Genomic DNA, 50616 nt, shown 5'->3' with positions numbered 1-50616 from the left:
CAATTATTCCAAAAATATATTCATTTACCCGTGGCGTTCCATGATAGTCACGGTACTGGCCAACTTATTTCAAAAGTAACCTACGATACAGAACAAGTCTCACATGCAGCAGGAAAAGCATTGTTGATACTCGTTAGAGATGGGGCGTTCGTAGTATTTTTATTGGGTTCTATGTTCTTAAAATCCTGGCAGTTATCCCTTATCTTTATTCTTATTGGGCCTTTGGTAGCCGTGATTGTTTCTTATGTCAGCAAAAGGTTTAGGAAGGTCAGTAAGAAGATCCAAGAAGCGATGGGGGGATTAACTTCTTCTGTTGAACAAGTATTAAAAGGCCATAAAGTCGTTTTAATGTTTGGTGGTCAAAAGTTAGAAAATGATAGTTTTTTTGAAAAGAATAATAATAACCGTCAGCAAAATATGAAGTTGATTGTGGCTCGGATTTTAAGTGTGTCTTCTATTCAGGTTATCGCTTCAGTGGCATTAGCATTTGTGTTGTTAGTGGCAAGTTATCCAGGACTTGTTGAAGGATTAACCCCGGGCGTACTGGTAGGCATATTTGTGTCTATGGTGGCTTTGTTAAAACCATTAAAACAACTCACAACAGTAAATAGTGAATTTCAAAAGGGCATGGCAGCTTGCGCCAGTATATTTGAAGTACTAGATCAAAACATAGAAGAAGATAAAGGCACAAATAACCTCAACCGTGCTAATGGGAAAATAGAATTTAATCAGGTGACCTTTAGTTATCCAAATACAGATGAGCCGGCATTACAAAATATTTCTTTTAAGCTTGAGCCCGGACAAACTTTTGCATTAGTAGGGCGTTCTGGAAGTGGAAAATCTACTATTTCAAGTTTACTAACGCGTTTTTATAATAATCAGCAAGGGCAAATATTGTTAGATGATGTAGGCCTTAAGGACATTCCCTTAAAGGACTTGCGCCGTCAATTTGCTTTAGTGTCACAACACGTTGTGTTATTTAACGATACTATTGCTAATAACATTGCTTATGGTTCAGCTGATAAGGTTGACCGAGAACAAATTCTGCAGGCGGCAAAAACGGCCCATGTATTAGAGTTTCTAGAGCAACTTCCGGATGGGTTAGATACGGTTGTAGGTGAAAATGGATTTATGTTATCTGGCGGACAAAGGCAACGTTTAGCTATTGCTAGGGCTTTATTATTAGATGCGCCAATTTTAATTCTAGATGAGGCAACGTCTGCCTTAGATACTGAGTCTGAAAAATTAATACAAGATGCACTAGATAAACTGCAACAAAACCGTACCAGTATCGTGGTGGCGCATCGTTTATCAACGATAGAAAATGCCGATCAAATTTTGGTGGTGGATAATGGAAAAATTGTTGAGCAGGGTGATCATAACCATTTACTTTCTCTAGGTGGAGCCTATTCTCAATTGCATAATTTGCAATTTTCAGAGGAGACCCAAAGTCAGTGAAGTGGATAGATAAAATGTGGTATTCACCCAGTTGGTTTCATTGGTCAATTATAGTGCTGTTAATGCCATTTACTTTTATATTTTGGTTATTATCAAGCCTTAGACGCACACTGTTTGCACTAAAAATAAAGCCTTCTACACGTGTTCCAGTACCAGTCATAGTGGTGGGGAATATAAGTGTAGGTGGAAATGGTAAAACCCCTTTGGTTGTATATTTAGCTAATCGACTAAAACAAGAAGGTTACAGGCCTGGCGTATTAAGTCGAGGTTATGGTGGTAAAAACGCTAGTTATCCGGTGTCGGTTGACGCTAATAGCCCTGCAAACGTAGTAGGGGATGAAGCAGTTTTAATGAGGCAGAACATTAATAGCCCACTGGTTGTTGATCCTATCAGATCTCGTGGTGCTAAAGAGCTTGTGGGCTCTCATAACTGCAATGTCATTATTTGTGATGATGGTCTTCAACATTATGCGCTGCAAAGGGATATAGAAATTGTTGTTGTTGATGGAAAACGAGGTTCTGGAACTGGGCTGTTGTTACCCTCAGGCCCTTTACGTGAAGGGAATTGGCGCTTAGAAAAGGCTGATTTTGTTGTATTAAATGGTGGAACTGTGACTAACGGTGAACATTTAATGTCTTTGGAATCAGGCAGATTGATCAACGTTAAACATCGAAACAAAAGTATGTCGATACATGACATTAAAACACCTGTTGTAGCAGCTGCCGGCATAGGTAATCCACAACGCTTTTTTGATTTATTAAAAAGTAAGCAGGTTAAACTTAAGGCTTGTCTGAATTTTATTGATCATCATCAATTTACAGAAAAAGATTTGCCACAAGAAACAGTGTTAATGACTGAAAAAGACGCAGTGAAATGTACCTCATTTGCCCATGATGACTGGTGGTATCTGCCTGTAAATGCAAAATTAACTCAACAATTCGAATCTCAATTTTTGCAGCTGTTAAAAACAGTTGTAGCAAACTCAAAAAATAAAAGTAGGGAATAACATGGCCTTTGATAAAAAGTTATTAGATATTGTGGCGTGTCCGGTGTGTAAAGGAAAGTTGATCTATCAGCCTAAACAAGCCCAATTGATATGTAAATTTGACCGACTGGTATACCCCATTAAAGAAAATATCCCAGTGTTATTAGAGACAGAAGCTAAACATGTGGATAGTGAAGAATTAGAGAAACTACTAAAAAGTGAATCATAAAATGCAGTTTAATGTGATCATTCCAGCGAGATATGCGTCTACACGTTTCCCTGGAAAACCATTAGTGTTAATTAATGACAAATCTATGGTGCAGCATGTATATGATAGGGCGATTGAGTCTGGAGCGAGTAAAGTCATAGTAGCGACTGATGATGCGCGTATTGCAAAGGTCGTGAGAGACTTTGGTGGCCGGTACTGCATGACAGGTGCGCATCACGAATCAGGTACCGAAAGGTTAGCTGAAGTTGTTGAAATGGAAGATATGTTAGCCCATGAGTTGGTGGTGAACGTGCAAGGAGATGAACCCTATATCCCTGCAGAAAATATCCGTCAAGTCGCACAGAACTTACATTCACATCAAGAAGCTGAAATGTCTACTTTGGCGGTAAAGATTACAGATGTGGAAGAAGCCTTTAATCCAAACTCGGTTAAGGTTGTAGTAGACAAAATGGGATACGCCTTATATTTCTCTCGATCAACTATTCCTTATGACCGTTCCCGTTTTTTAGATGCAGACAGTATCGATGAAATTGGTGACTTTTATTTACGTCACATTGGCATCTACGCTTACCGCGCTGGATTTATTAACCAATACGTCAATATGTCACCTTCAGGGTTGGAGCAGATAGAGTCATTAGAACAACTTAGGGTGTTATGGCATGGAAAAAAAATCCATGTAGAGCTTGCCAATACGGCACCTCCTCCTGGCATTGATACACCTGAAGATTTAGAACGATTATTAACACTCATGAAAAGTACAAAGGAATAATTATGGCAACTGTCGTGATAACCGGTGCAAATAGAGGCATTGGTTTAGAGTTTGTAAAACAGTACATAGCAAAGGGAAATAAGGTTATTGCTTTGTGTCGCAATAGCAGTGACGAGTTAAACCAAACGGGCGCACAAGTCATTGATAAAGTGGATGTAAGCAATCCAGAATGTTTAGAAAAATGTTTGCCTGCTTTAGGTGATATCTCGATTGATTTGCTTATCAATAATGCTGGTGTATTAGCTGACGAGTCGTTAGATAATTTTAATACTGCTACTATCGAATATCAATTCCGAGTAAATGCCTTGGGACCTGTGTTAGTCACACAGTTACTCAGTAAACAATTAAATGCAGGTGCCAAAGTGGCATTGATTACCAGTCGTATGGGCTCTGTTGAAGACAACACCTCTGGTGGACGTTATGGATATCGAATGTCAAAAGCTGCGTTAAATATAGCTGGGGTGTCATTGGCCCATGATCTAAAAGCTCAAGGTGTAGCAGTGGCTTTATTGCATCCAGGTTATGTGCAAACAGAGATGGTGAATTATGGCGGGGATATCTCTGCCACCGAATCGGTAACTAGATTAGTTCAACGAATTGAAGAGTTAAATTTGTCAAACTCTGGCAGTTTTTGGCATTCAAACGGTGAGATATTACCTTGGTAAATGGGAAGTGATTAAAATGATACGCACTATTAGTTTTAAGAAAATAACCTTAGTAGCTTTATGTTTTATTAGTTTACAGGTTACTGGTCAATGGAAAACGTTAGACGCAAAAGGACATTCTACAGCTAGGCATGAAAACGGCCTTGTTGCCCATCAGGACAAAGTATTTGTAATTGGTGGCCGAGGTATGAAACCTATCGATGTATTTGATCCAGCGACTAAGACATGGACAAACAATGCCACTACACCATTTGAAATGCATCACATTACCCCTGTTTCTATTGATGGTAAAATCCTGATTGTTACGGGGTTAACCGGCAAGTACCCAAAAGAGCAACCTATCACTCATGTTTGGGAATACGACGCTGAGAAAGATCAATGGGCGCAAGGCTTTGAAATACCTTTGCCACGCCGCAGAGGAGGGGCGGGTGTTACAGTTCATAATGGAAAAGTTTTCATCGTTGGTGGCATTAAGCTTGGTCATACAAGTGGAACATCCAATATGTTGGATGTATTTGATCCTAAAACGAATACTTGGACGGAGTTAACTGATGCGCCTCACATTCGTGATCACTCTAATGCAGCGATTTTAGATGAAAAGTTAATAGCATTCGGCGGTCGCAACAGCAGCTATCATGAGCCTGAAGCGTTTGGTGCGTTTATGCGCCAAGTGAATGATAAAGTAGATGTTTACGACATTGAGGAAAATGTTTGGAAAACATTAAAAACAAGATTGTCGATACCTACTGCGGGTGCTGGCGCTGTTGTTTATAACAATCGTTTATATTATGCCGGTGGTGAGCACGCTCCGAAACCAGCAAGTAGCCGAACAGTTTCGTTTGGATTAGATGCTAAACAGTGGCAAGAAGAGCCTAAGTTAAAACGAGGGCGACATGGTACAAATGCTGCCTTAATTGGCAATAAAATGTACATTGCTATGGGAAGTGGTAATAAAGGCGGGGGTCCTGAATTAAACTCCATTGAAGTTTTAGAGCTTAAGTAAGATTATTGACGGGGAGGCTTTATCTTCCCCGTCAATTAACTAAGATATTAAGTCATTTATTAAGCAAATCGTTGTTGTAAATAACGTATTATTTCAGAAGATTCATACAACCATTCAACCTTTCCGTCTTTTTCTATACGCAAACATGGTGTTTGTATTTTGCCTCCTTCCGCTAACAGTTCATCCCGAAATGGAGAGCCTGACGACGCATTTCTTTTCGCTATAGGTAAGTTCAGTTTATACATTGCACGTCGGGTTTTGATACAGAAAGGGCAAGCAAAAAATTGGTAAAGAGACAAATCTTTCGCTTCTTGTTCAATTTGTTTTTGATCCTGTATCGGTCTTTTTAGAGGAAATCCTCGGGTGATAAGGTCTATCAGTACGATTATGCCGCCCAATAGGTTACGAATAAGGTTAATAAATATTTTCATCTGACTACTCGATAAGGTGAATGATTTATATAAGTGATTTAAGCTTTATATTTTGGCGCGCATTGTATAGTTAAAATACTCGTACTTTAAGCATTTTGTTTATATTACCTATCCAGAATTTGGCGTACTTGCTTATGGTTATTCTGGCGTTTGGCTTACTTCTTCGACTTTAGGCCATTTATATCGATGGATCCTAACAATCATGCCAAATAGTGGATGATCAAAATAGTGAACTTGTTTACTAATAACACGCCTAAGTTGGTTGAAGTTTGCACTTTGTAAAAAGTTAGCTGTGTTGATTTCATTAGAAGAGGGAGATACTTCATCAATGTTCCCAAGTTGAGCCGCAAGTTTGTCTGTGGCCAACAAGTTCTCCGGTGTGAATTCTTCTATGTCACTGTCATATACTGGTGTTCTGTAATCTAAATTACTGTCGATGTGCAAATAGGGGACTCGCCCTACATTTTTGAGATAGACTTTTATATTGCCGTCAATTTGCCAAATTTGGCTTGTTTCTTCAGCGACTACTTCAGTATCGTTACTTTGCGTTTGGTTGACATGGAAATCATTAGAAACAGGCTCATTAGAAATTAATGCTTGATTGATCTTATTAAAGATACTTTGGATTGGTGCAGTATTTGGTTCACTATTGGAAGTCGCATTTGTTTGTTGCAACGAAGCATTAGCTTGTAGCTCTGTTCTAAAAGCGTTAAGGCGTTCTTCAGCTGGAATGTAATTCTCATTTTCGTTCGTCAGTGCAAGGGGGATATCTGTAATCTTATCTGGGTGCTTTAAACCTAATGAATTAAATTCAGTCGCAAAGTTCTTGCCGGCAAATAAACGAAATACCTCAGCGTTTTGTTCTCCAAATGTAACTTTTTGACGCCATGAAGAATGTAAAATGGGGGTAATGTCTTTTTGGTCTTTAATACTTTGATAAAGATCATTCATACGAAATAAGTCATTAGGTAACAAAAATGCACCACGTTTTTCTTGCCATTCAACACCTTGGATTTGCACCGGAGTGTTTTCAATGGTGAATAACGGGTCCATCTCTAAGCTTTCTTGATTGAGTTCAAAAGTTAAGAGCGATGGTTCAACTTGTTCCGCATATACACAAGGATAAGCTTTAGGAGCTTGCCACTCTAACCATTCAGGTTCAATGAGATCTTGTAGAATGCGTTCAGGCTCTTTAGTTATCACTAATTCTGTCGTTGTTTGCTCAGAAAGTGGAGAAAGTTCAACTTCAGTTTTGGTGCTTTGAACCTCAATAGGTGAGGTCTCTTGTCGCAGGTTGTCTTGAACAGCTGCAGTAGGAGGGGTTTTAACCTTATCTTCAAAAATATCATTGCTTACCACTTGGTATTCAAAGCTGTCTTTTGTTGAATTTGTTTGGGCTTCTTCACCCTCGATAGCTAGAGCGTCAGTTGGCGTCTCAAGGTCGTCAGAATTATCGTTGTCATCATCGGTGTTTTCAGAAGATTCGTCAGTAGGTTCGGGAAAAGCAAAATCTTGCTGATACTTTTCTTCTTCTTGCTGAACTCTAGAGAGTCGGCAAAATGGCAATCCTACACGTATGTATTCTAAATTAGGGGTTAAATAGGGAGTAAACAAATCGGTAGCCTGACTATTGGCTGCAGACAGGCTAGATTGTTTAAACTTTTCAGACACTGAATCAGGTGTTAGGTTTCTATCAAATAAAATCACTTCAACGTCGAACCACCATTCTTGTTCTTGTGAAAGAACAGAATTTCCCAATACACTTGTACTCAAGGTAACTGCTAGGAGTGTTTTTGTAATGAAACGTTTTTTATTATTTATCAATGACATATTTGTATTTTACTCACTAAGCAACGTTTAACTGCTGACTAAATTGATCAAGAACATCTTTAAACAAGGACAGTCTATCTGCGGCTGATTCAGTAGGCACGATAAATTTTAGTTTTTGCGGGCCGTCTAACTTGTATATTTTAGGTTGAGATTGGATTAATTTAATAATGAAACTTGGATTAATCTTTGTTTCTTGAGAAAACTCAATGAAGCCTCCCTTAGGTGTGCCTTCGGCTTTAGTTATTCCAATCATTTTGGCTTTAAGTTTTAATTGTGCGATATCCAGTAAATGTTTTGTGTTTTGAGGTAATAATCCAAATCGGTCGATCATCTCTATTTGTAATTCGTTAATGGCCCTTTCATCTTTACAACCCGCTAGCTTTTTATACAGTGACAAACGTGTGTTTACGTCATGTATATAGTCATCTGGTATCAGCGCTGGAATACGCAGATCAATGTCTGTTTGTTCAGACAAAGCTGTGTCTAATGTTGGCTCTTTACCTTGTTTTAATGCTTCAACGGCTTGCTCTAACATATCCATGTATAAGGTAAATCCTATACTGGAAATTTGCCCTGATTGACCATCACCTAACAATTCTCCTGCACCACGTATCTCTAGATCATGTGAGGCAAGGGCAAAACCTGCGCCTAGTTCTTCTAATGAAGATATCGCGTCTAGACGTTTTGCTGCGTCTTTGGTTAAACGTCTTGGATGTGGAGTTAACAAATAAGCATAGGCTTGATGGTGTGAACGTCCTACACGACCACGTAATTGGTGAAGCTGTGCTAATCCTAAGTGATCTGCTCTGTCCATAACAATGGTATTGGCTGACGGTACGTCTATGCCCGTTTCGATGATAGTGGTACACAATAAAACGTTGAATCTCTGATGGTTAAAATCAGACATAACTTTTTCTAATTCTCTTTCACGCATTTGGCCGTGACCAATGACGATACGAGCTTCAGGTACAACTTCCTTTATTTCTTCAGCCGTTCTTTCAATGGTATCTACTTCATTGTGTAAAAAATAGACTTGGCCACCACGCAATATTTCTCGCATGATTGCTTCTCGAATGAGGTCTTTATTACGTTGTTTAACAAAGGTTTTGATAGGTAAACGTTTAGCCGGTGGTGTAGCAATAATTGAGAGATCTCGCATACCACTTAAGGCCATATTTAACGTACGTGGAATAGGGGTAGCAGTCAGAGTCAGAATATCTACGTCTGAACGAAGTGCTTTAAACTTCTCTTTTTGGCGCACGCCAAACCTGTGTTCTTCATCAATGATGACTAATCCTAAGTCATTAAACTTCATTTTTTCTTGAAGTAGCGTATGGGTACCCACCACTATGTCAACTTTACCTTCATCAATATTACTAATAATTTGTTTGGTATCTTTAGCACTGACAAATCGCGATAACACTTCAATCCTAAAAGGACAATTGACAAATCGTTCCTTGAAATTCTCAAAATGTTGATGGGCTAATAGGGTTGTTGGGACAAGAATAGCGACTTGTTTACCTTGATTGGCTGCAATAAAGGCAGCACGCATAGCCACTTCTGTTTTACCGAATCCTACATCTCCACATACCAATCGATCCATGGCATTGGCTGACCCCATATCTTGGATAACGGCATTAATGGCTTTTTGTTGATCGAGTGTTTCTTCAAAAGGAAAACTGTCACTAAATGATTGATATTCATCCCATGCTATTTTAAAAGCGTATCCGGGTTTTGCTGCACGCCTAGCGTACACATCTAACAGTTGCGCGGCTACGTCTCTTACTTTTTCAGCTGCCTTTTTCTTGGCTTTAGCCCAAGTGTCGTTACCTAGGTGGTGTAAAGGTGCGTGATCGATGTCACCACCACTGTAACGGCTAATTAAATGCAACGCAGCAACAGGTACATAAAGTTTCGCTTCTTTTGCATATTCAATGGTGAGGTATTCGGTTGATACGCCACCCGCATCTAAGGTTTGTAGTCCTAAATAACGCCCAACACCATGATCAAAGTGAACCACAGGTTGGCCTATAGCCAGTTCAGCCAAATTACGAATGATGGCGGTTTCATCAGTGCCTTTTCGTGTATCTCTCTTTCGCCTATGACTGATCTTATGGCCAAGTAATTCGGTTTCAGTAATAAAAGCTATATTTGTTTTTGATTCTTTGATTAAAAAACTAAACTCTGCAGGGCCAACCGTGATACCGATTGGTTCAGCACTGGTAATAAAATCACTTAAGTTTTCAAAGGCCTTAGGTTTGATATTCGCTTTGGTTAAAATTTCTAATAAACCTTCACGTCTACCAGCAGACTCTGCACTAAAAAGCACTTTTACTTTACTGGTTTGCCATTCAGAAACTTGTTGTTTTAAAGATGTCCAAGGGACTTTATTTTGAGGTTTTAAGGCTACTTCACCCACTTTATCGGTCGCGAAATTATAGTGACCCGCTTTGCTGTCTGTTGAATGGGCTTGAATTTGCACTCGAGGCCACACTTTTAAGGCCGAAAATAATTCTTCTTCCCTAATATAAATATCCGCAGGCTGCATGAGGGGGCGAGCTAGGTTATACCTGAGTTGTTCGTATCTATGATGTACATCTTTCCAATGATGCTCATGGGCTTTGGCTAAATCACCGAACATTAATAAGGTCGTGTCAGTATTTAAATAATCGAATAAGGTGGCCGTTTTTTCGAAAAATAAAGGCAGGTAATATTCAATACCGCCAGGCATGAGTCCTTTTCCTACCTGATAATAAACAGACTCTTTACTATTATTCGCATCAAACTTGGATAAGTATTGTTGTCTAAATAAAGTCGTGGCTTCTTTATTTGTTGGAAACTCTCTTGCAGGTAATAATTTAATTTCGTTTATTTTGTCACCTGAACGTTGGGTTTCAGGATCAAAATGTCGAATGCTATCTATCTCGTCGTCAAATAAATCAATTCGATAAGGGTGTTGGCTTCCCATTGGATATAAATCAATAATACTGCCACGAATTGAAAATTCACTGTGACTCATAACTTGATTTACATGCAGATATCCAGCTCTTTCTAATCCGCTCCTAAAGTCATCAATGTTTAACTTTTGGTTTATTTTTAATATGAGTAAATATTTACCAATATAGTCGACAGGCGCCATGCGCATCATGAGTGTATTGATTGGAACGATGAATACCCGCTTTTCGTTTTGAGTTAGCTGATATAACGCTTCTAATCGTTGGGATACGATATCTTGATGAGGAGAGAAATTATCGTAGGGCAGGGTTTCCCAATCTGGAAATAATTGCACTTCTAAGGATTGATCGGATAGAAAAAAATCGAGCTCTTTTTCTAACTTAATGGCACTAGGCGTATCTGCTGTGATCAATAATGTTGGTCCATCAGCGTTTTGCGCTGCATTAGCGATAACTAGGGCTGTGCTACTACCCTGAAGGTTTCCCCAGTGGCGTATATCATTTTTTAATTTGTTGGTGTTATTCGGTAACGGTGGAGCAAAAATACTTAGTGTCATTAAAATTATTCGTTGTCTTTGAGTTTAGTTTTATTTCGTTTTCTTAAACTTGCTGCTTGTAGATGAAGACTGGCTTTAACCAATAAATCTTGATCTTCTTCTCGAATACGAGTGAAAATGAGTGATGTATGGTACTTATCTTCAATCTGCTTACAAGAGATAACTTCACCATAACAAAATATGGCAGAGGCCTCTTCTCGTAGAAATATTCTAAGTTCAACGGTAGCACTTGTTTGAATTTCTGATTGTGTTTGAACCGTTATTCCACCTCCACCAAATTGAGTAGAGTGAAACCTTTCTTCAGGATCCGCTTGTTGTTGTAAGATTAATGACATCATTAAATCTATTTTACGAGACTGGTGGTTTAAAAATTCAGCCAGTTCACTTGCATGTTCGCCTAAGTTTCGGAGCGGCCTGAGTGCTTTTGTTTCTATATCAGCCAGTTCACTCGCCACTTGAAAAGTATAAGGCATATGGTTGTGTAATTCATCGATGGCTGGTAACTCAAAATGACTATTCATTACACGAAGATTGACTGGAATGTCATGTTTTATCATGAAAAATTCACTAAATTGATCATGTTTTTGATCTAGGCTTAAGTTATCCATGTATTCTCCGGTCTTTTAACATCTGCTTTCCTTGAGAGATCGCGAGCAAGCACGTATTATTCATTAACATTCAATAGTATACCAATAGTTAAAAATATATTTATTAACTGTTTACCGTCTTAAGAGTCTCATTTTACATGTTTTATCCACTTTCTGCTTTTATTGGTTTACGTTACGCGAAAGCGTCTAAAGGCAGCAGCTTTATCGCATTTATAAATTTCTTTTCAGTAGCAGGTATTGCGTTGGGGTTGATGTCACTTATTACAGTCTTAGCTGTGATGAATGGCTTTGAAGGGGAACTAAAACTTAGAAATTTAGGTATTACCTCTCACATTTTGGTAGAAACTTATCAAAAAGAACCCAGTCACTTAGAAAATCTGAGTGGTTTACCTGGCGTAGAGTCGACGTCCTTACACTTAGAATCAGAAGGGTTAATACAATCTGGCTATGGATTAAAAGGCGTCATGTTTCAGGGTATTGAACCTGAAGTGATGCAAAAGTCGTCCATCATTAGCCAAAATATGTTGGTAGGGAAATTAAGCGATTTAGTTAAAGGTGATTATGGAATTATTATTGGCAGAGCATTATCGCTAAAACTGCAATTGAGGGTAGGTGACAAAGCCCGATTAATTTCTTCTGAAAATAGTTATTTTGGTCCGTTTGGTAGGATGTATAGCCAAAGAGTTTTTACTGTTAAGGGCATTTTTGATATGAGTTCTGCTTTAGACGACAAGGTAGTGTTAATGAACATCCATGATGCTACACGTTTATTGCGAGACAAAGATCAGGAATTGGTTAAAACCAGACTGTTTTTGCAAGATGCATTTGACTATAAAAGTGTTGTCACAACATTAAATAAGATGGGATTAAGCTCAACAAGTTGGAGACAACAACAAGGCGCTTTGTTTGATGCCGTTAAGATGGAAAAAAACATGATGTCTTTGATGTTGTTGTTAATTATAGCGGTCGCGGCTTTTAATATTGTTTCAGCTTTAGTTATGGTGGTTTCAGAGAAAAAACCGGATATTGCGATTTTACTCACTCAAGGCATGACTAGACGAAATATTATGAATATATTTTTGTTTAATGGAGCATACAACGGCGTAAAAGGTACCTTAATAGGTTTGATCACTGGAGTGTTGTTAGTGAGTCAAATCAATAATCTATTGGCCCTATTTAGAGTGCCTGTGTTTTTGGGGCCAAATGGACAAGGTTTACCTGTTGATTTGCAATGGACACAAGTTGTGATGTTAGTGTTTATTTCATTGTTATTATGTTTCTTAGCGAGTATTTATCCTGCATACAGGGCGTTAAAAGTGAGCCCCGCTCAGGCATTAAAATATGAATAATTGTGTTATTAGTCTGCATTTTTAACAAATAAGGTTACAATGACCAATTGGTCATGTTTGTCACTATTAACGGTGACAATTTATGCGTTAGATTTTACTGTATTATTTTAAGGTTTAAGTTCGATGGAAAAAACATTTATCACCGCTCAACAGTTACTTGAAGACTCTTTTAGAGTAGCAGCTCAAGTATACGAAAGTGGATTTCGTCCTCAGTTTATCATTGGGATCTGGCGAGGTGGGGCACCTATTGGTATTGCAGTACAAGAGTATTTTGACTTTAAAAAAGTTGATACAGATCACATTGCCGTTCGTACGTCTTCATATTACGGTATTAACCAACAAGCTAAAACTATTAAAGTACATGGTTTACATTATGTAATTGAAAACGCCAATGCTGAAGATAGCTTATTGATTGTTGATGACGTATTTGATTCTGGTCGAAGTGTTGAAGCTTTAATCAAACAATTGAATAAGTTGTCTCGTGCCAATATGCCTAAAGATGTACGTGTAGCCTGTCCCTATTATAAGCCTCAAAATAACAAAACGGATTTTGTACCTGATTATTATGTGCATGAAAGCGATGAATGGTTGGTGTTTCCTCATGAAATATCAGGTCTTACGCCTGATGAAATAATAAATGGTAAGACTGACTTGGTGAATGTATTGGATTTACTTAAATAAACAAATAACAAAGGTCACTGCACAGTGACCTTTTAAGTTTTGAGTATTATGGATGAATTAACAGCCAAGTCGTATATCTTAAATAAACCTCATACTACTGAATCCTTTCCTTTTGGCGAAGGCGTAGCGGTATATAAGGTAAAAGGTAAAATGTTTGCTACTTTGGCTATCGGTAAAATGGGAAATGGAGACGGCAAAGGGCAACAAGACTGGTGGATGAATCTAAAATGTGATCCTCAAGAAGCCATTATGTTGAGAGATATCTTTTCTGCGGTCATTCCTGGTTACCATATGAGCAAGGTCCATTGGAACACAGTAATCTTAGACGGCTCAATTCCCCAAGGTGAAATAGAGCGCATGATAGATAATTCGTTTATGCTGGTAGTAAGTAAAATGACCAAGAAAGATCAGGCGTCGATATTAGTGCATGTATAAGGAGAAATTAACTTTAGTTCACTTATAAATTTGTTCGTTACTTAACATAAACATTTCTATCATTTACTTCGCTGCTTTATAATAAAATTCAACTTTTTATATGTGAACTTACTAATGCCAAATAATTTATCTCCTTCACTTTGTATTGATGCAGTTTTCGGAGATCTATCCCTTGAAGATGCGTGTCGAAAAACCGCTGATGCCAACATATCAACCATTGAGTTTTGGTCTTGGTGGGATAAGGATTTAGTTGCCCTACAAAGTGCTGTAAATAAATACAATTTATCTATTTCATGTTGCTGCACAAAATTTATTAGTCTAGTTGAACCGAGTTTACGAGAAGATTATTTACAGGGTCTAAGAGAGTCTATTGCCGTTGCTAAGAGGCTAAATATTGATACGTTAATTTCTCAAGTAGGGGACTTTATTGATGGAGTGCCTAGAGAAGTTCAGCGCCAGTCTTTAATAGATGGGTTAAAAGCTGCGGCAAAGATTTTAGAAGCTGAAAATATTACTTTGGTTGTTGAGCCTTTAAATGAACTGGTGGATCATAAAGGTTATTATTTAATAAGCAGTTCAGAAGCATTTGATGTAATAAAAAAAGTCTCTAGCTCTAAGGTTAAAGTCTTATTTGATATCTATCATCAACAAATTAGTGAAGGTAATGTACTTAATAACATTTTGCCTAACATTGAGTTTATTGGTCATTTTCATGCGGCTGGTAATCCAGGTAGACACGAACTACAAAGTGGGGAATTGAATTTCCCGTTGGTTTTTGCTGCTATTCAACAAAGCTCTTTTAATGGTTTTATAGGACTAGAGTATTGGACTAAGAATGAAGATCCTATTCAAGCCTTGCAAGAAGTATCAGATTGGTTAAATTAAAGGTTTTAAATAATCAGCTAATAATTAAATAATGTTTGTATGTTACGCTGGTTTACGCCATTTTTACTATCAATAACGACGTGTTACTAAATGGAATATGAATGATTTATCGTTTTAACAATACGGAAGTTAACTTGATCCAGTTCGAAGTCAGGACGGATGATGTCTTGTTATCGGTAGAGCCTAAAGTGTTCGATTTAATTGTGTATTTAATTGAACACCGAAACCAGGTGATTTCTCGTGATGAATTGTTTGAACAAGTTTGGCAAGGCAGAGAAGTATCTGATACCTCTTTAAGTAATCATATTAAAACGGCTCGTAAGTTATTAGGAGATAATGGAGAATTACAATGTGTGATAAAAACCATTCGTTCTAGAGGTTATCAATTCGTAGCAAATGTAAGTCAAATCTCGACTTCAGAACAAAAAAGTCATATAGCTACAGCTAGTGCTGATATGAGTGAAAACGATATATCGAATAGGCAACCAGAGCCTGTCAGTAATGCTGGGATAAACTCGCGCTTAATGGGTGTTAAGTTGTTGCTAGCGATTGTTTGTGCCGTATTTGTACTAGTTGTTTCGATTTTCTATTGGGGCAGTACTGATGCACCCGTTAAGGTTAATTCAAAAACAGATCAGTCTACTATTTTGGTCGTTCCATTTTCTATATCTAGTCATCATTCAGAGACATGGGAACCTTTTGCAGACCAAGTTACTCGAGAGTTAATTCAAGCATTACGCAAAGTGTCTGGCGTTAAAACTATTGCGCCTCCATCTTCCTTCACTTTTAAAAACAATAAAATTAGAAGTCATATTCAACAACAATTACCTAATGTAAATTATGTGTTGGACGGTGTGGTAAGTGAAGGTGCAGATGGCAATATTCGAATAACAGTAGAGTTAGAAGATATCCAAACCAGTACCTTGTTGTGGGATCAAGATTATGACGTGCAGGTTAGCACAACTAACCGTTTTGATTTGCAAGCTCAAGTGGCAAAGTCAGTGACGCGATCTTTGCAAGTTATTATGTTGGAAGATGAAAAACAATTGTTAAACCATGTACCTACCAATAATCTTGTGGCTTATGATTTATATGTTGAAGGTCGTCATCAGTTATCATTAATGAGTTATCAGTCTGTATTAAAAGCAATCGATTATTTTTCGCAGGCGATTGAATTAGATCCCGCATTTGAAGAGCCATATATCGCTAAATCAAATGCCTACAGAATTATCATGACTTACTTTGACAAGCCTAAAGATATTCTTCCAAAGGTGATTAGTTCAGCGACTGATTTACTCAGAATAAACCCTCAGTCAGCACAGGTTATGTCTTTGTTGGGTTTGGCCTATGTACACGCTCTTCAATGGCAAGAAGCATTAGACATGTTAACTAAAGCCCAACAACAAGATCCTACATTAGTGTTAACCGAGTTAGGTTTTACTTTATATTATACAGCCATTGGAGACATACCAAACCTTAAAAAGTCTCTAGAAAAAGCTAACGCACTTGACCCACTAAACGAAGAAGTAGCCGATTGGGGATTGTGGGCATTAATGATGGTCAATGAGCTGGATAGTGCTATTGAGTGGGGGATAGAAAAGGTAAAGCTTCATCCCAATAATCCTTACCCAATGATGGGGTTGTCTGTTGCCTATTATATGAATGGCGCCTTGGATAAGAGCCTGACTTTGGCTCGTAAAGGTGTTGAGTTGAGCAATAGGGCGCCATTACCCCTTATTTTATTGGCTCAAAGTCATGCCTCAGCAGGAAATGTAGAGCAGGCAAACGCCTTGATACTAGAAGCAAAAGCGCAAGATGAATATATGTGCCCTTATGAAACTGCTGCTATTTACGCAATATTGAAACAACCTCAACAGATGTATGATTTGTTGGATACAGCGGTAGATTACCAATCTAATTGCTTAATTTTTACTAAGAGTGACCCAAGATTTAGTGCATATAAACAGGATGCAAAGTACCTTAAAATTTTGACTGATATTGGTTTGTAAACTTTTGGTAAAGGGGTAAGTAAAGTTAAAGGACTAATTTAAAAAGTAGTTGTAGGATCTAGATTGATTTCTTAGCAAAGTTAACTCGTGGTGATCATTCACCACCACGAGCTGTTTGTTGTTTTTAAGCGGCCGATACGGCGCTATCTTTGGCTTTAGTAGAACCGAAGTAAGCAATGTAACCGTAGCAAAGTATTAAGCTAAGGAAAGCAATGCCTAGGCCACTAGTTGCAGACATTCCACTTTCATCTGCTCCAAACGCATCAGCTATAGTGCCAACTATCTTAGGAATAAACGCCCCACCTACTATGGCCATAACAAGCAGCCCTGAAGCCTGAGCTTTTAAGTTATCTAACCCATCAATAGCCAAACTAAAGATAGTAGGGAACATGATGGAGTTAAACAAACCCACAGCCAGAATAGCAAACATCGCAGTAATGCCACTTGATGTAACTGAAATAACAATCATGGTGCTGGCTAGTAAACCAAAAATCATTAATAGTTTACCACTACTCATAAAGCGCATTAGAAATGCACCTACAAAACGTCCTACCATAGCGCCGCCCCAATATAAGGTGACAAATGAGCCTAATACCGCGTTAGTGTCTACTTGGGTGATATCTTTACCTATCAACAAAAATGATGAGAGGTTGGTTAGAAAAGCGTCATTTTTAATAGCGTCGATAACCTGTAACTCCTGGAAATAGTTAACCAAGAAGCTTCCGATGGATACCTCTGCACCTACATACATGAAAATGCCCAACACGCCGAGTAAAAACTTTTTGTGTTTAAGCAATTGTGAGTAACCATCTTTAGGGGCTTTTTTGATGAGTGAAGGTAATGATTTAAAACCAAATATCGCTGCAAGTGCAAAAAGTACCATTGCGATAATCAAAAACGGTTGCTGTACCGATAACGCCTCTGTCGCGTAATAATCAACGCGAGCGGTTTCACTTAATTGCTCAATGCTCTTAGCATCTAATACTGTATCACTGAGTAAGAATAGGGCGCCTGCAACGGGAGCAAGCAAGGTACCAAAGCTATTAAAGGCTTGGGATAAATTCAACCTACTTGAAGCCGACTCTTCATTTCCTAAAAGTGTTACATAGGGGTTTGCAGCAACCTGTAATAAGGTTATGCCGGCGGCTAAAGTAAAGAAGGCGGTAATAAAAATCCAAAACTCTCTGATGCTAGCGGCAGGATAGAACAATAAGCAAGATAAACCCATGATACATAAACCAACCACAATTCCCTTTTGATACCCAATTTTTTCTAATAAAAAACTTGAAGGAATAGCAAAACAAAAGAAGGCTCCAAAAAAGGCAAATTGCACCATGATTGATTGGCCGTAAGTTAATTCAAATACATCTTTTAATCTAGGAACTAAGGCATCAACCAGTACGGTAATAAAGCCCCACATAAAAAAGAGTATGGTTAAAAATGCAAACGCAGATTTATAGTTATTTTTTGCAACCATCTGATAGTTTCCCAATTTTTTTATTATTAATAGCTAACACCACAATGCTGTGAATGTTTGTTTTTAATCGACATGTTAACGATACGTTACAAGCATATTAGAAAACAAGCACCGATGTTTTAATTAGAGTTGTCGCGGTACATAAATGAGTTGAGCGGTTTGGTTGGGGTTGGTGTTGGGTTGGTATTTGGGGAGTTGAGTTAGTCAAACTCAATTTCAATATTGGTAACAGGGATAGTACAGCAAGTAAGGATTTCGTCATCTTCCATGTAGGCTAGTGGATCAACCGTGTACTCTACTTGACCTGATTTAAGTTTACATTTACACGCACCGCAGAATCCATCTCTGCAATGGGATTGTACATCAACGTCTTGACGTTCAATACTTTGTAATACTGAATCACCATCAAAAAATGGCACGTGAAAGGTGCCATTTTTTGTATGTGTTTTTATGTTCATTGACTTGATGTCTGTATCATCAACTTAGAGATCAAAGTCACCAAAGTCGTCAGCGCTGACTTCTGAGTCTATTTGGCCTACAAGGTAGGAGCTAATTTCAGATTCCTGAGGGGCAACTTGTACATTGTCAGAGTTTAAGTAGTTATTCATCCATGGCAATGGATTACTCTTCACATCAAAAGGTTGACCTAAACCAATAGCCGACATTCTATGATTTGCTATAAACTCAACATACTGACAAAGAATTTCTTTGTTTAAACCAATCATTGAACCTTCTTGAAATAAGAACGCTGCCCATTCTTTTTCTTGCTCAACTGCATTAAGAAAGATGTTCGTCGCTTCTTCTTTACATTCTTTAGCTATTTCAGCCATCTCAGGGTCGTCTTTACCTTTGGCCCAAAGATTAAGTATGTGCTGCGTAGAGGTTAAATGAAGGTTCTCATCCCTAGCGATTAATCGAATAATCTTAGAGTTGCCTTCCATAAGTTCGCGTTCTGCAAACGCAAATGTACAGGCAAATGAGACATAAAAACGAATGGCTTCTAATGCGTTGACAGAGTTCATACATAAATACAGCTTTTTCTTTAATTCACGTAAGGTAATTTCGTGCGTTTTACCGTTAACTGTATGTGCGCCTTCACCTTGGGTTTGCCAAAGTTGTGTGGCAAAAATGAGGTCATCATAATATTTAGAAATATCAGCAGCGCGCTTTTTGATTTCTTCATTTTCAACGATGTCTTCAAAAATGCTACTCGGATCACCAAACAAATTACGTAAAATGTGGGTGTAAGAACGTGAATGAATGGTTTCGTAGAAAGACCAGGTTTCAACCCAGGTTTCTAATTCTGGAATAGAAATAATCGGTAAAAATGCGATGTTAGGGCTTCTTCCTTGGATTGAATCCAGCAGTGTTTGATATTTTAAGTTGGAAATAAAAATATGCTTTTCAGAATCGCTTAATTTTTGAAAATCGACTCTGTCTTTACTGACGTCAACTTCTTCTGGACGCCAAAAAAATGAAATTTGTTTTTCAATTAACTTTTCAAAAATTTGATGTTTTTGTTGATCATAACGGGCTACGTTTACTGGGTTACCAAAAAACATAGGTTCAGATAAAGGATTATTACTTACTTGATTAAAAGTGGTGTATTTCATTAAGTCTACTTGCCGTTTTATTTTTATTATTTACCAATAAGCCACTTAATATTAAGTGGCTTGGTTATTCTTTTGATAACTTGTAAGTTAGATTTTACAAGCTCCGCCAGCGCAATCGTCATCTTCTACAATAACCACTTCTTTAGGAGTGAATTTTTGTTTAGATTCGGTTAACTCTAATTGAGAAGAGTCATCTGCACCGTCTCGAGTATTATGGTAATACAGTGTTTTCACCCCAAGTTTGTAGCTTGTTAGCAGATCTTTAAGTAGAAGTTTCATTGGCACTTTGCCGCCTTCATACTTATTAGGGTCGTAACTTGTGTTAGCTGAAATAGTTTGATCAACAAACTTTTGCATGATGCCAGCTAGTTGTAAGTAACCGTCATTTGAAGGTAAATCCCATAACAATTCATATTGATTTTTAAGTCTTTCGTATTCAGGAACAACTTGTTTTAACACACCATCTTTACTTGATTTGACACTAATATGACCACGTGGCGGCTCAATTCCGTTGGTAGCATTAGATATTTGTGAAGAGGTTTCTGATGGCATTAATGCAGACAAAGTACTGTTACGTAAACCATATTGTTTGATATCTGCTCGCAACGCATCCCAGTCGCAGTGCAAAGGTTCATCACATATTTTGTCTAGGTCTTTTTTGTAAGTATCGGTTGGCATTAAACCTTGGAAGTAAGTTGTTTCGTCAAACTTAGGACATGCGCCTTTTTCTTTGGCTAAATTACATGAAGCTTTCATTAGATGGTATTGCATGGCTTCAAATGTTTTGTGCACTAAACCATTAGCACTGCCATCTGAGTATTTAACGCCATTTTTCGCTAAATAATACGCAAAGTTAATTACACCTATTCCAAGGGTACGTCTTCCCATAGTGGCATTATATGCCGCGGGTACTGGGTAATCTTGATAATCTAACAAGCTGTCTAGAGCGCGTACCGCTAAGTCAGATAATTCTGCAAACTCATCAACACTTTCTATTGCACCTAAGTTAAATGCAGACAAAGTACATAAAGCTATTTCACCTTCTTCATCATTAACATGTGTAAGAGGTTTAGTTGGTAAGGCAATTTCAAGGCATAAGTTGCTTTGACGAACCGGTGCCAGTTTGGGATTAAACGGGCTATGTGTGTTGCAGTGATCCACATTTTGTAGGTATATACGACCTGTGCTGGCACGCTCTTGCATAAACAAACTAAATAATTCAATAGCCTTAATTTGTTTCTTACGAATGCTGTGATCTTTTTCGTATAATTCATACAAACGCTCAAACTCATCTTGGTCTGCAAAAAACGCGTCATATAAACCAGGGGTGTCTGAAGGGCTGAACAAAGTAATGTGCTGATCTTTAATTAAACGGGTGTACATTAATTTATTAAATTGTACGCCGTAATCTAAATGACGAACGCGGTTTTCTTCTACACCACGGTTATTCTTTAATACTAAGAGAGACTCTACTTCTAAATGCCATAACGGATAGAACAAGGTAGCTGCACCACCTCGTACTCCACCTTGAGAACAGCTTTTAACAGCCGTTTGGAAGTGTTTATAAAACGGTATACAACCCGTATGGTAAGCTTCTCCGCCTCGTATTGGGCTACCTAAAGCTCGAATGCGTCCAGCATTAACACCAATTCCAGCTCTTTGACTTACGTATTTAACGATGGCACTAGAAGTCGCATTAATTGAGTCTAAACTGTCACCTGATTCAATTAATACACAAGAACTAAATTGGCGAGTAGGGGTCCTTACACCAGCCATTATTGGCGTAGGTAACGAAATTTTAAATTTAGACGTGGCATCATAAAAACGTTTTATGTAATCCATACGGGTGTCTTTTTCGTAGTTAGCAAAAAGACACGCTGCCACCAAAATATACAAAAACTGGGCGCTTTCGTATATTTCCCCGGTTACTCGGTTTTGAACTAGGTATTTACCCTCTAGTTGTTTAACTGCGGCATAGCTGAAATCCATATCTCGCCAATGATCTAAATAATCATTCATTTCTTCAAATTCGGCTTGGGTATAGTCTTCTAATAAATGTTGATCGTATTTGCCAGCATCAACAAGTTTCTTTACATGATCATATAGAGCCGGTGGTTCAAATCTGTCGTAGGCTTTCTTACGTAAATGAAATATAGCTAAACGAGCGGCTAAATATTGATAATCTGGGCAGTCCGTTGAAATTAATTCAGCTGCTGAACGAATTAAAGTTTCATGGATATCGGCGGTTTTTATACCGTCATAAAACTGAATATGTGCTTTTATTTCAACTTGAGAAACAGAAACGTTATCTAACCCTTTGGCAGCCCATTCAATCACTTTATGAATTTTATCCAGATCAATGATTTCGCGTTCGCCAGTACGTTTGGTGACGTATAAATTATTATTCATGTTTTATGCCGTTACTTTTATTATTTAGCCGTATAGATAGCTTTATTAAGCGTGAGAATAACAGGTTGTATTATTTACCCGTTTTTTGTCGTTATTTATTTACTTTTAGCCATAAATTTAAAATTATAGTCACGAGTAGTTAATCTGTGACTGCTTAAGTAAACTTAACACAAGATAGTGAGGTTTCGATCACATTGCAACCCAATATGTGGTGGTTATTTGTTCGATTAAACAGAGTGAAATAAAAGGTTAGTGGTGACTCACCTAAAAGCTCTTTTTTAAGTTCGTTTTAATGGAATGCAAGTTAAAATTTAGCTTATTTTTTTTATTAAATTATTTTGAATTAAATAATGAGCTATTAATTACATGTGGATATATAGGGGGTCGAAAAAAAATCACACACAAGATGTCGTGTTTTATTGTTAGTTTAATAAATAGACTAGTTCACATAATTGATAAAAGCTCCCTTGCACTAGACACTTTAATATCAGGGTTCCACATATCAACATCAATGCTTTTATCTATGTATCCATTTAATGTAACGACACTTACCATATTTGCGGAATTGGCTGCTTGTATATCTCGTTCTGCGTCACCTATATACCAAGTGTTCGGTGTTGCAATATTAAGTAGCTTTTGGGCATGCAGTAATGGCTCGGGGTGTGGTTTTCTATTTGGCAATGAATCTCCAGATATAATCACTGCACAATTTTCTAAAAGAGGAAAATATTTAACTAATTTTAGGGTCAAAAATTCTGGTTTGTTAGTGACAATTCCCCACGGAATATTTTGTTTATTGAGATTACTAAGTAGAGTTTCGATACCTTCAAAATAACAGGTGTCTACACATATATTTTGTTCGTAATAATCTAATAATTGTTGACGAAGTTTAGTAAAGTCATATTCTTTTAACTCTTCGCCAAAACCTAACTCTAATAGGCCTTTAGCACCGTCAGAGGCGATGTTTCTATATTGCTGATAAGTCACCGTAGGCATTTTATACAAGCGCAAAATGTGATTAAGGGCGTTACCCAAATCAGGCGCTGTATCTAACAAGGTTCCATCTAAGTCAAATAACATTGCGTTAGGCGTCGTAGTCATTATTTAACACCGTTTGTGCAATGTATTATGTAATTTACATCAACATTTTGTTGGGATAGATAATATTCTTGCGTCATTGGATTTAAATGCAAACCTATCATTCTTTTAATATTTAATGGGGTGTTATCAATCCAAGACATTAATTCGGCGGGTTTAATAAACTTACTGTGTTGGTGGGTTCCTTTAGGGACTATGCCTAAGATGTACTCAGCTCCAACAATAGCCATCAGATAAGATTTGATATTTCTATTTAATGTGGAGAAAAACACATGGCCACCTGGCTTAACTAATTGATAACAAGCTGTAATGATTGAACTTGGATCGGGCACGTGCTCTAACATTTCCATACATGTCACCACGTCAAATTGGCCTGCATGTTTTTCGGCAAATTCTTCTGCTGTTGTTTGTTGGTAATCTACAGATAAACCAGATTCTAAACCATGTAACTTGGCAATCTCAAGTGGGGCTTCACCCATGTCAATGCCAGTCACAGTTGCTCCGTGTTTAGCCATACTCTCAGCTAAAATACCGCCACCACAGCCCACATCTAATACCTTTTTGCCTTCTAACCCCAGACTATGTTGATTAATATAATCAGTTCTTAAAGGGTTGATTTGATGTAATGGTTTAAATTCACCATTTAGATCCCACCATCTGGAAGCTAATTCAGAAAATTTTTGTATTTCGGCGTGATCAACATTTTGAGACTGGGTCATGTTATAGAAGATATTCTTTTTGTTCTTATAGTGTGCTCATTATAGCCAGCAACTTCTATTACTATCCAGCCTAAAATAACCCCTGAGAGCGAAAACTTATCTTATATAAATAGCATATATGCTCAACTGCTGGTTTATTGAGCACTATATGGGCGATATACGCTATTTATTTATTTTTGTAGGTGATAGTATTGAGCGGTTGAAAATAAAGGTAATATTGGGTAAAACTAAATATTCTTTTAAAGTCCTAGCTTTGAAAGAAACCATGTAAGTTTTCCTATAATCATACTCTAATAATAACGACTAGGGACAAGGCTGTATATGACTGATCACGCCCAAGAAATTCTTCCTATTAATATTGAAGAAGAACTAAAAAACTCTTATCTCGACTATGCGATGAGTGTGATTGTTGGCAGGGCGCTGCCTGATGTAAGAGATGGACTAAAACCGGTACATCGCCGCGTTTTATTTGCCATGAACGAACTGAAAAACGATTTTAATAAACCTTATAAAAAGTCTGCTCGTGTAGTAGGGGATGTAATTGGTAAATACCATCCTCATGGCGATTCAGCTGTATACGACACCATTGTTCGTATGGCTCAGCCATTTTCTTTACGCTACATGTTGGTAGATGGCCAGGGTAACTTTGGTTCTGTAGATGGAGATTCTGCAGCGGCCATGCGTTATACCGAAATTCGAATGGCGAAAATTTCCCATGAGTTATTGGCCGATTTAGAAAAAGAAACGGTTAACTTTGTACCTAACTACGATGGTACGGAACATATTCCAGAAGTCTTACCAACCCGAGTACCAAACTTATTGGTAAATGGTTCTTCTGGTATTGCCGTTGGTATGGCAACTAATATCCCTCCTCATAATTTAACTGAAGTGGTAAATGGTTGTATTGCATTAGTAGACAACCCTGAGTTATCAATTGAAGAGTTGATTGAATATATACCAGGGCCAGATTTTCCAACCGCTGCTTTTATTAGTGGAAGAAAAGGCATTGAAGAAGCCTATCGTACTGGGCGTGGCAAAATTTATATGCGAGCTCGTGCAGAAATCGAAACTGAAGATAATGGTAAAGAAACCATTATCGTGCACGAAATTCCATATCAGGTTAACAAAGCTAGGTTAATTGAAAAAATTGCCGAGTTAGTTAAAGACAAAAAAATTGAAGGTATATCTGCATTACGTGACGAGTCTGATAAAGACGGCATGCGTATTGTTGTTGAAGTAAGACGGAATGAATCAGCAGAGGTCGTGTTAAATCACCTTTATTCACAAACACAAATGCAAACTGTGTTCGGAATAAACATGGTGGCGTTAGACAAGACTCAACCGAAGATTTTTAATCTACTCGATATTCTAAAAGCGTTTGTATTACATAGACGAGAAGTTGTTACTAGACGAACTGTTTTCGAACTGAAAAAAGCTCGTGAACGTGCGCATATTCTCGAAGGGCTTGCCATTGCACTAGCCAATATTGATCCAATCATAGCCTTAATTAAAGCTTCTAAAAGTCCAGCAGAAGCCAAAGTTTCGTTAACTGCTCAGGGTTGGTCATTGGGTGATGTCGCTGAAATGTTAGAACGTGCAGGTAATGACGCTGCTCGTCCTGATTGGTTAGCGCCAGAGTTTGGTATTCGTGATGGACAATACTTCCTGACTGAACAACAAGCTCAAGCAATTCTAGATTTACGTTTAAATAAATTAACCGGCCTAGAACATGACAAGATTCTTGCAGAATACAAAGAACTACTTGAAATCATTGCTGAGTTATTACACATATTAAGTAGCCCAGAACGTTTAATGGAAGTTATTCGTGAAGAGTTAGAAAAAGTACGTGATGAATATGGCGATGCACGTCGTACAGAAATTACAGCTGCTTCTCACGATATTGATATAGAAGATTTAATCGAACAAGAAGATGTTGTGGTTACTCTTTCACATGAAGGCTACGTTAAATATCAAAAACTAAATGATTATGAATCTCAACGTCGTGGTGGCCGTGGTAAATCTGCTACTAAGATGAAAGATGAAGATTTCATTGAGAAGTTGTTAGTCGCTAATACCCATGATCATATCTTGTGCTTCTCTACTAGAGGCCGTCTGTATTGGTTGAAAGTTTACCAGTTACCACTAGCTAGCAGAAATGCACGTGGTAGACCGATAGTGAATATTTTACCTCTCGAAGAAGATGAACGTATTACCGCTATTTTACCAATTCAAGAATTTGAAGAAGGTAAATATGTATTGATGGCAACAGCTAACGGTACGGTTAAGAAGACGGCATTAACTTCATACTCTCGCCCAAGAGCTAACGGCATCATTGCTGTTAACTTAAATGAGGGAGATGAATTGATTGGTGTGGATATCACCCATGGTGAAGACGACATTATGTTGTTCTCTGATGCTGGTAAAGTTGTTCGTTTCAATGAGAAACAACGTGATTCTGAAACGGGTAATGTGAAACTTGATCCGGAAACCGGTGAAGAATTATTAGCATTGCGTCCAATGGGAAGAACAGCTACTGGTGTTCGAGGCATACGTCTGCAAGAAGGTCAAAAAGTGGTATCGCTTATTGTACCTCAAGGTGACGGCGCTATCTTAACGGCAACAGAGAATGGATTCGGTAAACGTACTCCGGTTGCAGATTATCCAGCTAAGAGTCGTGCTACCCAAGGTGTTGTGTCTATTAAAGTATCTGAGCGTAATGGTAAAGTTGTCGGAGCCGTGCAGGTTAACGACAGTGATGAAATCATGCTGATCAGTGATAAAGGCACATTGGTTCGTACAAGAGTAGAGGAAGTGTCTACTGTTGGACGTAACACGCAAGGTGTAAGATTAATTCGTACTATTGAAGGTGAGCATGTTGTTGGCCTTCAACGTATAGATGAAATCGAAGAACTTGAGATAGTTGATGCTGAGATTGTTGAAGGTGAAGAGCCCACCGTTGATGCAGCACCAGCAGATAGTTCTGAATCTAACGAAGACGAATAAGAGAGTCATATTTTTTCTATTGAAAAGTATGGAAACTAGCTAAGTTCTAGTTCTTAATACTCGATAAGTTGTTCTAATAACGAGTGGCCTAGCCACTCGTTTTTTTTGGTGAGAAAAAAGTGTCAGAAATTTTTAATTTTTGTGCTGGTCCAGCTATGTTACCAGCAGATGTAATGAAGCAAGCCCAAGCAGAGTTTATTGATTGGCAGGGTACTGGTCGTTCTGTGATGGAATTGAGCCACCGTTGTAAGGAATATATTGCGCTTGCCAATGAAGCAGAACAAGATCTTAGAGATTTATTGTCTGTTCCTGATAATTATAAAGTGTTGTTTATTCAAGGTGGGGGAAGAGGACAGTTTTCTTCTGTTCCAATGAATTTAAAAGGGCTTGGTGAAAGTGCTGAGTTTTTATTAACTGGTTCTTGGTCAAAAGGAGCTCAACAAGAAGCTAATAAGTTTTTGCAGGCCAAGGTTGTTGGTAATACAGTTGAAAAAGATGGACTACTTTCAGCGCCAGAAATAACACCTAATGATTTAGACACAAAAAGTGCGTATTTTCATTATTGTAGTAATGAAACTGTTGATGGAATTGAAATTAACCAAGTTCCAGATTCTGGTGAGATCCCTTTAGTTGTTGATATGTCTTCAAATATCTTATCAAAACCAATAGATGTTTCTAAGTTTGGTGTTATTTATGCCGGTGCACAAAAGAACATTGGTCCCTCAGGATTAGCCGTTGTTATCGTTAGAGAAGATTTACTCGATTACGCCATGCCTGAAACGCCTACATTTTTACATTACAAAACCATCGATAAGTTTGATTCAATGTATAATACACCACCAACCTATTCTTGGTATTTAGCCGGACTGGTTTTTAAGTGGTTAAAAGAGCAGGGTGGATTAACCGCTATTGCTAAAAAGAACAATGAAAAAGCGGCATTATTGTATCAGTGTATTGATGAGTGTGACTTGTATACCAATAATGTGCATCCTGATTATCGTTCCAAAATGAATGTCACTTTTCACCTCAAAGATAAAGAATTAGATACTCAATTTTTGACCGAAGCAGAACAAAATGGTTTGGTGGCACTTAAAGGTCATCGAATTGTAGGCGGCATGCGTGCCAGCATTTATAATGCTATGCCCATAGAAGGCGTAGTAGCACTGACAAAATTTATGCGAGATTTCGCTAGGAGAAATGGTTAATGGAACAGTTATTATTATCACCCATTAATAAAATAGAAGGGACGGTAAACGTACCGGGCTCTAAAAGTTTATCAAATAGAGCTTTGTTGTTAGCAGCCCTTGCAAATGGTGAAACCCATTTAACGAATTTATTGGACAGTGAAGACATTCACCATATGTTAAACGCTTTGGCAAAACTTGGTGTGAAATATCGTTTGTCAGACTGTAAGACTCAGTGTTGGGTAACCGGGAATGGTGGCGCGTTTAACGTTTCAGAACCTGTTAGCTTATTTTTAGGTAACGCGGGTACTGCAATGCGTCCTTTATGCGCTGCACTAGCAAGCAGCCAAGGTTCATTTGAATTAACCGGTGAACCGAGAATGGAAGAGCGCCCGATAGGCGCGTTAGTCGATTCATTACGCCAAGCAGGCGGCCAAATTGAGTACTTAAAAAATGAAGATTACCCTCCTTTAATGATTCAAGGTCAAGAACTTAAAGGTGGTGAAATAACCGTAGATGGCAGTGTGTCTAGTCAATTTTTAACTGCATTACTAATGAGTGCTCCTTTATTTTCGAATGACACGAGTATCACCATTAGTGGAGAATTGGTTTCAAAGCCTTATATCGATATAACCCTAGATACGATCTCCAAATTTGGTATTCAAATAGAAAATCAAAACTATAAAAGGTTTGTGGTCAAAGGTAAGCAACAATACCAATCACCAGGGCACTTTATGGTTGAAGGAGATGCGTCTTCTGCTTCATACTTTTTAGCCGCTGGAGCCATAAAAGGTGGGGTTGTCAAAGTGACTGGGATCGGTAAATCAAGTATCCAAGGTGACATAAAATTTGCTGAAGTGTTAGAAAAAATGGGGGCAAAAGTAACCTGGGAAGAAACTTTTATTCAGGTAGAAGGCGCTCCGTTAAAAGCAGTTGATTTAGACATGAACCACATTCCAGATGCCGCGATGACAATCGCCACAACAGCGTTATTCGCCGAAGGCACAACAACTATTCGCAATATATATAATTGGCGAGTAAAAGAAACAGATAGGCTTGCCGCTATGAGTACTGAACTCAGAAAAGTTGGGGCAACCGTTATTGAAGGTGAAGATTTTATTAGTGTTACGCCAACTACTGATTTAAAACATGCCGCAATCGATACCTATAACGATCATCGAGTGGCCATGTGTTTTTCTTTGGTGGCTTTGAGTGATACACCGGTTACTATTAATGATCCAGGTTGCACTGCGAAAACCTTTCCAGATTATTTCGATAGGTTTGCAACTATTTGTCAATAAGGCTATTTATTCAGTAATAAAGGGGCATAAAGCCCCTTTTTTGTATCCGGAAGTAAATAGGTCTTCAATTGAAACAATAAGTTAATAAATTGTAACCCAAGTGTCATTGCTTATATAAATTGTATGGGTATAATTGCGCGCGATTTTCATTGGCTCAGGAGAGCGCATGTACATAGAACCTGTTATTACCATAGATGGACCAAGCGGAGCGGGTAAAGGAACGGCTAGTACATTATTAGCCAAAAAATTAGGGTGGCACTTTTTAGATAGTGGAAGCATATATCGTGTATTAGCGATTGCTTCAACCCACCACAAAATCCCTGCTGAAGATGAAGCTGGATTATTACCTTTAGCTTCTGGTTTAGATGTAAATTTCGAAACAACGGACAAAGGTGTACGGATCATTCTTGAAGGTGAAGATGTCAGTGACATTATTCGCACTGAAGAAGTAGGCTCGGTAGCTTCTCAAATCGCTTCACTTCCCCGAGTGAGAGAAGCCTTACTAAGAAGACAAAGAGCATTTAAACAGACGCCTGGGTTAGTTGCTGATGGTAGAGATATGGGAACAGTTGTTTTCCCTGAAGCCCAAGCAAAAATTTTCCTGACGGCTAGTGCAGAAGAACGCGCTGATAGACGTTATAAGCAGTTGAAAAATAAAGGTCATGATGTTAGTATGCCGCGCCTTTTGGCCGACATAAAGGCTCGTGATGAGCGAGATGCAAATAGAACAGTTGCTCCTTTAGTGCCTGCAAAAGACGCTTTGGTATTAGATTCAACAGAGTTGGATATAAACCAAGTTATTGAAAAGATTGAATTATTTGTTAATGCGAAACTAACTGAAATTGCAAGTTAACAAATAGCTTAAAAGTATAAAACCGCCAAGTTATGGATGATTTGGTAATGAATAACAACCCCGCGCTGACTGGATTGTAACGCGGATGTCAAAAAGAAATTTATTAAAACACTATGATTGAAAATTTTGCTGATCTATTTGAAGAAAGTTTAAAAGAACTTGAAACCCGTCCTGGCTCTATCGTTAAAGGTACTATCGTTTCTATCGATAAAGACATCGTACTTGTAGACGCTGGACTTAAGTCTGAAAGTGCCATCCCTGTAGAACAATTTAGAAACAACGACGGTGAACTAGAAGTTGCTGTTGGTGATCAAATTGACGTTGCATTAGATGCAGTAGAAGACGGCTTCGGTGAGACAATCTTATCTCGCGAAAAAGCGAAACGCCATGAAGCTTGGGTTGAATTAGAAAAAGCTTACACTGAAAAAGAAACCATCATTGGTGTGATTAACGGTAAAGTTAAAGGCGGATTTACAGTTGAAGTTAATACTGTGCGTGCTTTCTTACCAGGTTCATTAGTTGATGTTCGTCCAGTACGTGACACAGCTCACCTTGAAGGTAAAGAATTAGAATTTAAAGTTATCAAACTTGATGCTAAGCGTAATAACGTTGTTGTATCTCGTCGTGCTGTTATCGAAGCAGAAAGCAGTGCAGAGCGTGATACATTACTTGCTAACCTTGAAGAAGGTCATGAAGTTAAAGGTATCGTTAAGAACCTTACCGATTACGGTGCGTTTGTTGACTTAGGTGGTGTAGATGGTCTTCTACACATCACAGATATGGCTTGGAAACGTGTTAAACACCCAAGTGAAATCGTAAATGTTGGTGATGAAATCAACGTTAAAGTATTAAAATTCGACAAAGAGAAGTCACGTGTTTCTCTTGGTATGAAGCAAATGGGCAACGATCCTTGGCAAGAAATCGCTAACCGTTACCCTGAAGGCGCTAAATTAAGCGGTGCTGTAACTAACCTTACTGACTACGGTTGTTTCGTAGAAATCGAAGACGGTGTTGAAGGTCTAGTTCACGTTTCAGAAATGGATTGGACTAACAAAAACATCCACCCATCTAAGGTTGTTAACCTTGGTGATGTTTGTGAAGTTATGGTTCTTGAAATTGACGAAGAACGTCGTCGTATTTCTCTTGGTCTTAAGCAATGTATCCCTAACCCTTGGGAAGAGTTCGCTAAAGCACAAAGTAAAGGCGATAAAGTTAGTGGTAAAATTAAATCTATCACTGATTTCGGTATCTTCATCGGTCTTGATGGCGGCATAGATGGTCTTGTTCACTTATCTGATATTTCTTGGAATAAGACTGGCGAAGATGCTGTTCGTGATTATAAGAAAGGTGACGAAATCTCAGCTGTTGTTCTTCAAGTTGACCCTGAGCGTGAGCGTATTTCACTTGGCGTTAAACAAATTGAAGAAGACCCGTTCAACCAATACATCACTGACACTAAGAAAGGTACAATTGTTGTAGGTACAATTACAGCTGTTGATGCTAAAGGTGTTACTGTTAAATTGGCTGAAGAAGTAGAAGGTTATATCCGCGTTGCTGATTTATCTCGTGACCGTGTCGAAGATGCTACAGAAGTAGCAAGTGTTGATACTGAAATCGAAGCTAAGTTCATGGGCGTAGATCGTAAGAACCGCGTAGTTAACTTATCTGTTAAAGCAAAAGACCAAGCAGATGAGAAAGAAGCGTTAGATAAAGTAAATCAACAAGAAGAAGTTGGTTTCAGTAACGCCTTTGCTGACGCGTTCAATAAAGCGAAAAACGACTAATTAATTAGTCACCTATGCGTTAATTATTTTGTATATAACTTTGACAAAATAATTAGCGCGTTTATTATCGGTAGTAGTAGCTTTTTATTAATGGAGAGTTTGTACATGACAAAGTCAGAACTTATTGAAAGACTAGCCGATAAAGCACGTCAAGTTCCAGCTAAAGATGTTGAGTTGGCGATTAAAGAAATGTTAGAGCAAATGGCGCAAACTTTACAAAAAGGTGAGCGTATCGAAATCCGCGGATTTGGTAGTTTCTCTTTGCATTATCGTGCTCCTAGAGTTGGACGTAATCCTAAAACAGGTGAAACAGTGAAATTGGAAGGTAAGCACGTTCCTCACTTTAAGCCAGGTAAAGAATTACGTGAAAGAGTTAACGAAAGCTTAGCTCATTGATTTGTATAATTAATTTAAAAACGGCACTCCAATTGGAGTGCCGTTTTTGTTAGAGTAAGATAAAGTTTTATAAATATTTGTGAGTATTAAAGAAATGAACACAAATATCTTTCCAATTATTAGTCAAAGCCAAGTAGACATAGGAAATCATAAATGAAAGTCAAAGGCTTAGTGTTGCTCATCTTTGTGTTGTTAGTGCTAATTATTGCTGGTGTCGTCGGTGCACAAAATAGTCACCTTGTGTTAGTTAACTATTTAATTAATGATTTTTCTCAGCAAGTTAAAATGTCTTACGTTTTAGGTATAAGTTTTGGTTTGGGCTTTTTAGTGTCTAGTGTTTTGTTCTTAGCTTATGTTTTCAGACTTAAATGGCGTATTGGTAGCTTAGAAAGAAAGAATAAAAAGCTATCTCAAGTGGTTCCTCCAAAATAATGTTAGAAACACTCTTCTTATTGTTACCTGTTGCAGCCTGGTACGGTTGGGTGATGGGGCGCAATAGTGTGCGCCAAGCGCAACATAAACAATCTAGCATTTTGGCTAAGCATTATTACCGTGGCCTGAACTTCCTTTTATCTGACGAACCCGATAAAGCCGTTGATACCCTCATTAAGATGATTGATTTAGATAGTGATACGGTTGAAACTCATATTGCGATGGGCAAGTTCTTTCGTCATCGAGGTGAGTTAGATAGAGCGATACGTGTACATCAAAACCTAGTAAGCAATGAAGAAATATCAGCATCCCTTAGAGAGACTGCGTTATTTGAATTAGGTCGAGATTATATTTTGGCAGGCTTTCTAGAGCGAGCCGAAAACGCCTTTTTACAACTAATGAATAGCCAGAAATATTTTATAAAAGCACAGGCCCAATTATTTAATATTTACCAATCGACTAAAGACTGGCCGAAAGCAATTGAATTAGCCGAAAATATGATTGGTGCAGGAGGTGATAGCGAAGAGTTATGTGCCAGAGTTGCGCATTTCTATTGTGAACAAGCTAACGTAGAAATTGCTGATACTAAGTTTGACGCAGCGGAAAGTCATTTGAAAAAAGCCATAGTTGCTGACGACAAAGCGGTTAGACCTTGGTTAATGTTAGGTCAAATGGCTATGCAGCAAAAGCAATATGAGGCAGCTATAGCTCATTTAGAACAAGTGCCCGTTCGAGATGTTAATTGGTTAAGTGAAGCTATTCCCTTAATTTCTGAATGCTCAGAAAAGCTATCAGATGATACAAAGTTCACACAAATTTTAGAAAAATATTGGCAATTGTGCGCCACAGCTTACTTAGCAAAAGTTCAACAGTTCGCTAAAACTGGACAAAGTGCCAAGGCAGCTGAAGTTCTATTAGAGCAGTTAAAAAAACACCCAACTATGAAAGGCTTCAAAACATTAATGGGCTTGTATATCGATCTACAAGATCATGAACAATCAACTAATAGTTTGGTGTTATTAAAAGAATTAGTAGAAGAACAAATCAAACAAAGGCCCAAATATAGATGCCATAGTTGTGGTTTTTCCGGTAGTAAAATTCATTGGTTATGCCCATCCTGCAAAAAGTGGGGTGCAGTAAAACCAATTAAAGGTTTAGATGGGGAATAGAGTGACGAATATAGATAAAGATCCAAAAGTTGTAGTTGCATTGGATTTTGCTCAACTACAAAATGCGAATGCATTTATTGATAAATTGGATCCAAAATTATGTCGGTTAAAGGTTGGAAAAGAAATGTTTACTCATTTTGGCCCCAAATTTGTTAAAGGATTAATCGACAAAGATTTCGACGTGTTTTTGGATCTTAAGTTTCATGACATCCCAAATACGGTCGCTAAAGCCTGCCAAGCCGCAGCTGATTTAGGTGTATGGATGGTCAATGTTCATGCGTCGGGTGGTCCCAAAATGATGGAATATGCTAAAACCGCATTAGAAAGCAACGGATCTTCTCAACCATTGCTAATAGCGGTGACTATTCTAACTAGCATGGATCAACAGCAGCTATCCGCCATCGGCATAACATCCACTCCAGAAGAGCAGGTTTTGAGATTAGCGCAGCTTACACATTCCAGTGGGCTCGATGGCGTTGTGTGTTCAGCCCAAGAAGCAAATTTAATTAAAACTAAAGTGTCTCAAGATTTCACACTCGTCACTCCGGGTATCAGGCCTGTGGGGGCTGATAAGGGTGATCAAATGCGAATTATGACACCCAAACAAGCGATTGATGCCGGTTCAGATTACTTGGTGATTGGACGTCCTATTACCCAATCAGCCGATCCAATTCAAACTCTAATAGATATTAATCAGTCAATTTTGAGTTAACCCTGCTTGGGTTAGTGCAAAACACCAATGGTTTTGATTTATTCCATTGGTGTTTTGGCTTTTAATTAAGTTCTAACGCCTGTTTTGGTTTCATGTAATTCAGTGGTAACTTATCTGCCAATGCGTCGACTACGGCTTTGTACGTTACGACTCCTTTATGCACATTTAGGCCATTTAAAAGGTGTAGGTCCGCTAAAAGTGCTGCTTTTGTGCCTTGGTTAGCTAGAGAAAGAACAAAAGGTAAGGTAGCGTTAGTTAAGGCTATTGTGGAGGTGCGTGCGACACCTCCAGGCATGTTTGCCACGCAATAATGTACAACTTCGTCAACAACATATACTGGATCTTGGTGGGTTGTAGCTTTAGATGTTTCAAAACAACCTCCTTGATCAATGGCGACATCCACCACCACAGCTCCTTTCTTCATATTAGCGATATTTTCTCGCGTTAATAATTTTGGTGCCGCAGCGCCTGGGATAAGCACAGCACCAATAACAAGGTCAGCTTCTTTTGAGTACGACTCAATAGCATCTGACGTTGAATAAACCGTGTTTAATCGGCCAAAAAATAAGTCGTCTAATTCTCTTAATCTAGGTAATGACCTATCTAATATTGTGACATTCGCGCCCATTCCCATCGCCATTTTGGCTGCATTTGTGCCTACTACTCCACCACCAATTATTAACACATTACCCGGTGTTACTCCTGGGACTCCTGCTAAAAGTGTACCGTTACCTCCTTGAGCTTTTTCTAGGTAGTGAGCCCCAGCCTGTACTGCCATTCTACCTGCCACTTCGCTCATAGGAGCTAAAAGGGGGAGTGTATGATAATTATCAGTCACTGTTTCGTAAGCAATACACGTACTGCCCGATTTAACTAAAAGGTCTGTTTGAGTAAGATCAGGGGCTAAATGTAAATAGGTAAAGAGTGTTTGACCAGAACGTAACATTTTGCATTCGTTTGGTTGCGGCTCTTTAACCTTTATTATTAATTCAGCTTTGTCGAAAACTGTTTGGGCGTTATCAACAATCTCAGCTCCGGCTGAAATATAATCCATGTCTGAAAAGCCAACCCCCATTCCCGCTTCTGTTTCAATTAATATACTGTGTTGATGACTAATAAGTTCTTTAACCGCAGTAGGAGTCAGCCCAACTCGATATTCATGGTTTTTAATTTCTTTTGGCACACCTATTATCATTTTAAATTCCAAAGCTGTAAGTTTTCAATGGCAGAATTATAGAGGATGTCTTCCAATTAAATATTGGGTAATAAGGTTAATGGCGGTATATTATATTGATAAAAATTAGTATTGGAGTATTTAATTTGCTTATTAACACCCCGAAACATATAGATAGAATTGACAGAAATATACTCATTGAACTTCAGAAAAACAGTAAAATAACCAATGCAGAATTAGCCGCTAGGGTTGGATTAAGTGCAAGTCCATGTTTAGAGCGAGTTAAAAGACTAGAGTCTCAAGGTTACATTACGGGATACCATGCTCGCGTTGACCCTTCTAAACTTGGCGCGTCTATGTTGGTTTTTGTAGAAATCACATTGACCAAAACATCAGTCGATATATTTGAGAAGTTTTCCGCAGCAGTTAAAACACATGAAGATATTCAAGAGTGCCATCTAGTCTCTGGTAACTTTGACTTTCTTTTGAAAGCCCGGGTTGCAGATATGTCTCGATATCGAAAATTACTAGGTGATACATTGTTGCAATTACCTGGAGTAAGCGAGTCAAGAACCTATGTTGTGATGGAAGAGGTCAAAGAGTCTACTCTGGTGAAAATTAGTTTAAAATAATTGTTTAATATCCGAGCGTTAGGCCTTTGATAACTAGGATTTTTTGCCCTTGGCTGGTATCGTATGTGGTATATATTTTTTCAGACATTTTAGTCTTAAACTCAGAATGATAATAAAACTATGGCGCGACTAACAGGCATTCAAAGAATAATGGAAGTAGGCATGATGATCAGTTGCTTATTTGCGCTTTTTTTATTACTTGCCTTAGCTTCTTTTCATCAAGCCGACCCTGGTTGGAGCCAAGCAGGATTGCAAACCGACGTGAATAATTGGGTGGGGCCAATAGGAGCGTGGTTTGCTGATATCCTATTTTTTACCTTTGGGAGTTTTGCTTACAGTTTACCCTTTGCTTGTGCATTCGTTGGATGGTTTTTGTTTCAACAAACTAAAAATTTGTTAGAAATAGATTATTTGAACATCGGTCTTAGGATTATTGGTGTCATTTTACTGGTACTTGGTACGACGGGTTTATTAAGTATGAATGCCAGTGACATATATAATTATGGGGCAGGTGGAGTGATTGGCGATATCCTAAGCTCTTCACTCATTCCTTATTTTAGTTTAGTCGGTACTACTTTAACGCTATTAAGCTTTTTTTGTGCTGGAGTGACTTTATTGAGTGGTATTTCTTGGCTAACAATAATCGATAAATTGGGAGCATTTGTTATCGTTTTGGGCAAGTTTTTATACAAAACGCCAGAAAAGTTGAGGAATACTTCTATTCCATTATTAAATAAACAAAATGGAGAAACGCAACAAACTCCCCAAATAGTTGAAAAAATTCCATCGGATGAGCCCTACTGGAATGCGAATAGTTCCTTTGATGCTGAAAATATTGACGATAGCCCATTTAGTGTAGAGCCAAGTATTCCTCCAGAGATATTAGATGAACCAGAGCCAAAGGCCGCTAAAAAGAGTCCAATCTCAGTTAGTGAACTAAAGAAAAAAATTAGTCTTTCACGAAATAAACAAAAGACGTCTTCTGAAACGACTGAAGATCAAAAAGTGAATGAAGTTGAAGATACTGAGGATAGCGATGACGCCAAAGTCGAGGCTCCGCAAGGGGTTATGCCTTCGTTTGAGTTACTTGAACGTCCAGATAAAATTAAGAATCCAATAACGCCAGAAGAGTTAGAAATGGTATCGCGCCTTCTTGAGTCCAAGTTGGCTGACTTTAACATTGAAGCACGTGTTGTGGGAGTTTATCCGGGACCAGTTATAACAAGATTTGAAATGGATTTAGCCCCTGGTGTCAAGGTCAGTAAGATCACCACCTTGTCTAAAGATTTGGCTCGTTCAATGTCAGCTATATCAGTACGTGTTGTGGAAGTGATACCAGGTAAATCAGTCATTGGTCTTGAGTTACCGAATAAACAACGTGATATGGTGCGATTAAGTGAAGTGATCGTTGACGATGTTTTTCAGTCTTCAGAGTCACCATTGACTATGGTTTTAGGTGCGGATATTTCAGGCAAACCAGTATTTGTTGATTTAGCCAAAATGCCACACCTATTAGTTGCAGGTACGACTGGTTCAGGTAAGTCTGTGGGTGTAAACGTAATGATCTTAAGTTTGTTGTATAAATCAACACCTGAAGATGTACGTATGATTATGATCGATCCTAAGATGCTTGAACTTTCAGTTTATGAAGGGATCCCGCATTTATTGGCAGAAGTCGTCACAGACATGAAAGAAGCAGCTAATGCACTTCGCTGGTGTGTTGGGGAAATGGAACGTCGATATAAACTCATGTCAGCTTTAGGCGTTAGAAACCTTAAAGGTTTTAATGCAAAAGTACTGAAGGCGATAGAGGAAGGTGAACCAATTCGCGATCCTTTATGGAAGTCTGAAGAAAGCATGGAAACAGAAGCGCCATTTTTAGAAAAGTTACCAGCGATTGTAGTTGTGGTAGATGAATTTGCCGACATGATGATGATAGTTGGTAAAAAAGTAGAAGAACTCATAGCCCGTATTGCACAGAAGGCGAGGGCGGCAGGGATTCATTTAGTGCTAGCTACTCAACGGCCATCAGTTGATGTCATAACAGGATTAATTAAAGCCAATATTCCTACACGAATTGCCTTTCAGGTTTCTTCTAAAATTGATTCAAGAACAATATTAGACCAGCAAGGTGCAGAAGCTTTGTTAGGCGCTGGTGACATGTTGTATTTACCCCCAGGAACGGGTGTGCCTACTCGTGTGCATGGTGCATTTGTTGATGACCACGAAGTGCATGCTGTGGTAGCCGATTGGAAGCAAAGAGGGGCTCCTCAGTATATTGACGAAATATTGAATGGTGACGCGAGCGCTGAAATATTGCTACCTGGTGAACAACCAGAAGGTGAAGATCAAGAATACGACGTATTTTATGACGAAGCTGTAGCATTTGTGACTGAAACTAGGCGAGCTTCTGTGTCTAGCGTACAGCGAAAATTCAGAATTGGTTACAATCGAGCTGCGCGATTAGTGGAACAAATGGAACAAAGTGGCGTCGTAAGTTCACAGGGACACAATGGTAATAGAGAAGTTTTAGCATCCCCAGCACCAAGAGACTAAATAATCCAATATAGGTTTAACCATAAATGAAGACAGTTGTACAAATCAAATCATGTGTGTTTTTAGTTATTAGCATGATGTTCAGTGTGTATACGAATGCGAATACCGACCAAGCTAAACAATTATTGCAAAGTAAATTATTGACCTTTAAAAGTTACCAAGCAAACTTTGTCCAGACCGTTGTTGATCTCGATAATACCGTTTTGCAACAAGCAAATGGCATTTTGTATTTACAACAACCTAACAAATTGCGTTGGGAGTTATTTGCTCCAAATGAAAGTACATTAATTGCAGATGGCGAGTCTTTATGGAATTTAGACCCATTTATGGAACAAGTTGTTGCATATAAACAATCTGCTCAAATAGAAAATAACCCACTTATATTGCTCACAGACTCTAACAGTGATGATTGGGATAACTATCAAGTTAGTCTTGATGAAAATAAGTTTGTTATTACACCTAAAGAAGCCCTTAGTAGCGGTGTGTTTTCTTTAACCTTAATGTTTGATAACGAAGATAAGTTAACGGAACTTTCAACAATTGATTCCCAAGGACAAGCAAGCACTTTAAAATTTAGTAAGATACTTCAAAATACATCAGCGGCTAAAAGTACGTTTATTTTCAGTTTACCTAAAGGTTGGGAATTAGATGATCAGCGGGCACCATGACTTCAAAACAAACTGCTGAATTTGACTTTTCTTCTGAGCAGGATGGTTCTAATCCACAAACTTTTGCACCTTTAGCTTCCAAAATGCGCCCGACTCGGGTTGAGCAATATTGTGGGCAGCAACACATAATAGGTGAGGGAAAGCCTTTAAGAACTGCTTTATTGCGTGGTCAATGTCATTCCATGATCCTCTGGGGACCACCAGGGACAGGTAAAACAACCTTAGCAGAACTCGTCGCAAATCATTGTGATGCCAATATCGAACGATTATCTGCAGTTAGCAGTGGTGTAAAAGACATAAGAGCAGCTATCGACAAAGCAAAAATGTTAGCTCAAAAAGATAAGCGTACTATTTTATTTGTTGACGAAGTACACAGGTTTAACAAAAGCCAACAAGATGCTTTCTTGCCTTATATTGAAGATGGAACCGTGACATTCATTGGGGCTACAACTGAAAATCCATCTTTTGAACTGAATAAAGCTTTGTTATCTAGAGCTAGAGTCTATGTACTAAAAAGTTTATCAGACGATGATTTAAATACTGTACTTGAGCAAGCGCTAAAAGATGATAAACGTGGGTTAGGCAAGTTAAATCTAGCGCTGGATGATTCAGCAAGGTCGATACTAATAGATTTGGCTAGTGGCGATGCAAGACGATTACTTAACTACCTGGAGTTAAGTTCTGACTTTATACCGACTGACGCCACAAGCAATACGCTTACTCTAAAAATGGTTAAGCAAGCAGTTGGTGAGAAAGTCGCTCAGTACGACAAGAAGGGGGATCATTTTTATGATTTGATTTCTGCTTTTCACAAATCTGTCAGAGGCTCATCGCCTGATGCCGCGCTTTACTGGTATGCTCGTATGTTAGTGGCCGGTTGTGATCCATTATATGTAGCTCGGCGCTTATTGGCGATAGCGACAGAAGACATAGGGAACGCAGATCCGAGAGCGATGGAAATTTGTTTAAACGCCTGGGACATTTTTCATCGAGTAGGGCCATCTGAAGGTGAAAGAGCCATTGCCCAAGCGACTATTTATTGTGCCAGTGCTGCAAAAAGTAACGCGGTTTATAATGCATTTAAGTCCGCTGTTCGAACAGCAAAAGAAACATCTGATTATGCTGTACCTGAACATTTAAGAAATGCGCCAACAAGTTTAATGAAAGATTTAGGATACGGGCAAGAATATCGCTATGCCCATAATGAAACTCACGCTTATGCAGCTGGTGAGTGTTATTTTCCAGAAGAGTTAAGGGATATACAGTTCTATCAGCCTACTGATCGTGGGTTAGAAAAGAAGCTAGATGAAAAATTGTCATTTTTAAAAAATTTAGACTTACAAAGTCAGGAGCAAAGGTACAAATAGTATGCAAACAGTGACAATTTATATTTTTATCGCAATAGGTGGGGCAACAGGGGCCTGTTTACGCTATTTTTTATCACAACTTATGCTTCAATGGTTTGGCAAAGGCTTTCCTTTTGGTACACTTCTGGTCAATGTAATCGGCTCCTTTTTGTTAGGTTTTTTGTACTCTCTACTAGAGCATGGACAATTAGAAGCTGCGTTGTGGAGAACAACTATTGGTGTTGGCTTTTTAGGGGCACTAACCACTTTTTCCACATTTTCAGTCGACACATTAATGCTCTTTCAACAAGGCTTATGGTTTAAAGCAGCGTTAAATATAATGTTAAATATAACCTGTTGTTTATTTGCAGCATGGTTAGCCACACAATTAGTTAAAGGTTAAATAAAACAAGATGTTAGATCCAAAATGTTTGCGCGGTGATATTCAACAAACTGCAGAGAAACTTCAAAGACGAGGGTTCGACCTGGATGTAAATGCATTTACGGAACTTGAAGAAAAACGTAAATCTTTACAAATGAAAACCCAAGAATTGCAAAATGAAAGAAATGTACGTTCTAAGTCTATCGGTAAAGCAAAAGCTTCTGGTGAAGATATACAGCCACTATTAGCCGAAGTAGGAAAATTAGGTGATGAACTGGACGCTGCAAAATCTGATTTATCATCTTTATTAGAAGAAATTGCTAATCTAGCTCAGGGTATACCAAATTTACCAGACGACTCAGTACCTGCTGGAAAAGACGAAGAAGATAACTTCGAAGTGTCAAAATGGGGTACGCCTAGAGAATTTGATTTTGAAGTAAAAGATCATGTTGATTTAGGTTTTGCTGTGGGTAAGGGGCTAGATTTTGAAACTGCGACTAAGTTAACTGGCTCTCGTTTTGTGGTATTACGTGGGCAAATTGCTAGATTACATCGAGCTTTAGCTCAGTTTATGCTTGACCTGCATACACAAGAGCATGGCTATGCTGAAATGTATGTGCCGCTGCTAGTTAATCACGACAGTATGCGTGGTACAGGCCAATTCCCTAAGTTTATGGGGGATGCATTTCACACTAAGCCCGCCACAGAAGAAGGGCAGGCTCTTTCGTTAATTCCTACTTCCGAAGTACCTTTAACCAATATTGCACGTGACGAAATTTTTTCTGCAAAAGAATTACCAATTAAAATGACCGCTCATACCCCATGTTTCAGAAGTGAAGCTGGTTCATATGGTCGAGACACACGTGGCCTTATTAGGCAACACCAGTTTGATAAAGTTGAATTAGTACAGTTAGTTAAACCAGAATCTTCTTTTGAAGCCCTAGAAGAGTTAACAGGCCACGCTGAGAAGGTATTACAACTACTAGAGTTACCTTATCGTAAAATGTTGTTATGTACTGGCGACATGGGCTTTGGCGCCTGCAAGACATATGACTTGGAAGTGTGGTTGCCAGCACAAGACACCTACCGTGAAATATCTTCATGCTCAAATATGCTGGATTTCCAGGCTCGCAGAATGCAAGCTCGATTCCGCAGTACTGAAACTAACAAACCAGAGTTACTGCATACCTTAAATGGTTCTGGGTTAGCTGTAGGTCGTACATTGGTGGCTATTCTAGAAAACAACCAACAGCAAGATGGATCGATTACGATCCCTAAAGCCTTGCAGTCTTATATGAATGGTGTCGAGTCGATTGGTTAAATACTCATTTATTTGGATATTTAAAAGCCGAATTAACGAGTGTTAATTTGGCTTTTTTGGGTTTGGCTTTACTGAACTAACTAATTGTTAACCTTCATTAATATATACTTTACCAGTTGTCCATTTTCTAACTAACCCTTGCCAGTATGAGACATCCCAATTTAGGCTTTTTCCGAGTTTGATGGCTTTTTCTACGTTGTCTATTACTAATCCAAAATTTCGGCCTACACTATTTTTTTCAGCAACGGCTAACAGAAAGTAATACTCTGGGTTGCGAGCTTGGGTTTCTTGTAGTCTAGTTAAGTATTGTTTTGCTAATGTGAAATCATGCAATGATTTTTCGGTAGCTAACATCCTGAGTTCAGACGCTTTAAGGGTGGCAGCAATATGATCTTTTTTCATCGCAGATTCATACCAATATAAAGCTTTTTTCTCATCATTATTAACCCAAGGGCTGGACTTAATAATATTAGCTAATAGGTATTCAGCCTTAGGTAGTCCGTATTTACTGGCTTCAGATATCCAATGTATTGCCTCAGTTATGTTCGTTTGTTCTCTATACAACATCGCACCTAACTCATACTGAGCCCTAGGGTCGTTTAGCTGAGCAAGCTCCTTAAGTTTAGCTTCGGCTTCGCCTTCTTCTTGTTTTAGCCACTTAAAGGTCATTAACATCATGGCATATTGATATTTATCTTCTCGTTTGGTGCTTTTTTTCAATTGTTTAGCTAGGCGCCTGACTTTATCAAACAGCACTTCGTGTTTGTCATCAAATTTGTTTCTAGCGTAGGCTGCTGATCCAATATAACTTCTATTGACGAAGTTTACTCTGGTGTCGTTAAAGGTTGGGGCAGGGAATTTGTTTTTCACAAACTTCTGTTCCAAAGTTTGAGAGTAACCAATTTTTTGTACTGGAGTGGCATTACGTACAGAGCCATCTGGGCCAATATCATAATCAACAATTAAAAATGGTGTACGTCGAGTGAATCTGAATTCTGGTCGTAATTGAATAGAATAACGCAAATCATCACCAGGCTGCATTTCAGTTAATTGGTTACCAGCCGAAAAGGCAAATGCGCCAGATTCATCCCCAGAAAATGACTCATTAGTATCAAACCCTGTATCGTCAAATGCATCTGCCATGTCTTCTAATATGAGGTCGACATCTTGGTAGTTAACGTTTAACTTACCCTTTCCACCAAAGGTAATTTTCTCATTTAAAGTATCTTGGTTTAGCACAGGAAAATAGTTTTCTTGTACTTGTTCTTTACCAAAATTATTTTTCACTATCGACAATAGTTCGATTGCTTTGTCTTGTTGTTGTTTACTTAATAATTTAAATATCTTTTTTGTCGCATTTCTAGCGTCACTAAATTCATATTCGGCAGCCAAGGCAAACCAAATATACGCACTTATATCATCTCTAGGTACTGAGAGACCTTTATGATAAATCGTACCTAATTGATAAAATGCATGTGGGCTTCCTATTTCAGCAGCCCCTGAATATTCTGCAATAGCTTGCTCATATTTGTGTTCGGCAAAAAGTTGGTCGGCTTTAAATACGTCAGCAGACAAAGCCGGTAGGTTATACAGACTAGTGCATAAAAGTGTATATCTGATACTACGAGTGAATATATTCATCTTATCCTTATCAATAAACTGCCTGACCTTTGGCACAATTAGTATATTAAATTTTGAAACTAGGTCAAATTAATACTCTTTGCTAGATTGGCTAAATCTATTGCTGCTTGTAGGTCATCTTTGTTTTTAGGAAAACATTCTGCACCAATATATCCCTTGTAGCCAAGTTCTCGTAAACGCAATAACACTGCACCATAGGCCACTTCTTCGGTGCCCGGCTGGTGTCTACTTGGAGAATCGGCCAATTGTATATATCCAATCTGGTCAAACCCATTTTCCATGTGAGTGATCAAGTTACCGTTAGTACGTTGCATATGGAAGAAGTCCCAATTCAGTTTAATGCTTGGGGAGTTAACTTCACGACAAATAGACAATCCAGGTTCACCGCCATTGATAAAATGTCCTGGATGGTTGAATGGATTGTAAGGCTCAATGGTGGCCATTACTCCGGCTTTTTCAAATATAGGAGCAGCTAGTTTTATGGCTTGAGTGTAGATTTCAATGTTCTGTTTTTCTGATTGGCCTTTAATGTTCTTATGACCTGTTAGATTAAAGTTGGGCACCTTAAACACTTCACAAAGTTCAATAGCACCTTGAGTCCATTCAATAAATTTATTGTGATTATTCACGTCACCTAGGTTAGGGGCGCCAGGAGAAAAACTTGTTATGGTAATGCCTTCATCTTTAGCACGTTGTGCTATCAACTTTGGAACCTTGCCTTTTTTAGGTTGCATTGGATTCCAAAATTCTACTGCGTTAAATCCCATCTCTTTTGCAGCCGAAATGCGATCTAAAAATGGCAGGTGTTTAAACCACATTTCTATATTACATGAAAAAGAGCCAAGCCATTTTTCTCGCTCAGCTATAGGCATAACAATGGGCGCTGCTTTAGCCTTTTTATCAGTAGAGGCACAGGATGATAAAGCACCGCCTGCAACGCCGGCCGCTAGTGTAGTGGTAATAAATTTACGTCTATCCATTATAATTTACCTTGTTGCATTAGATCTGCGGCATAATTTGCCGAGCGGGCTGTCATAGCCATATAAGTTAGGGAAGGGTTTTGCGTTGAACATGACGACATACAAGCCCCATCAGTGACAAATAAATTTGGTACGTCATGTGATTGCGCCCATTTGTTTAACACTGAAGTTTTTGGGTTGTCTCCCATGCATGCACCACCCATTTCGTGGGTTCGTGCACCCACCATAATGTGTTTGTCAGCAGGTGTTTCTGTTACCTTAATATCTACACACCCCCCAGCTTCTAGTAACTCTTTCACGTCTTTAGCCGCTTGAACTATCATTTTACGTTCGTTGTCTCTAATCGTTGCATCTATGTGTAACTGAGGTATGCCCCATTTATCTTTTTTAGTTGGATGTAAACTCACGTAGTTATCAAAGTATGGCAACATTTCTCCAAACATAGCGGTAAAAAAGCGCCAAGGGGCAGGTTGTCTTGCTTGTTCTTTGGCTTTGACGCCGATTCCAGCTCTTTTGGCGGTTGTCCCTGTTATTGGCCTAGTTGAGCCACCACCTTGAAAACCGTATCCTCTTACAAAATCTACATCATCAGTTTTTTCGTGGCGAAAATTTGGGATATATGTGCCGATAGGCCTACGACCATATGAAAACTTATCGTCAAATCCCGGCACTGTGCCGCCTGCCATCGCACCGGTAAAATGATCCATTATATAGTGGCCTAAGGCGCCACTTGAGTTACCTAAACCTGTAGGATAGGTAGTTGATTTTGAATTTAATAATATTTGCACTGAGCCTAGTGCTGATGCACAAAGAAATATAACTCTTGCCTTGTAGGTTCGTTTCTCGTGGGTATGGGCGTCTACAACAGTCACGCCTGAAGCTTTTCCACTAATATCGTCGTACTCAATATGTGATGCGATTGCATCGGTAACTATGGTTAAGTTTCCTGTGTTCCTAGCTGCGGGCAGTGTCGCTGATAAAGCACTAAAGTAACCACCAAAGGTGCATCCTCTATCACAATATGAACGAGCTTGGCATTTACTTCTGCCGAGTTTGGTTTGCACTTCAGTTGGCTCGGTCATGTTTGACGTTCGGCCAATTATCATATGCCTGTTTTTCAAGTTTTTGGCTATGTTGGTAGACACATATTCTTCAACACAACTCATATCCCAAGGTTTTTGATAGACACCTTCTGGTTGATCGGGTAAGCCGTCCTTGTTGCCTGAAATCCCTGCAAATGTTTCAACATAATCATACCAAGGGGCGATATCGTCGTAACCGATTGGCCAAGGAATACCATGGCCGTCTTTCGCATTTGCTTCAAAATCTTTAGGACCAAAGCGTAAGGAAACTCTTGCCCAAGTAATTGACCTGCCTCCTAAATGATAACCTCGGGTCCACATAAAGGGTCGGTCTTCAGGGTAAGAATAGGGGTATTCTTTTTCGTCTGCAAAAAACTGAATAGACTCTGTTTTAAGTCTTTTCTTTTTTGTTTTTAACATTCTGTAACGACCTTCTTCGTCGTATATTTCAGAACCCATACCGCGATTTTCTAATTGCCAGGGGGCCTGCATGTCTTTATATTCAGTGCTTGGGTGGTCTAAGTGCCGACCTCTTTCTATGACTAAGGTTTTAAACCCTTTTTCGCAAAATTCCTTTGCTGCCCAACCACCTGTCATGCCAGACCCAACAACGATTACATCGTATTCTTGTTTCATAATTGAATACCACTTCTTACTTTTTCTAGTTGATTTTTAGACAGATTTCCATAATATTTTCCTGGTATCAGTACAAAATTAGGATTAGCTTCTTCAGATGTGTAAAAGACATGGAAGATGATTTCTTTAAGTTTTCTATAGTTTTTTGATAAGGTTGTTTTTTTATTTTTGAACGCCGTGATGTCTAATTGTTCAATAAGTTGCAGCCTTAGATTATGTGGAAGTTGTACGTAATCGGTCCCATATGTCTCTTTGCTTAACGACATAATTTGTTTTATACAAGTTCTAAACTGTTGTTTAGTTTGGGTTCCAGCCCAAGTTAACATAAGTCCATCTAAAACCGGGATTACATGAGCATCTGTTGCGCCTGGGGTCGATGTCTTTGGGATCATGATTTCAGCAACATCACTTAATATCGTGAGTTCGTTAGCCGAATAAAATTGACCATTTTCTGTAATCACCAATAGTTGATTGTCTTGAGAGAGTGCTTTAGAAAATATTGGTGCAGAAACAAGGTACATTGCCGTACCTATAAATACTCTTCTACTTATAGTGAAGTCTTGCATCTGTTTAAAACTTTATTGCTTTAGGTTGCAACAATGTTAACAGTTTGCAAAAGGTTCAGTAAAGTAGTGATTTCATATATAAAGTAAATATTGTGTAAATATAGTCGCTAACGCCAAATACCTTATAAACACTTTGCTGGTTTAGGGAGTCCAGCTAATTTAGTGGCTTGTTTTGCAGGCCCTTTGGGAAAAAGTTTAAATAGATATCGACTGTTGCCTTTTTCTTCACCAAATTCATTTTTCATGGCTTTGACTAAAGCTCGCATAGCGGGGCTGGTGTTATATTCCAAGTAGAAGTTTCGAACGAAATTGATCACTTCCCAGTGATTATTGGTAAGCTCAATGTTTTCTTGTTTGGCTAGTTCAGGAACTAAGTCTTCGTGCCAATCAGATACAGATAATAAATATCCAGCTTTATCTACCGCTAATTTAACACCATTAAAATCAACAAAATAATCCATTCGTTTACCAACTTATCACTTGGTTACATTCTAAACTTAATTGAACGAACTCTTTGTAATCAATGGCTGAAAAGACCGTGTTATCAAGCTGTAACCCCCGAGCTAAGACATCGTCTGATAAACAATATATGGGGGATAAAGCTTTAAGTTTGGGCAAAATCTCTTGATCTCTACAAGCATAAACTGCGTCACTGCAAAGTAGTATTTTGTCTTTACTTGCGGCACGTTGTAAGCATTGTTTAAGGCTTGTTGATTCAAATGGGCTTTTGTTTAGTTTATGTAAAATCATCAAAACACCATTGTGTGTCTATATAGGGCTATTTTTTGTGCGTGTTCTGTATGGCTGAGTAATGTTACTGGAATACACAAAGATGAAATATCGAGATTGCGTACTTTTAGACTCTCTTCACACACATATATATTTTCGATATCGTAAAACTCAAGAGCTGAAAAGGTTTTGAAATAGGCTTTTGCTTGTATGTTCTCAGGAGACTGGTGGGCTAGAAGTTGAAAAACGCCGTCGTCTATAAAAAATAAACTGACTTCTTGCCCAAAGTTACTTAAAGCTAGGGCTAACTCTAGGCTCTCTTGTCCTTTAGATGTGCCAAAGGGGCTCGTTTGATTAACAATTGCGACGCCTGAAACAGGGTTATTTACAGTCATTAAAATTGTACCAACCTGTCACTGTCTTTTATAAGTACGGCTAATTCACCTAATCCAACTGACTCAAAATTGGGTGATAAACTAAAGTGACTTTGATCTGAATCTTGCGCATCTTGAATATTGGTTATTCCACGTTTGGTTGCCGCATTTACGCAAACTTGTAATGGCACATGGTAATCGTTACCCAATGTTTGCCAGGCTTTTAACAAGTTAAACTCATCTGATGCAAAAATTTGTAGGGCGTTACCATTTAAGGTGCCATTTTCGTAAAAAAATATGCCGTTAATTTTATGGCCAGATTCAATGGCCGCTACAGCAAACTTGTAGGCGGTATAAGAGCCTTGAGTGGAATAGGGTGCGCTAGTAACGAGGATTGTGAAAGATGCCATGGATTGAAACGGAAATGTCCAAAAAGTGAGTGATACCTATTAGTAATGTAACATAAAAAAACGCCTCAGCAATGTGAGGCGTTTTAGAAAGTTTGTTTAAACTAAAGTTTAGTCGTCACTACCAAACGCACCTAAAAGGTGAAGGATAGAAGTGAACAAGTTATAAATGTTTAAGTACATAGAGACTGTTGCACGAATATAGTTAGTTTCGCCACCGTTAATGATACGGCTAGTATCATACAAGATGAAACCAGACATAATAAATACGATTGCCGCGCTAACTGCTAGACTAAGTGCTGGGATGCCCAAGAATATATTAGCAATCGAGGCAACAACAGCAACGATTAAACCAACCAATAAAAAACCACCCATAAAAGAGAAGTCTTTCTTAGTCGTTAATACATAACCAGATAAGCCAAAAAAGACTAAAGCTGTCGTACCAAGAGCTTGGACGATAGTTTCAGTGCCACCCGGGAATCCAGCATAATAATTTAGCATTGGGCCTAACGAACCACCTAATAACCCAGTGAACGCAAATACGAACCAAATACCCATTGAACTTTCAGCTGCTTTATTCAAAAAGAATATCATCACAAGTGCGCTTAAGCTCATTACCATAGCTGCACCTTGTCCGAGCCCCATAGCCATAGCAAAACCAGCACATACCGCACTAAAGGTTAATGTCATAGCTAACAACATATAGGTGTTGCGCAATACCTTATTCGTTTGTAAAGCAGATGCTTCACCTGCCGTACTAAAGGACGTTCTTTGTTCCATTTTATTCTCCAAGATCGAAAGTGAAATCAGTTTTGTAACTATATAGTGTATTTGTATGGGGTTTGGTTCAATATTTCAAGTAATACCGTATTAAATATTCGTTGAAAAGCGTAACTTGATGTAAATATAAACAAAGTGGGTAAAGTATAAACAAACAAAATATTTTTTAAACTTAGTACTTTACATCAAATTAAAACGTCTCTATTATTCGCCACCTCGATTCGAGCTAAGCGATTTTAACTCGCAAGGTTTGAAAGAGATAAAATTTGGATAGCTGGCAGAGCTCGGTTTAATGCACCTGACTTGAAATCAGACGTACGGTCAAACGTACCGGGGGTTCGAA

General features: G+C 38.5%; 46 protein-coding genes and 1 pseudogene. 27 read left to right on the top strand and 20 right to left on the bottom strand.

From position 1 onward, the window contains the following. From msbA to ACSHXM_RS06465, 6 genes are all read left to right on the top strand, one after another. A partial coding sequence (gene msbA / locus ACSHXM_RS06490; protein WP_435687930.1) for a lipid A export permease/ATP-binding protein MsbA occupies positions 1-1458 on the top strand: 1458 nt, incomplete at its 5' end. Beyond that, positions 1455-2465 (top strand): tetraacyldisaccharide 4'-kinase, encoded by a 1011-nt coding sequence (gene lpxK, locus ACSHXM_RS06485; protein ID WP_435687929.1) that lies wholly within the window; start codon positions 1455-1457, stop codon positions 2463-2465. The genes msbA and lpxK, both read left to right, overlap by 4 nt. Before the next feature lies 1 nt (position 2466). Further along, on the top strand, positions 2467-2673 hold the full coding sequence (locus tag ACSHXM_RS06480; protein WP_435687928.1) for a Trm112 family protein: 207 nt from the start codon (positions 2467-2469) through the stop codon (positions 2671-2673). A 1-nt stretch (position 2674) separates the two neighbouring features. Beyond that, on the top strand, positions 2675-3442 hold the full coding sequence (gene kdsB, locus ACSHXM_RS06475; protein ID WP_435687927.1) for a 3-deoxy-manno-octulosonate cytidylyltransferase: 768 nt from the start codon (positions 2675-2677) through the stop codon (positions 3440-3442). A gap of 2 nt (positions 3443-3444) precedes the next feature. Next, positions 3445-4107 (top strand): SDR family oxidoreductase, encoded by a 663-nt coding sequence (locus ACSHXM_RS06470; protein ID WP_435687926.1) that lies wholly within the window; start codon positions 3445-3447, stop codon positions 4105-4107. A 16-nt stretch (positions 4108-4123) separates the two neighbouring features. Continuing rightward, positions 4124-5110 (top strand): Kelch repeat-containing protein, encoded by a 987-nt coding sequence (locus ACSHXM_RS06465; protein ID WP_435687925.1) that lies wholly within the window; start codon positions 4124-4126, stop codon positions 5108-5110. A 59-nt stretch (positions 5111-5169) separates the two neighbouring features. Here the strand turns inward: ACSHXM_RS06465 and ACSHXM_RS06460 are convergent, their stop codons facing one another. From ACSHXM_RS06460 to ACSHXM_RS06445, 4 genes are all read right to left on the bottom strand, one after another. After that, complete coding sequence (locus ACSHXM_RS06460) at positions 5170-5541, bottom strand: glutathione S-transferase N-terminal domain-containing protein (protein ID WP_435687924.1); 372 nt, start codon at positions 5539-5541, stop codon at positions 5170-5172. A gap of 138 nt (positions 5542-5679) precedes the next feature. Continuing rightward, positions 5680-7314 (bottom strand): CsiV family protein, encoded by a 1635-nt coding sequence (locus tag ACSHXM_RS06455; RefSeq protein WP_435687923.1) that lies wholly within the window; start codon positions 7312-7314, stop codon positions 5680-5682. A gap of 73 nt (positions 7315-7387) precedes the next feature. Further along, on the bottom strand, positions 7388-10882 hold the full coding sequence (gene mfd / locus ACSHXM_RS06450) for a transcription-repair coupling factor (RefSeq protein WP_435687922.1): 3495 nt from the start codon (positions 10880-10882) through the stop codon (positions 7388-7390). 5 nt (positions 10883-10887) lie between these two features. Further along, positions 10888-11490, bottom strand: coding sequence for a PilZ domain-containing protein (locus ACSHXM_RS06445; RefSeq protein WP_435687921.1), 603 nt, complete (start codon positions 11488-11490; stop codon positions 10888-10890). 137 nt (positions 11491-11627) lie between these two features. On the opposite strand from ACSHXM_RS06445, the gene ACSHXM_RS06440 reads away from it, so the two are divergent. The 5 genes from ACSHXM_RS06440 to ACSHXM_RS06420 all read left to right on the top strand — a co-directional run bounded on the left by ACSHXM_RS06440 (position 11628) and on the right by ACSHXM_RS06420 (position 16849). Further along, positions 11628-12839 carry a lipoprotein-releasing ABC transporter permease subunit gene (locus tag ACSHXM_RS06440; protein ID WP_435687920.1) on the top strand — a complete coding sequence of 404 codons (1212 nt, stop codon included), beginning with the start codon at positions 11628-11630 and terminating at the stop codon, positions 12837-12839. A 123-nt stretch (positions 12840-12962) separates the two neighbouring features. Continuing rightward, on the top strand, positions 12963-13520 hold the full coding sequence (locus tag ACSHXM_RS06435; protein WP_435687919.1) for a phosphoribosyltransferase: 558 nt from the start codon (positions 12963-12965) through the stop codon (positions 13518-13520). Positions 13521-13568: 48 nt separating this feature from the next. Next, positions 13569-13955, top strand: a complete 387-nt coding sequence (locus ACSHXM_RS06430; protein ID WP_435687918.1) for an MmcQ/YjbR family DNA-binding protein — start codon at positions 13569-13571, stop codon at positions 13953-13955. A gap of 114 nt (positions 13956-14069) precedes the next feature. After that, positions 14070-14840 (top strand): TIM barrel protein, encoded by a 771-nt coding sequence (locus tag ACSHXM_RS06425; protein ID WP_435687917.1) that lies wholly within the window; start codon positions 14070-14072, stop codon positions 14838-14840. A 101-nt stretch (positions 14841-14941) separates the two neighbouring features. After that, entirely contained in the window at positions 14942-16849 is a 1908-nt protein-coding gene (locus ACSHXM_RS06420) for a winged helix-turn-helix domain-containing protein (protein ID WP_435687916.1), read from the top strand. Between the two features lie 124 nt (positions 16850-16973). Here ACSHXM_RS06420 and ACSHXM_RS06415 read toward each other — a convergent pair whose 3' ends face one another. From ACSHXM_RS06415 to ubiG, 6 genes are all read right to left on the bottom strand, one after another. Then, a complete protein-coding gene (locus ACSHXM_RS06415) occupies positions 16974-18326 on the bottom strand; it encodes a sugar MFS transporter (protein WP_435687915.1) in 1353 nt (450 codons plus the stop codon). 200 nt (positions 18327-18526) lie between these two features. Next, the gene (gene yfaE, locus ACSHXM_RS06410; RefSeq protein WP_435687914.1) at positions 18527-18784 is read right to left on the bottom strand and encodes a class I ribonucleotide reductase maintenance protein YfaE; all 258 of its coding nucleotides are present in this window, start codon (positions 18782-18784) and stop codon (positions 18527-18529) included. Between the two features lie 24 nt (positions 18785-18808). Further along, complete coding sequence (gene nrdB / locus ACSHXM_RS06405; RefSeq protein ID WP_435687913.1) at positions 18809-19939, bottom strand: class Ia ribonucleoside-diphosphate reductase subunit beta; 1131 nt, start codon at positions 19937-19939, stop codon at positions 18809-18811. An 87-nt stretch (positions 19940-20026) separates the two neighbouring features. Next, the gene (nrdA, locus tag ACSHXM_RS06400; protein ID WP_435687912.1) at positions 20027-22348 is read right to left on the bottom strand and encodes a class 1a ribonucleoside-diphosphate reductase subunit alpha; all 2322 of its coding nucleotides are present in this window, start codon (positions 22346-22348) and stop codon (positions 20027-20029) included. 444 nt (positions 22349-22792) lie between these two features. Then, entirely contained in the window at positions 22793-23449 is a 657-nt protein-coding gene (locus ACSHXM_RS06395) for an HAD-IA family hydrolase (RefSeq protein ID WP_435687911.1), read from the bottom strand. Next, positions 23449-24165 carry a bifunctional 2-polyprenyl-6-hydroxyphenol methylase/3-demethylubiquinol 3-O-methyltransferase UbiG gene (gene ubiG / locus ACSHXM_RS06390; RefSeq protein ID WP_435687910.1) on the bottom strand — a complete coding sequence of 239 codons (717 nt, stop codon included), beginning with the start codon at positions 24163-24165 and terminating at the stop codon, positions 23449-23451. Before ubiG ends, ACSHXM_RS06395 begins: the two co-directional genes overlap by 1 nt. A 321-nt stretch (positions 24166-24486) precedes the next feature. Between ubiG and gyrA the strand changes: the two genes are divergently transcribed. The 9 genes from gyrA to pyrF all read left to right on the top strand — a co-directional run bounded on the left by gyrA (position 24487) and on the right by pyrF (position 34999). Further along, positions 24487-27168: a DNA topoisomerase (ATP-hydrolyzing) subunit A gene (gyrA, locus tag ACSHXM_RS06385; protein WP_435687909.1), complete on the top strand. Its 2682-nt coding sequence runs from the start codon at positions 24487-24489 to the stop codon at positions 27166-27168. A 119-nt stretch (positions 27169-27287) separates the two neighbouring features. Then, a complete protein-coding gene (gene serC, locus ACSHXM_RS06380) occupies positions 27288-28373 on the top strand; it encodes a 3-phosphoserine/phosphohydroxythreonine transaminase (protein ID WP_435687908.1) in 1086 nt (361 codons plus the stop codon). After that, on the top strand, positions 28373-29653 hold the full coding sequence (aroA, locus tag ACSHXM_RS06375) for a 3-phosphoshikimate 1-carboxyvinyltransferase (protein ID WP_435687907.1): 1281 nt from the start codon (positions 28373-28375) through the stop codon (positions 29651-29653). Before serC ends, aroA begins: the two co-directional genes overlap by 1 nt. A gap of 166 nt (positions 29654-29819) precedes the next feature. Further along, the gene (gene cmk, locus ACSHXM_RS06370) at positions 29820-30506 is read left to right on the top strand and encodes a (d)CMP kinase (RefSeq protein WP_435687906.1); all 687 of its coding nucleotides are present in this window, start codon (positions 29820-29822) and stop codon (positions 30504-30506) included. A gap of 113 nt (positions 30507-30619) precedes the next feature. Continuing rightward, positions 30620-32290, top strand: coding sequence for a 30S ribosomal protein S1 (gene rpsA, locus ACSHXM_RS06365; protein WP_435687905.1), 1671 nt, complete (start codon positions 30620-30622; stop codon positions 32288-32290). Between the two features lie 105 nt (positions 32291-32395). Further along, complete coding sequence (ihfB, locus tag ACSHXM_RS06360) at positions 32396-32686, top strand: integration host factor subunit beta (RefSeq protein ID WP_435687904.1); 291 nt, start codon at positions 32396-32398, stop codon at positions 32684-32686. Positions 32687-32839: 153 nt separating this feature from the next. Further along, a complete protein-coding gene (locus ACSHXM_RS06355; RefSeq protein WP_435687903.1) occupies positions 32840-33118 on the top strand; it encodes a lipopolysaccharide assembly protein LapA domain-containing protein in 279 nt (92 codons plus the stop codon). Beyond that, the gene (gene lapB, locus ACSHXM_RS06350; protein WP_435687902.1) at positions 33118-34287 is read left to right on the top strand and encodes a lipopolysaccharide assembly protein LapB; all 1170 of its coding nucleotides are present in this window, start codon (positions 33118-33120) and stop codon (positions 34285-34287) included. The genes ACSHXM_RS06355 and lapB overlap by 1 nt, the downstream gene beginning before the upstream one ends. A 1-nt stretch (position 34288) precedes the next feature. After that, a complete protein-coding gene (pyrF, locus tag ACSHXM_RS06345) occupies positions 34289-34999 on the top strand; it encodes an orotidine-5'-phosphate decarboxylase (protein WP_435687901.1) in 711 nt (236 codons plus the stop codon). A gap of 61 nt (positions 35000-35060) precedes the next feature. Here the strand turns inward: pyrF and ald are convergent, their stop codons facing one another. Beyond that, positions 35061-36194 carry an alanine dehydrogenase gene (gene ald, locus ACSHXM_RS06340; protein WP_435687900.1) on the bottom strand — a complete coding sequence of 378 codons (1134 nt, stop codon included), beginning with the start codon at positions 36192-36194 and terminating at the stop codon, positions 35061-35063. Positions 36195-36319: 125 nt separating this feature from the next. Between ald and lrp the strand changes: the two genes are divergently transcribed. The 7 genes and pseudogenes from lrp to serS all read left to right on the top strand — a co-directional run bounded on the left by lrp (position 36320) and on the right by serS (position 43078). Continuing rightward, positions 36320-36805: a leucine-responsive transcriptional regulator Lrp gene (gene lrp, locus ACSHXM_RS06335; protein WP_435687899.1), complete on the top strand. Its 486-nt coding sequence runs from the start codon at positions 36320-36322 to the stop codon at positions 36803-36805. A gap of 120 nt (positions 36806-36925) precedes the next feature. Further along, a pseudogene (locus ACSHXM_RS06330) lies at positions 36926-39094 on the top strand (DNA translocase FtsK 4TM domain-containing protein); the annotation flags it as partial. Continuing rightward, entirely contained in the window at positions 39095-39361 is a 267-nt protein-coding gene (locus ACSHXM_RS06325; RefSeq protein WP_435687931.1) for a DNA translocase FtsK, read from the top strand. Positions 39362-39387: 26 nt separating this feature from the next. Continuing rightward, positions 39388-40029 carry an outer membrane lipoprotein chaperone LolA gene (lolA, locus tag ACSHXM_RS06320; RefSeq protein WP_435687898.1) on the top strand — a complete coding sequence of 214 codons (642 nt, stop codon included), beginning with the start codon at positions 39388-39390 and terminating at the stop codon, positions 40027-40029. Beyond that, positions 40026-41396, top strand: a complete 1371-nt coding sequence (locus ACSHXM_RS06315; RefSeq protein WP_435687897.1) for a replication-associated recombination protein A — start codon at positions 40026-40028, stop codon at positions 41394-41396. Before lolA ends, ACSHXM_RS06315 begins: the two co-directional genes overlap by 4 nt. A gap of 1 nt (position 41397) precedes the next feature. Further along, positions 41398-41778 (top strand): fluoride efflux transporter CrcB, encoded by a 381-nt coding sequence (crcB, locus tag ACSHXM_RS06310; protein ID WP_435687896.1) that lies wholly within the window; start codon positions 41398-41400, stop codon positions 41776-41778. Positions 41779-41788: 10 nt separating this feature from the next. Beyond that, positions 41789-43078, top strand: a complete 1290-nt coding sequence (serS, locus tag ACSHXM_RS06305) for a serine--tRNA ligase (RefSeq protein WP_435687895.1) — start codon at positions 41789-41791, stop codon at positions 43076-43078. Positions 43079-43165: 87 nt separating this feature from the next. Here the strand turns inward: serS and ACSHXM_RS06300 are convergent, their stop codons facing one another. The 9 genes from ACSHXM_RS06300 to ACSHXM_RS06260 form a co-directional block, all read right to left on the bottom strand. Next, the gene (locus ACSHXM_RS06300; protein ID WP_435687894.1) at positions 43166-44719 is read right to left on the bottom strand and encodes a hypothetical protein; all 1554 of its coding nucleotides are present in this window, start codon (positions 44717-44719) and stop codon (positions 43166-43168) included. A 59-nt stretch (positions 44720-44778) separates the two neighbouring features. Continuing rightward, on the bottom strand, positions 44779-45699 hold the full coding sequence (locus tag ACSHXM_RS06295) for a TIM barrel protein (RefSeq protein ID WP_435687893.1): 921 nt from the start codon (positions 45697-45699) through the stop codon (positions 44779-44781). Then, complete coding sequence (locus tag ACSHXM_RS06290) at positions 45699-47417, bottom strand: GMC oxidoreductase (RefSeq protein WP_435687892.1); 1719 nt, start codon at positions 47415-47417, stop codon at positions 45699-45701. The genes ACSHXM_RS06295 and ACSHXM_RS06290 overlap by 1 nt, the downstream gene beginning before the upstream one ends. Beyond that, entirely contained in the window at positions 47414-47938 is a 525-nt protein-coding gene (locus ACSHXM_RS06285) for a gluconate 2-dehydrogenase subunit 3 family protein (protein ID WP_435687891.1), read from the bottom strand. The genes ACSHXM_RS06290 and ACSHXM_RS06285 overlap by 4 nt, the downstream gene beginning before the upstream one ends. Positions 47939-48105: 167 nt before the next feature. Further along, positions 48106-48444, bottom strand: coding sequence for a TusE/DsrC/DsvC family sulfur relay protein (locus ACSHXM_RS06280; protein WP_435687890.1), 339 nt, complete (start codon positions 48442-48444; stop codon positions 48106-48108). 4 nt (positions 48445-48448) lie between these two features. Next, positions 48449-48733, bottom strand: a complete 285-nt coding sequence (gene tusB, locus ACSHXM_RS06275; protein ID WP_435687889.1) for a sulfurtransferase complex subunit TusB — start codon at positions 48731-48733, stop codon at positions 48449-48451. After that, the gene (gene tusC, locus ACSHXM_RS06270; RefSeq protein WP_435687888.1) at positions 48733-49107 is read right to left on the bottom strand and encodes a sulfurtransferase complex subunit TusC; all 375 of its coding nucleotides are present in this window, start codon (positions 49105-49107) and stop codon (positions 48733-48735) included. Before tusC ends, tusB begins: the two co-directional genes overlap by 1 nt. Then, positions 49107-49496, bottom strand: coding sequence for a sulfurtransferase complex subunit TusD (gene tusD / locus ACSHXM_RS06265; RefSeq protein WP_435687887.1), 390 nt, complete (start codon positions 49494-49496; stop codon positions 49107-49109). The genes tusC and tusD overlap by 1 nt, the downstream gene beginning before the upstream one ends. A 108-nt stretch (positions 49497-49604) precedes the next feature. After that, on the bottom strand, positions 49605-50273 hold the full coding sequence (locus ACSHXM_RS06260; protein ID WP_435687886.1) for a Bax inhibitor-1/YccA family protein: 669 nt from the start codon (positions 50271-50273) through the stop codon (positions 49605-49607). Positions 50274-50616: the final 343 nt, after the last annotated feature.

It is taken from the genome of Paraglaciecola sp. (assembly GCF_051252315.1).
Taxonomy (GTDB): Bacteria; Pseudomonadota; Gammaproteobacteria; order Enterobacterales; family Alteromonadaceae; genus Paraglaciecola.
Note: the sequence above shows the minus strand (reverse complement) of the source record. Positions and strands in the feature narration are given on the sequence as shown.

Coding starts and splice junctions, on each gene's coding strand:
- nrdA (WP_435687912.1), bottom strand. CDS start 22,348: ATGAATAATAATTTATACGTCACCAAACGTACTGGCGAACGCGAAATC.
- ACSHXM_RS06435 (WP_435687919.1), top strand. CDS start 12,963: ATGGAAAAAACATTTATCACCGCTCAACAGTTACTTGAAGACTCTTTT.
- ACSHXM_RS06295 (WP_435687893.1), bottom strand. CDS start 45,699: ATGGATAGACGTAAATTTATTACCACTACACTAGCGGCCGGCGTTGCA.
- ACSHXM_RS06445 (WP_435687921.1), bottom strand. CDS start 11,490: ATGGATAACTTAAGCCTAGATCAAAAACATGATCAATTTAGTGAATTT.
- crcB (WP_435687896.1), top strand. CDS start 41,398: ATGCAAACAGTGACAATTTATATTTTTATCGCAATAGGTGGGGCAACA.
- ACSHXM_RS06395 (WP_435687911.1), bottom strand. CDS start 23,449: ATGACTACGACGCCTAACGCAATGTTATTTGACTTAGATGGAACCTTG.
- ACSHXM_RS06290 (WP_435687892.1), bottom strand. CDS start 47,417: ATGAAACAAGAATACGATGTAATCGTTGTTGGGTCTGGCATGACAGGT.
- ACSHXM_RS06415 (WP_435687915.1), bottom strand. CDS start 18,326: ATGGTTGCAAAAAATAACTATAAATCTGCGTTTGCATTTTTAACCATA.
- serS (WP_435687895.1), top strand. CDS start 41,789: ATGTTAGATCCAAAATGTTTGCGCGGTGATATTCAACAAACTGCAGAG.
- ACSHXM_RS06440 (WP_435687920.1), top strand. CDS start 11,628: ATGTTTTATCCACTTTCTGCTTTTATTGGTTTACGTTACGCGAAAGCG.
- tusB (WP_435687889.1), bottom strand. CDS start 48,733: ATGATTTTACATAAACTAAACAAAAGCCCATTTGAATCAACAAGCCTT.
- ubiG (WP_435687910.1), bottom strand. CDS start 24,165: ATGACCCAGTCTCAAAATGTTGATCACGCCGAAATACAAAAATTTTCT.
- ACSHXM_RS06470 (WP_435687926.1), top strand. CDS start 3,445: ATGGCAACTGTCGTGATAACCGGTGCAAATAGAGGCATTGGTTTAGAG.
- tusD (WP_435687887.1), bottom strand. CDS start 49,496: ATGGCATCTTTCACAATCCTCGTTACTAGCGCACCCTATTCCACTCAA.
- gyrA (WP_435687909.1), top strand. CDS start 24,487: ATGACTGATCACGCCCAAGAAATTCTTCCTATTAATATTGAAGAAGAA.
- cmk (WP_435687906.1), top strand. CDS start 29,820: ATGTACATAGAACCTGTTATTACCATAGATGGACCAAGCGGAGCGGGT.
- ACSHXM_RS06430 (WP_435687918.1), top strand. CDS start 13,569: ATGGATGAATTAACAGCCAAGTCGTATATCTTAAATAAACCTCATACT.
- ACSHXM_RS06420 (WP_435687916.1), top strand. CDS start 14,942: ATGATTTATCGTTTTAACAATACGGAAGTTAACTTGATCCAGTTCGAA.
- ACSHXM_RS06460 (WP_435687924.1), bottom strand. CDS start 5,541: ATGAAAATATTTATTAACCTTATTCGTAACCTATTGGGCGGCATAATC.
- ACSHXM_RS06355 (WP_435687903.1), top strand. CDS start 32,840: ATGAAAGTCAAAGGCTTAGTGTTGCTCATCTTTGTGTTGTTAGTGCTA.
- rpsA (WP_435687905.1), top strand. CDS start 30,620: ATGATTGAAAATTTTGCTGATCTATTTGAAGAAAGTTTAAAAGAACTT.
- lolA (WP_435687898.1), top strand. CDS start 39,388: ATGAAGACAGTTGTACAAATCAAATCATGTGTGTTTTTAGTTATTAGC.
- ACSHXM_RS06300 (WP_435687894.1), bottom strand. CDS start 44,719: ATGAATATATTCACTCGTAGTATCAGATATACACTTTTATGCACTAGT.
- lapB (WP_435687902.1), top strand. CDS start 33,118: ATGTTAGAAACACTCTTCTTATTGTTACCTGTTGCAGCCTGGTACGGT.
- ihfB (WP_435687904.1), top strand. CDS start 32,396: ATGACAAAGTCAGAACTTATTGAAAGACTAGCCGATAAAGCACGTCAA.
- yfaE (WP_435687914.1), bottom strand. CDS start 18,784: ATGAACATAAAAACACATACAAAAAATGGCACCTTTCACGTGCCATTT.
- aroA (WP_435687907.1), top strand. CDS start 28,373: ATGGAACAGTTATTATTATCACCCATTAATAAAATAGAAGGGACGGTA.
- ACSHXM_RS06480 (WP_435687928.1), top strand. CDS start 2,467: ATGGCCTTTGATAAAAAGTTATTAGATATTGTGGCGTGTCCGGTGTGT.
- ald (WP_435687900.1), bottom strand. CDS start 36,194: ATGATAATAGGTGTGCCAAAAGAAATTAAAAACCATGAATATCGAGTT.
- ACSHXM_RS06285 (WP_435687891.1), bottom strand. CDS start 47,938: ATGTACCTTGTTTCTGCACCAATATTTTCTAAAGCACTCTCTCAAGAC.
- ACSHXM_RS06465 (WP_435687925.1), top strand. CDS start 4,124: ATGATACGCACTATTAGTTTTAAGAAAATAACCTTAGTAGCTTTATGT.
- nrdB (WP_435687913.1), bottom strand. CDS start 19,939: ATGAAATACACCACTTTTAATCAAGTAAGTAATAATCCTTTATCTGAA.
- mfd (WP_435687922.1), bottom strand. CDS start 10,882: ATGACACTAAGTATTTTTGCTCCACCGTTACCGAATAACACCAACAAA.
- ACSHXM_RS06280 (WP_435687890.1), bottom strand. CDS start 48,444: ATGGATTATTTTGTTGATTTTAATGGTGTTAAATTAGCGGTAGATAAA.
- tusC (WP_435687888.1), bottom strand. CDS start 49,107: ATGACTGTAAATAACCCTGTTTCAGGCGTCGCAATTGTTAATCAAACG.
- ACSHXM_RS06260 (WP_435687886.1), bottom strand. CDS start 50,273: ATGGAACAAAGAACGTCCTTTAGTACGGCAGGTGAAGCATCTGCTTTA.
- kdsB (WP_435687927.1), top strand. CDS start 2,675: ATGCAGTTTAATGTGATCATTCCAGCGAGATATGCGTCTACACGTTTC.
- ACSHXM_RS06315 (WP_435687897.1), top strand. CDS start 40,026: ATGACTTCAAAACAAACTGCTGAATTTGACTTTTCTTCTGAGCAGGAT.
- ACSHXM_RS06425 (WP_435687917.1), top strand. CDS start 14,070: ATGCCAAATAATTTATCTCCTTCACTTTGTATTGATGCAGTTTTCGGA.